Here is a 56735-nt window from a genome sequence, read left to right on the forward strand (position 1 = left end):
CCCGCCCAGGAGGCGCCGAAGCAGGAGGCGCCCGCGCCGAGCCCGCAGGCTCCCGCGGCCCCCGCCCAGCCCGCCGCCCCGGCCGCGAGCGAGGGCGGCCGCGACCAGACGGCGTACGTCACGCCGCTGGTGCGCAAGATGGCCGACCAGCACGGTGTGGACCTCGGCTCGGTGCAGGGCACCGGCGTCGGCGGTCGCATCCGCAAGCAGGACGTGCTCGACGCCGCTGCCGCGGCCCAGCAGGCCGCCGCCCCGGCTGCTGCGCCTGCTGCCCCGGCCGCCGCGGGTGCTCCCCCGGCTGCCACCGCTCCCACCTCGGCGTCCCCGTCGCCGCTGCGTGGCACCACCGAGCCGCTCTCGCGCCTGCGCAAGGTGATCGCCACGCGCATGGTGGAGTCGCTGCAGGAGGCCGCCCAGCTGACGCAGGTCATGGAGGTCGACGTCACCGCGATCGCCCGCCTGCGGGAGTCCGCCAAGGCCGACTTCCTGGCACGGGAGGGCGTGAAGCTGACCTACCTGCCGTTCTTCGCCAAGGCCGCCATCGACGCGCTGAAGGTCCACCCGAAGCTCAACGCGGCGATCGACCCCGAGAAGGGCGAGGTGACCTACTTCGACCGCGAGAACATCGCGTTCGCGGTGGACACCGAGAAGGGACTGCTGACGCCGGTCGTCAAGGAGGCCGGTGACCTGTCGATCGCCGGCCTGGCCAAGAAGATCGCCGACGTCGCCGGGCGCACGCGCACCAACAAGGTGACGCCCGACGAGCTCTCCGGCGGCACCTTCACCATCACCAACCTCGGCAGCTTCGGGGCGCTCTTCGACACCCCGATCATCAACAAGCCGCAGGTGGCGATCCTCGGCCCCGGCGCCGTGGTCAAGCGTCCCGTCGTGATCGACGACCCCAACCTGGGCGAGACCATCGCGGTGCGCCACATGGTCTACCTGTCGCTGACCTACGACCACCGCCTGGTCGACGGCGCCGACGCCGGCCGGTTCCTCCAGGAGGTCAAGAAGCGCCTCGAGGCTGGCCAGTTCGAGGTCTGAGCCTCCGCACGTCCGTCATACGACCCCGCACCCATGGGTGCGGGGTCGTATGACGTTCCGAGCGTCTGGATGAGGGCCTCGACGAAGGGAAGTACGAGGCCCGGCGAGGTGGCCGACGCCACTGAAAAGCGGAGGCGCGGTGTCGTACCCGACGTCTACCGTGGTGCGCACCGTGACTGCCACTGACCTCACCGCGCACACCTCCGCGGCACACCTCGATCCGTCACCCGCACCGCCTCCCGGACGGGTGCCGGTCGACTGGCACCGCGTCCGTCGCCCGATGTCGATCTTCTGCCTGGGGCTGGCGCTCGTCGGCGCCGTCGCGTCGTCCCTGGGCACCGTGGTGGCCGGTCGACTGGCCGACGCCCCGACCTCCGCGCTGGTGACCACCCTGGCGCTGTGCGTCGTCGGCGGTGCCGTCGTCGACACCGCGGCGCGCACCATCTGGGGCGTCGTCGTCGACCGCGCCGAGGGCCAGCTGCGCGCCGACCTCATCGACGCGGCCATGGCCCAGCCGCTGTCCGAGCTCTCGGAGCAGGCCGTCGGCGAGGTGCTCGACCGCATCGACGACGACACCTGGGAGGTCGGCCAGCTGATGCGGTGGGGCGTGTGGATGGCGATCCGCACGGTCCTCTCCACCGGTCCGCTCTGGCTCGTCGCGAGCCTGACGTGGTGGCCCGCGGCATTCCTGTTCCCGCTCTGCGGTGTCACCGTCTGGCTCTTCATCCGGCGGCTGCTCCCCCAGATCGCCCAGCGCAAGGTGCTGGAGGAGGCCGCGTGGACCGACCACGCCGCCTCGACCGAGGAGGGCATCGCCGCGCGCGACGACATCCGCACCTCCCTCGGCCAGCCGCACGTGCTGCGGCGCAACGCCGAGCTGGCCGCCGAGATCCACCGGCGCCTCCGCAGGGTGCTGGCCGTCGAGGTGAGCATCACCCGCCGCAGTGGCGCGCTGCTCCACGCCGTCCTCGCCGGCACCGGCCTGATCGGGATCGCGCTGGTCCTCCACGGCGACCTGTCGACGGCCCGCCTCGTCACGCTGTTCCTGGTCACCACGATGTTCGTCGGCCAGGTCGACATGCTCGCGCGCCACCTGCCCGACCTCCAGGAGGGCATGGGCGCCGTGCTGCGGCTGCGCAGCATGCTGGCCGTCCCGGCCGAGCCGGTCGGCGGCGCCTCGCTGCCCCACGGCCCGCTCGACGTGGAGTTCCGCCACCTCGCCTTCTCCTACGGCACCGGCACCTTCGCCCTGCGTGACGTCGAGCTCACGGTCCCCGCGGGCCACACCTGCGCCCTGGTCGGGCGCACCGGCTCGGGCAAGTCGACGCTCGCCTCGCTCCTGTCCCGCGCGGTCGAGCCGCCGCGCGGCACCGTCTTCCTCGGTGGCACCGACGTCTGCGACCTCGACCTCCAGCAGCTGCGGGCGGCCGTCGGCGTCGTGACCCAGCGCACCGAGGTGCTGGCCGGCAGCCTGGCCGACAACATCACGCTCTTCGGCGACGCCCCGCGCAGCCAGGTCGAGGCAGCCGTCCTGGAGCTCGGCCTGACCGACTGGGTGGCCGGCCTGCCCGAGGGCCTCGACACGCTGCTGGGCCCGGGCGGCACCAGCCTGTCGGCCGGCGAGGAGCAGCTCGTCGCGTTCGCCCGCCTGCTGGTGCGCGACGTGAGCGTGGTCGTGCTCGACGAGGCCACCGCCCGGATGGACCCGGTCACCGAGGCGCGCGTGGTGCGCGCCGCCGATCGCCTGATCCGCGGCCGCACCGGCATCCTGGTGGCCCACCGGCTGTCCACCACCGAGCGTGCCGAGCAGGTGGCCGTGCTCGAGTCCGGCCGCGTCGTGCAGCAGGGCGCCCGCGCCCACCTCGCCGCGACCGACGGCCCGTTCCGCCGCCTCCTCGAGGCGGCCGCCCACGAGGTCGCCGTCGAGGAGCACCACGCCGACGCCGCGATCGGCACGGTCCGCCGCAGCACCACCCCTCCTGCGCCGCCGCACGTCGACCCGCCGCTCGGCCTGATGCGGCAGGTGTGGCACTGCATCCGGCTCAAGCCCGAGTGGGGCCTCTTCGGTGCGGCGCTGTTCCTGGTCGCGTCGGTCACCGGCGCCTACGGTGCGGTCACCGGCTTCGTGTGGGGCCACGTGGTCACCGGGCTCCAGCGCGGCGAGACACCCGGCCTGATGGCGGTGGCGCTGGTCGCGTCCCTGATGGTCGGTCCGCTGCTGCTGTCGCAGGCCTTCTGGACCTACCCGCACTGGTGGGTCGAGGTGCTGATGCGCGTGCGCGCCGCAGTGCTCGCCGGCCAGACCGACCAGCGGCGCCTGGTCCGCACGCCTCCGGGCGAGGTGGTCGCCCGCGCGATGGATGCCGACCGGATCGCGCGCTACACCGACCGCTGGGTCGACTTCGTCAACGGCCTGCTCGTCGCGTCGCTCACCGCGCTCATCGCCGGCACCTGGCTGGCCGGTGCCGTGCTCCTCGCCGTGATGATCGCCTCGGCCCTCGCCTCCTCCCTCGGTCGTCGGGTCGCGGGTCGTTCGGCGGCCGCGTCGTCGGCCGCCCGTGCACGGTTCGGCCAGGCCCTGGTCTCCACGCTCGAGTCCATCCGCACGGTCAAGCTCGCCGCGGCGACGCCGCACCTCCACCGCCACCTCCACGAGGTCGACGGCGGGCGCGTCGACGCGGCGGTGCGCGAGCACCGCGTGCAGTCGCTGCTCGACGGCGTCCCGGTCGTGATGGTCCAGTGCGGCGTTGTTGCGGCCTGGGGCGGCCTCCTCGCCGGCCGTTGGGAGCTGGCCACGGCGCTCCTCGTCGCCAACGCCGTGAGCGGCTTCGACTGGTTCGGCCGGGTCGCCGGCGCGGTCGTCACCGAGGCGCCCGGCACCCGTGCCTGGATGCAGGCCACCAGCTCGCTGGCCGGTGGCGGCGACCTGATGGAGCTGCCCGGAGGCATGGACCTCGTCTCGGGCACCGCCGCGGCGCCCGCACGCCCCGAGCCCGAACCGCTGCGCACCCTCGCCCTGCGCGACCTCGCCGCCGTGCACGACGACGGCACCCTGGGCGTCCAGCACGTCGACCTCGACATCCGGGCCGGCGAGCTGGTGCTCCTGCTCGGCCAGGTCGGGTCCGGCAAGTCCAGCCTCCTCGGCGCCCTTGCCGGCCTGGTCAGCACCACCGGCGAGATCCGGTGGAACGACCGCCCGGTCGACGACCCGCAGGCCGAGCTGCGCCCGGCCCGCGTGGCCCACGTCGCGCAGGTCCCCCGCGTGCTCTCGGGCAGCTTCACCGGCAACGTCGGGCTCGACCACCCGACGCGCCCGGTCATGCCGTCGCTCGAGGCCGCACGGATGGGCCGCGACGTCGGCGAGGCCGGCGGGCCCGAGGCCTTGGTCGGGCACCGCGGCGTACGCCTCTCCGGTGGTCAGGTGCAGCGGCTCGCGCTGGCCCGGGCCCTCGCGACGGAGGCCGACGTGCTGCTCGCCGACGACGTCTCGTCCGCGCTCGACGCCGCCACCGAGATCGAGCTGTGGCAGGCGCTGCGCTCGCGCGGCGTCACGGTGATCGGCGCGACCAGCAAGGCCGCCGCGCTCGCGCAGGCCGACCGCGTGGTCGTGCTCGACTCGGGCCGGGTCGTCGACCAGGGTCCGTGGCACGAGCTGTCACTGCGGTGGGGCCACCTGGCCGGCTGACGCGTGGGCTCGTCCGGTTCCGTGCCGGACGGCTTGGCCCGCATGGTTGGGTGGTCGCATGCGCGTCGTGATCGCCGGAGCGTCGGGCTTCCTCGGCACCCACCTGACCGAGCACCTGCGGGTGCACGGCCACGAGGTCACCGCCCTCGTGCGCCGCGAGCCGGCGTCCGCCCAGGAGTCGCGGTGGGACCCGCCGACCGGCCGCATCGACACCGCGGTGGTCGGCCAGGCCGACGCCGTCGTCAACCTCGCGGGCGCGAGCATCGCGGGCAACCCGCACGCGCGCAGGTGGGCCGAGGAGGTGCGCGAGAGCCGCGTGGCGACCACCGCCCTGCTCGCCGACACCATCGCGTCCGCCGACCGGCCCCCGGCGTTCATCGCCGGCAACGGCATCGGGTGGTACGGCGACCACGGCAACGCCCCGGTCACCGAGGACTCCGAGAGCCTGGGCGACTCCTTCCTCACCCGGGTCACCCGCGAGTGGGCCGCCGCGACCGACACGGCCCGCGAGGCCGGGGCGCGGGTCTGCATCCTGCGCACCGCGCCGGTGATGGACCGCACGTCGCCGCCGCTCAAGCAGCTGCGGTTGCTGTTCAAGGCGGGGCTGGGTGCCCGCCTGGGGTCCGGCGACCAGTACTTCCCGATGATCTCGCTGCGCGACTGGATCGGCGCGGTGAGCTACCTCCTGGAGTCGCGAGACGTCAGCGGCGCCTTCAACCTGTGCTGCCCCACGACGCCGACCAACGCCGAGTTCACCCGGGCGTTGGCCAAGGCCGTCGGACGCAAGGCCTTCCTCGCCGCACCTGCCCCGGTGCTCAAGGTCGCGGCCGGCGACCTGGCCTCCGAGCTGCTCGGCTCGGTCAACGCCCGCCCCGCCGCGCTGGAGCGCGCGGGCTACGACTTCGAGGACGAGGACGTGCGCGAGGTGCTGGCGTCCGCGCTGGCCTGAGCCGGCGGCACGTTCCGCGCCTCGGCGACCAGCCACCCCTCCCCCGTCCTGACCAGCACGACCCGACGTGTCGAGGCCCGGTCGGCCGGCAGGGCGACCGGCGTCGGACCGCCCACCGCCGCCCCGCCGACCACCCGGTCGGTCACGTCGAGCACGAGCCGACGCGGTGACCGCGCCACCACGTCGAGCGCGAGCACCTGGGTGACGAGACCCTCCACCCGCAGGCCGCGAGCGACATAGTGGCGCAGCAGCACGAGGTCGCGCTCGCCGGTGCGGGAGCCGACGGCATAGAGGCTGCGGAGCGCCTCGACGTCCCCGGACGCCCAGGCGTCGGCCCGTCGCTCGTCCCAGCGCGCCAGGACCGCGCCCGGGCCGGACCGGGCCCATGGCGCCGCCACGGTTTCCTGCCGCGCTGGGGCCGGCGCTCCGTCCGGACGCACCACCGCGACCACCAGGCCGGTCGCCACGGTGGCCACCACGGACGCAGCGGCGACCGCGACCAGGACGGGGAGGAGTCGTCGGGGATCCACCCCGCCACCCTCCCCGATCCCGGGCGACTGCGTCAGCGCCCATCCACAGGCAGCGGCCGTCCGGCGTGGGCGTAGGGTCGAGGCATGCCGCTGGAGCACGAGCTGGAGTTCGAGGTCGCCGGTCTCGGCGACGCCGCCGTCGACTACCTCGCCGCCTGGGACGCCCAGCGGCACGTCCACGAGGAGGTCGTGGCCGGCACCCGGCCCGACACCGTGCTGCTGCTCGAGCACCCGCCCGTCTTCACCGCCGGCAAGCGCACCGACCCGCACGAGCGACCCCTGGACCCGGGCGGCGCCGACGTCATCGACGTCGACCGGGGCGGCAAGATCACCTTCCACGGCCCCGGCCAGCTCGTCGGCTACCCCATCGTGGCGCTGCCCGACCACGTCAAGGTCGTCGACTACGTCCGCCGGGTCGAGGAGGCACTCATCGCGGTCTGCGCCGACCTCGGCGTGACCACGGCACGCGTGCCGGGCCGCAGCGGCGTGTGGCTGCGCGCCGACGCGCGCGGGCCCGAGCGCAAGATCGCCGCGATCGGCATCCGGGTCAGCCGCGGCGTGACCATGCACGGCTTCGCCCTGAACTGCGACGTCGACCTCGGCTGGTACGACCGGTTCGTCCCGTGCGGCATCGCCGACGCCGGGGTGACCTCGCTGACCGAGGAGCTGGGCCGCGACGTCACCGTGGCCGACGTGCTGCCGAGCGTGCGACGCCACCTGGCGGCGTACCTCGCCTGGGAGCCCTACGACGCGACGCCCGACTACGAGGCGCGGCCCGAGCCGGGTCGCGCGCCCCGCATCGAGCTGGTGCGCCCCGGCGCCTGAGGCGACTGAGGCTCCCGGGCCGGCGTCAGTCCCGCCGGTCCTCGCCGAACCGCGCGTGGGAGTGGTGCTCCTCGGCGAGCCGCCGGAGCGTGGTGAGCACGGTCGCGAAGACGACCTGGCCCACGATCATCTCCTCGAGCAGCCCGACGCGGTCCTTGCGGTCGTCGAGGTGGGCGATCTCCTGCCGCGCGAGCTGGTCGGCCATGGCGACGTAGGGCGCGATCTCGGAGGGGTCGCGCGGATGGGTGTCGAAGCTGCCCACGAGCTCCAGCGTGGCGGCGAGGTTGTCGCGGTCGGGCGACTCGGCGCGGACCTTGTCCCAGCCTGCTTGCGCGATGATCGCGTCGGCCATCGCGCGCGTCTGCTCACGCCCAGGCCCGGGCGGCGGCGGGATCGGGACGAGCGCGTCGGCGGCCACCGCGAAGAGGTCGTGCACGGTCCCCCGCGTCTCCGCCGCGGCCACCAGGCGCTTGAGCCCCTCGACCGGGACGTCGCCCACCTCGCGCAGGATCCGCAGCAGCCCGAGCCGCCGGACGTGCCGGTCGTCGTACTCCGTCAGCCTCGGGGTGCGCTTGTCCCCCTCGGGCAGCAGCCCCTCGCGCAGGTAGTACTTGATGGTCGGCACCGGCACCCCGGTCTGCTCCGAGAGCTCGGAGATCCGCACTGGCTCACCCCTTGACCTGTCGTGTAGATAGTGCCACTGTCGTAGACGACAGTATAACTATCCAAGGAGCCTGCCATGGCCGATTCCGCCACCCGGCGTGTCCCCCGCGCCTACGCCTCCGCCCACGGACGTGCGCCCAAGGGCGTGCGCGACGGGCAGTACGTCGCCGACCCGCCGACCGGCGACGTCGTCGTCTTCATCATCGGGATGCGCATCAACCGGCTGCGCAGGGTCCGCAGCTGGTGGCCGGCGTTCGTCGGGATGCCGAAGATGCTGCGCGAGCTCGCGAAGGCCGATCGCGGCCTGCTCGGCGTGCACACCTTCTGGGCCGGGCGCGTGTTCCTCACCGTCCAGTACTGGCGCAGCGCCGAGGAGCTCGGCGCCTACGCACGCGACGCCTCGATGTCGCACGCCCCCGCCTGGGGAGCCTTCAACAAGCAGGCCGCCGCCACCGGAGACGTCGGCATCTTCCACGAGACCTACGTCGTGCCCAGCGACCGGATCGAGTCGCTCTACGGCAACATGCCCGCCTTCGGGCTGGCGCAGGCCGTCGGCTCCCTCGAGCGCGGACGGGGCAGCCTGACGAGTGCCCACCAGCGGATGGACAGCACCCAGCCGGACTACGTCGAGGCTCCCGCCTGAGGCGGACGGAAGCTGACCCGAGGCTGATTGGGGACGCTCGGCGCCGGGTCGTAGAGTGGCGGGGTGACGACCGCTCCCGCCCCTGAAGGACGCAAGCTTCTCCGACTCGAGGTGCGCAACGCCGAGACCCCGATCGAACGCAAGCCGGAGTGGATCAAGACCCGCGCGAAGATGGGTCCCGAGTACACCTCCCTGCAGAACCTCGTGAAGTCCGAGGGCCTCCACACGGTCTGCCAGGAGGCCGGCTGCCCCAACATCTTCGAGTGCTGGGAGGACCGCGAGGCCACCTTCCTCATCGGCGGCGACCAGTGCACGCGCCGCTGCGACTTCTGCCAGATCGACACCGGCAAGCCGCAGCCCCTCGACCGCGACGAGCCCCGCCGGGTGGCCGAGTCGGTGCAGAAGATGCAGCTCAAGTACGCCACCATCACCGGCGTCGCCCGCGACGACCTGCCCGACGGCGGCGCCTGGCTCTACGCCGAGACGGTCCGCGCGATCCACGAGCTCAACCCCGACACCGGTGTCGAGAACCTGATCCCCGACTTCAACGGCAAGCCCGACCTCCTCCAGGAGGTCTTCGAGAGCCGGCCCGAGGTCCTCGCCCACAACGTCGAGACGGTGCCGCGGATCTTCAAGCGGATCCGTCCGGCGTTCCGCTACGACCGCTCGCTCGACGTGATCACCCAGGCCCGCGACTTCGGCCTGGTCACCAAGTCGAACCTGATCCTCGGGATGGGCGAGACCCGCGAGGAGGTCAGCCAGGCGCTGCGCGACCTGCACGAGGCCGGGTGCGAGCTGATCACCATCACCCAGTACCTCCGCCCCTCGCCGCGGCACCACCCCGTCGAGCGCTGGGTCAAGCCGGAGGAGTTCGTCGAGCTCAAGGCCGAGGCGGACGAGATCGGCTTCGCCGGGGCGCTCTCGGGCCCGCTGGTCCGCTCGTCCTACCGCGCCGGCCGGTTGTACGGTCAGGCCATGGACGCGCGCGCCGCAGCCGCCGTCTGACGCACGATCCCCACCACCACACCTCGCCACAACTAGCTGGAACAGGCCCACTCATGTCGACCCCCGCCACCACGCCGACGTCGCGCCGCGCGCAGATCATGCAGACCTACCAGATGGCCAAGCGCACCGACCGGCACCTGGGCCTGATCATCCTGGGTGTCTTCGTGCTCGGCGCCGCCGTCGGCTTCGGGCTGATGTGGCTGCTCCCCGGCTCGGGCGTCCTGTCGCTGGTGATCTCGATCATCGGCGCGCTGCTCATCGGCATGCTGTGCGCGCTGCTGGTCTTCGGCCGCCGCGCCCAGCGGGCGGCGTACCAGCAGATGGAGGGCCAGCCCGCCGCGGCCGCCGGTGCGCTGCAGATGCTCCGTCGCGGCTGGAAGGTCGACCCGGTCGTCGGCTTCACCAAGCAGCAGGACGTCGTCCATCGCGTGGTCGGTCCGCCGGGCATCGTGCTGGTCGGGGAGGGCTCGAGCCCCAGCCGCGTGAAGCAGCTGCTCGCCACCGAGCGCAAGAAGCACGAGCGCGTCGCCTACGAGGTGCCGATCCACGAGATCGTCGCCGGGCGCGGCGAGGGCGAGGTCCCGCTGCCCAAGCTGGTGCGCCACGTGCAGAAGCTCGGCCGCTCCGTGAAGCCGGCCGAGATGACCGACATCCTCCAGCGCCTCAAGGCGCTCGACGCCCAGCGCGGCAAGCTGCCGCTCCCCAAGGGCCCGGTCCCGACCTCGATGAAGGGCATGCGCTCGCAGCAGCGAGGTCGCTGACCCCACTCCCCCCGAGGTCCCCGGACCTCCGCGTCCCGCCGTGAGGGTCCAGCGGGGCGCGTCGGCCCCGCTGGACGTGACCGGCCTCAGTGCCCGTGGCGCAGGGGCCGGAGGTGGTTCTTCACGATGTAGGCGCCGACCTTGCGGCCGAGCGCCTTGCCCATCTCGGTCGAGAAGCGGAAGTGGATGCCGGCCCGCACCCGCGAGTCGGCGTTCTCGTCCGCCGCCTGGGTGAAGGTCTCGAACGAGCGGATCGGATCCGTCGGCAGGGCCGTGGTCGAGTCCATCGAGAACGGCACGTGGTCGGTCCCGTAGGCCCGCTTCAGCACCTCGGCCGCCCCGGCACCCAGCACGCTGTGCGTCGACGGGTAGTCCTGCACCGGCGGGGTCTCCAGGTGGCTCAGCCAGGCGGGGTCGGCGACCGTGCGGCGGTTGCCGTCGGTGTCACCGGCGCGGATCGCGGTGTAGGGCCGCCAGAAGTCCCAGTGGAACTTGGAGTCCCACCCTGCGACGTAGCTGTCGTACAGCGCCATGCTCTCCAGTGCGAACATCCGCGCCGCCCGCCACAGCTCGAGCTCCTCGCTCGTCGCGGTCACGCGGGCGATCCGGGCCCACCCGATCTCCGACGACTCGTACCACCAGCTCGCGTAGCTGGTCTGGTCAGCGGTGCGGGTCGTGCTGCCGAGCACGCCGACCGACTTCACCTCGTCGTACGCGCGGGCGTAGGTGCGGCTCCGGAGCGACGGGGGCGGCGGCACCCGGAACTGCTCCGGGGACGTGAGCCCGAAGGGTGTCGCGTAGCGGAAGTCCTCGGCGAAGGTGAACGGGTACGGCGGGACGAACTGGTAGTCGCCCGGCTCCGTGCCCGGCACGAACGTCGAGCTGAACAGGTCGACGACGGTCCCGTCGTCCTGGCGGAGCGCGACGATGGCCGCCGCCGATGCGGCCCCGAGGGCCAGGGCCCGTGTCTTCGCAGGGCCGTCGGGGACGGTCGCCAGCCAGGTCGCGAGGTCCGCGTCGAACGTCGCCTGCTGGGCGGGGTAGACCGCCACGAGCACGTCGTGTGCCGCAGCAGCCGCGGCCGCCACGGGGTCGGAGCCGTATGACCGGCCGAAGTAGGCGTACTGCTCGTACCTGGGCCGGATGGCGTTGAGCGCGTCGTGCATGGCGATGTGCACCATCGCCTGGTGCCGCACGCCGAGGAAGGAGATGTAGTTGTCGTCCGTCATCGCGGCGTCGAAGACGATCTGGCTCCACGCGACGACCACGTCGCCCGGCGTGGACCCGGTCGGGTGCGCGTGCGGGTGCGAGCCCAGTGCGGTGGTGACGGTCGGGGCGAGGGCGTCGTGCGAGCCCTCGTCGTCGGTCGCCTCGGCGACGCCGCCGAGAGCGATGAGCGCGAGCAGCGAGAGGAGCGCGGCGACGGCTGTCGTTGCCGTCAGCCGTCCTGCTCGGAGTGCGGGCGCCACACGAATGCTTCTGTTCGAGGTTGTCGTCATCGGTCCTCCTCATCGAGTTCCGACAGCCAGAAGGTCCCCCGTGGCCAGCTCACGACGCTACGCCCGGGCTCGTCGGGCCGCGACCAACCGACGCGGTAAAAGGCTGATCCCCGCGTGGAGTGGACCAGACCGGACTAGACCCTGACGGTGCGCGTGCCGGCGGCGAGGTCGTGCAGGCCGCGTCCGTCGAAGGTGAGCAGCGGCGGCACGAGCAGCGCGACCAGCGCGCTGCGCAGGACGGCACGCAGCAGCGACACCGGCCGGGAGGGGTCGTCCTGCCGGACCACGCGGACCCGGGCGACCAGCTTGCCGAAGGAGCCACCGGCCAGCGCGGTGAAGAACGCCGACTCCAGGACGAAGAGCCCCAGGGTGCCGAGCCCGTTGGGGTTGCCGGCGAGGAGGCCCACGGCGACCAGGCCCTCCACCACGGCCAGGCAGGTCACCCAGTCGACGACGAGCGCCAGGATGCGACGTCCCCACGTCGCGGGCGTGAGGTCGGCGGGGGCGTACGTCGGGTCGGGCTGTGGCACGCGCCCAGCGTAGGTGGCTAGGACGAGCGGCTGCCCACGGGCTCGGCGTCCTCGGGCTCGACGACCGCGATCGGCGTGCCCCAGCTGGTGTAGTCGATCCGCGCGTCGTCGTTGCCGGTCCCGGAGTACTCCAGGCGCACCGGGAGCGAGGACTCGTCGATCCAGATGTCGACCAGCAGCGCGTCCTCGACCTCGAACTGCCGGTGCACCGAGTGCTCCGCCAGCGCGCCGCGCCACGCCTGCGAGTCGACGGTGACGAGGTAGTGGGTGGCGGCGACCCCGCCCATCTCCTCCTCGCCCTTGTTCTCCACCTTGTCGACGGCGTCGACGAGCGCCTCGTAGTCGCCGGGGACGTCGAGGGCGAGGAGGACGGACGCGGCGCCGGAGTCGAAGTCGTCGTCCTCCCCCAGCGCGCGTGGGTCGTCGTCGGGCAGCCAGGTCCACGTGTTGCCGGCCGCCTCCCCGCCGACGTACATCCGCCCCGAGACCCGGCGGAACTCGAGGAACTCCCCCGGCTCGTCGCCGGTGAGCGCGCGGAGCTCCGGCTCGTCGGCCCAGGCGAGGTCGACCTGCACTTCGGCGCGTCCGCGGTGGTCGCCGATGCCGAGGTGGACGTAGTCCTCGCCCCCGACGGCCTTCGCGACCGCGGGAATGAGCGTCTCGATGCCGTACGACGCGCTGGCCGGCAAGTCCTGGGGGTCGTCCTCGCCGCCACCCCCGCAGGCGGCGAGGACCACAGTCGCCGAGATTCCCATGCCCCACAGCGTCAGCGTCCGTGCCCGAGTCATGACTGACCGTAGATCCGCGCCGGGTTTCGCGCGAGTAACCCAAGGGGTGGATTTTGCACCCCTGGGGCGTGTCCGCCCCCGCCAGCCCGCGGACGACCTGTAACACGGCCGAAACAATCGGGATACGGTCAGGAAACTGCTCCGATCTAGCGTGGGCGACACGGTGCAACGAGGCTCCGCTCCCGAACGCTGCAAACTCGACGTGCGCGCTGGTCGCCGTCAAGGAGGAACCGAATGTTCAACAACTCCGATGAGCTCCTGAAGTTCATCAAGGACGAGGGCGTCGAGATGATCGACGTCCGTTTCTGCGACCTGCCCGGCGTGATGCAGCACTTCACGGTCCCGGCGTCCTCGTTCGACCAGAGCGTCTTCGACGACGGCCTCGGCTTCGACGGCTCCTCGATCCGCGGCTTCCAGGCGATCAACGAGTCCGACATGTCGCTCTTCCCGGACCCGACGACGGCCTACGTCGACCCGTTCCGCCGCTCCAAGACGTTGAACGTCAACTTCTTCATCCACGACCCGATCACCGGCGAGGCCTACAGCCGCGACCCGCGCAACATCGCGCGCAAGGCGCTGGCGTACCTCGACTCGACCGGCATCGCCGACACGGCGTACTTCGCCCCCGAGGCCGAGTTCTACATCTTCGACAACGTCCGCTACAGCACGGGCGTCAACGAGGGCTACTACCACATCGACTCCGTCGAGGGCTGGTGGAACTCCGGCAAGGACGACGGCCAGAACAAGGGCTACAAGACCCGCCTCAAGGGCGGCTACTTCCCCGTCGAGCCCTACGACCACTACAGCGACCTGCGCGCCGACATGGTCAAGAACCTCGAGGCCTGCGGCCTCCACGTCGAGCGTGCCCACCACGAGGTCGGCACCGCCGGCCAGGCGGAGATCAACTACCGCTTCGACACGCTGCTCAAGGCCGCCGACGACGTGATGAAGTTCAAGTACCTCATCAAGAACACCGCGTGGGAGCAGGGCAAGTCGGTCACCTTCATGCCCAAGCCGATCTTCGGCGACAACGGCTCCGGCATGCACGTGCACCAGTCGCTGTGGAAGGACGGCGAGCCGCTGTTCTTCGACGAGACCGGCTACGCCGGCCTGTCCGACACCGCCCGCTGGTACATCGGCGGCATCCTCGAGCACGCCCCGTCGCTGCTGGCCTTCACCAACCCGACGGTGAACTCCTACCACCGCCTGGTGCCCGGCTTCGAGGCCCCCATCTCGCTGGTCTACTCCTCGCGTAACCGCTCCGCCTCGGTCCGCATCCCGATCACGGGCGCGAACCCCAAGGCCAAGCGCGTCGAGACCCGCTTCCCCGACCCGTCGGCGAACCCCTACCTCGCCTTCGCGGCGCTGATGCTCGCCGGCCTCGACGGCGTCCAGAACAAGACGGAGCCCGCGGCCCCGATCGACAAGGACATCTACGAGCTGCCGCCGGACGAGATGGCCGAGATCAACCAGGTGCCCACCTCGCTCAACGCCGTGCTCGACGCGCTCGAGGCGGACCACGAGTACCTCACGGCCGGCGGTGTCTTCACCGACGACCTGATCGAGACGTGGATCCACTTCAAGCGCACCCAGGAGATCGCGCCCGTGCAGCTGCGCCCGCACCCGCACGAGTTCGAGCTCTACTACGACATCTGAGCACCCCCGCGGACGCCCCCGACCTGCCCGTCAGGTCGGGGGCGTCCCCATCTCTCCCCCCTCTGACCTGGAGCTCCACGTGCACCTGACGCCGTCCGAGACCGAGAAACTGCTGCTCGCGGTCGCGGGCATGGTCGCCCGCGACCGTCGGGAGCGGGGTGTGCGGCTCAACCACCCCGAGGCGGTCGCGCTGCTGTCCACCTGGGTCATCGAGCGCGCCCGCGACGGGGACGCGACCGTCAGCGACCTCATGCAGCAAGGCCGCGAGGTGCTGTCCGCGGACGACGTGATGGACGGCGTCGCCGACATGCTGCACGAGGTCCAGGTCGAGGCGACCTTCCCCGACGGCCGCAAGCTCGTCACCCTCCACGACCCCGTCGCAGGGCGTACGACGGACGGGCCGGGCGCCGTGCGGGTCGGCGAGGGCTCGGTCGTGCTCAACGAGGGCCGCGAGACGATCACGCTGGTCATCGAGAACACCGGCGACCGCCCCATCCAGGTCGGCTCCCACCTGCACCTGCCCGACGCCAACCCTGCGCTCGCCTTCGACCGCGAGGCCGCCCGCGGCTTCCGGCTCGACGTGCCGTCGGGCACCTCACGCCGCTTCGAGCCCGGGGTCACGCGCGAGGTCATCGCCGTCGCGCTGGGCGGTGCGCGGCGGGTGCCCGGCATCCAGCCCGGCAAGGACGAGTCGGAGGTGCAGCTCTGATGGTGGAGATCGACCGCGCGGCCTACGCCGCCCTCTACGGCGCCACGACCGGCGACCAGGTCCGGCTCGGGGACACCGACCTGTGGGTCGAGGTCGAGGACGACCTGACCGTCGGCGGCGACGAGGCCGTCTTCGGCGGCGGCAAGTCGGTGCGCGAGTCCATGGCGCAGGGGACGACCACCCGGGCCGAGGGCGCGCTCGACACCGTCGTGACCAACGCCCTCGTGCTCGACTGGTGGGGCATCGTCAAGGCGGACGTGGGCATCCGCGACGGCCGGATCGTCGCGCTCGGCCGTGCCGGCAACCCCGACATCGCCGACGGCGTGCATCCCGACCTCCGGATCGGCCCCTCCACCGACGTGATCGCGGGTGAGGGCCGGATCCTGACCGCGGGCGCGATCGACTCGCACGTGCACCTGCTCTCCCCGTCCCAGCTGCACGAGGCGCTGGCGACCGGGATCACCACGATCATCGGCGGTGGCACCGGACCGTCGGAGGGCTCGAAGGCCACGACGGTGACCCCGGGGTCGTGGCACCTCGCGCAGATGCACCGCGCGCTCGACGCCGTACCGCTCAACGTGGTGCTGCTCGCCAAGGGCAACACCGTCTCGCGGGAGGGCCTGGCGGAGCAGGCGCTCGGTGGCGCCGGCGGCTACAAGGTCCACGAGGACTGGGGATCGACCCCTGCCGCCCTCGACGCCGCCCTCACCGCTGCCGGTGAGTGGGGCCTGCAGGTCGCGCTGCACTCCGACTCGCTCAACGAGGCCGGCTACGTCGAGTCCACCCGCCGCGCGATCGCCGGACGCTCGATCAGCGCGTTCCACATCGAGGGCGCGGGCGGCGGCCACTCCCCCGACATCCTCACCCTGGCCGGCGACCCCAACGTGCTGCCGGGCTCCACCAACCCGACGCTCCCGCACACCGTCAACACCGTCGCCGAGCACCTCGACATGCTGATGGTGTGCCACCACCTCTCGCCCGACGTCCCGGAGGACCTGGCCTTCGCCGAGTCCCGGATCCGGGCCACCACGATCGCCGCCGAGGACGTGCTGCACGACCTCGGCGCCATCTCGATCACCTCCTCCGACGCGCAGGCCATGGGTCGCATCGGCGAGGTCGTGACCCGCACGTGGCAGGTCGCCCACGTCATGAAGGCGCGTCGGGGTCGGCTCGGGGAGTCCCTGCCGGCTGACAACGAGCGGGCCCGCCGCTACGTTGCCAAGTACACGATCAACCCGGCCGTCGCGCACGGCATCGACGACACGGTCGGCTCCGTGGAGGTGGGCAAGCTGGCCGACCTGACGCTGTGGGAGCCGAAGCTCTTCGGCGTCCGGCCGTCGGTCGTGATCAAGGGCGGCACCATCGCCTGGGCCGCGCTGGGCGACCCCAACGCCTCGATCCCGACGCCCCAGCCCGTGCTGATGCGGCCGTCGTTCGCCGACGCGACGGGTTCCGACCGGTCTGTCTCCTGGGTCGCCCCCGTGGCGCTGGAGGACGGCCTCGCCGGGCGACTCGGGTTGCGCCGCACGCTCCTGCCGATCCAGCCGACGCGGGAGGTGGGCAAGGCCGCGATGCGCAACAACGACGCGCTGCCGCGCATCGAGATCGACGCCGAGACCTTCGCCATCGCCGTCGACGGCGAGCAGGTCGAGCCGGCCCCGGCCGAACGGCTCCCGCTCGCCCAGCTCTACACGATGTTCTGAGGCGATCCTGGTGCCGTACGCCGAGACCGTCGCCCTGATGCTGGCCGACGCGCGCCTGCCCACGGGCGGCCACACGCAGTCCGCGGGGCTGGAGCCGGCCGTCCGGTCCGGGCTGGCCGCTGACGGTCGTGCCCTGGAGGAGGTCGTCGGCTACGCGCGCGACCGGCTGCGCACGGTCGTCCGCGTGGAGGCCGGCACCGCCGTGGTGGCCCGGCACCTCGCCCTCAGCGGGGTCGACCCGCTCGCCGTCGTCGACCACTGGGCCGCACGTACGCCGAGCGCCGCGATGCGGGCCGCGTCGGCGCGGATGGGTCGCGGCTACCTGCGCCTCGCCGAGCGCCTGTGGCCCGACGTGGTGCGCCACCTGCCCCGCGACACCGAGCTGGCCCGTCCGGTCGTCCTCGGCGTCATCGCTGCCGTCACCGGACTGGACCCGGCGCAGGTGGCGCGGCTGGCGGCGTACGACGACGCGCAGACCGTCGTAGCCGCCTCGCTCAAGCTGCTACCGGTCGACCCGGCGGCGGCCGCCGGCTGGCTGGTGGAGCTGCACCCACACATCGAGCTGGTCGTCGACGCCGTCGCCGGCCTGACCGAGCCCCACCAGATCCCTGCATGCGGCGCTCCCATGATCGACCTGTGGGCAGAGCAGCACGCCACCGCGAAGATGAGGTTGTTCCATGCCTGAGTCCCGATCCCTCCGCCTGGGCGTCGCCGGCCCGGTCGGCACCGGCAAGAGCTCGCTCATCGCGACGGTCTGTCGCGCCCTGTCCGACGAGCTCGAGCTCGGCGTGGTCACCAACGACATCTACACCGACGAGGACGCCCGCTTCCTGCGGTCCGAGGGCATCCTCGGCGCGGACCGGATCCGTGCCGTGGAGACCGGCGCCTGCCCGCACACCGCCATCCGCGACGACGTGACGCCCAACCTCATCGAGGTGGAGACGCTCGAGGCCGACTACGCAGCGGCCGGCACCCCGCTTGACGTGGTGCTCGTGGAGTCCGGCGGCGACAACCTCACCGCGACCTTCTCCCCCGCCCTGGTCGACGCACAGCTCTTCGTCCTCGACGTCGCGGGAGGCGGGGACGTCGCCCGCAAGGGCGGGCCCGGCATCGCTCGCGCCGACCTGCTGGTGGTCAACAAGACCGACCTCGCGCCCCACGTCGGCGTCGACGTCGAGCGCATGGTCGCCGACGCCGCCGCTGCGCGCGACGGGCGTCCCGTGCTGGCGCTCTCGCGCACCGACCCCGCCTCGGTCTCCCGGCTGGCCGGCTGGGTGCGGGAGACGCTCGCCTCCCACAGGTCGGGCGAGCACACCCCGGTCGACCCGGGCCCGATGGCGCCGCACAGCCACGCCGACGGCACGATCCACTCCCACCGCGGTTCCGATGGCCGACCTCACGCGCATTGAGGTCGGCCGGGACGGCTGCGGCTTCCGCGACGGCGCGCTGGCCGCTCGCCGGCTGCCGTCCGGGCCGGGCGAGGTGCGGGTCGCGCTGGTCGCGACGCACGCGCTGCTGCTCGCCGACGACCACGTCCGGGTCGAGGTCGTCGTCGACGGTCCGGTCGCCCTCGAGGTCGTGGAGACCGCCGGCACGGTGGCGTACGACATGCGCGGCCGGTCCGCACGCTGGGAGGTCGACGTACGGCTGACCGGCGGCGCCCGACTCACCTGGCGGGCGGAGCCGTTCGTCGTGAGTGGTGGCGCCGACGTCGTGCGGTCGACCGTCGTGGACGCGGCCGGCGGCTCCGAGGTCACCCTGCGCGAGTCGATCGTCTTCGGCCGGACCGGCGAGGTCGGCGGCACCCTCACCAGCACCACCCGTGCGTCGTGCTCCGGATCGCCTGCGCTCGTGGAGGAGCTCCACCTGACCAGCGACGTGCGCGGCGGACCCGCCACGATGGCCGGCCTCCGGTGCCTGGACAGCCTGACCACCCTCGGGCACCGGCTCCCCGACGGTCCCGACGTGCTCCAGCTCCACGCCACCGGCTCCGTACGCCGCTGGCTGGGCGACCGGCTCCACGAGTCGCCGCTCCAGGCCGCGGAGGTCGCCCGGACCTGACGGTGGAGCCCCGGCACCGTGCGGCTGCCGCCCGGCTGGGCCGGGACCAAGGTCCCGGCACCGGGTGTCGCTCGCCCGCTGCCTGTGCGTCCCGGGCGCAGCATGCTCGAAGGGTCCGCGCAGCCGGCGCGGCGCACGAGCGTGAAGGAGGGACCATGCACACCCGCACCTGGAACGTGACCGTCAACCTGTTCGAGCAGGACGGGTCCACCCGGGCCGAGGCGATCCTGCACACCGACTCCGGTCCGGGCTTGCGGCACGAGGCCTTCGCCCGGCGGCGTCCCGGTGACCGCGACGTGCCCGAGATCGGCGACGAGCTGGCCGCGTGCCGGGCGCTCGCCGGCCTCGCCCACGACCTGCTGGACGTGGCCCTCGCGGACGTGGAGACGAACGATCCCACCCCGGCCGCCGCCCGGGGCACCGTCGCCGGCGCAGGGTCGTAGCGCCGGGCGCTCGTCCGACTGGGACAGGAGGTCGCCGTGATCCCGGAGCACGTGGTGGCACGAGTGCGCTCGGCGCCGTGGTTCGGTGACCGGTGGTCGCCGTACGCGCTGCTCGACGACGACCTGCGGATCCGCGCCTCGAACGCGGCCTTCTCGCGCGCCACCGGTGTGCCCGCCGAGCGGCTGGTCGGCCAGGTCGCCGTCGACGTCTTCCCCGCCGACCCGAGCGATCCTGCTGCCAGCAGCCTGGCGGCCTTCTGTGCCGGCATCGAGGACGTGCTGCGGACCGGCCGGCCGTGCTGGCTCGGCCCCGTGCGCCACGACACCCCGCACCCCCACGACCGGGGCGCCTTCGTCCTGAAGGTGTGGCTGCCGGTGCAGCTGCCGGTCACCCACGACGGCCAGGTCGTGGCCGTGCTGCACCACGTGCAGGACCTCACGGCCGCCCTGGGCGGGACGACCGCGGCGCCACAGCACACGGCCGCGATGGACGCCGCCGTGCGCCACCTGCACCGCGAGTTTCCCCAGGCACCGGCGGAGAGGGTGCTCGGCCTGGTGACCGACTCCTACCGCACGGTCCTGCGCGCCCTCGGTGTCGCCGAGCTCGACCAGGCGGTGAGCCTGGCCAGGCTGCGCCTGGAGATCCACACCGGAGGGCCGGCCCGCCCGCTCGAGCGCGGGTGAGGTGGCGGGTCAGGCGCGACGGTGCCGCTGCCGCGGCGGCGCCCGGTCCGGGACCGCGGTCACGACCCACTCGTCGAAGTGTGCCGGGTCGCGACGCTCGAGCTCGTCCAGCAACGCCCGCCGCTGCTCGACGAGAGCCAGGCGACGCTCGAGGGGCGTGGCATCGCGCAGCACCTCGCAGGTCGTCCACTCCCAACGCCGGAGCAGCTCCCGCCGGCCCAGCGTCTCGGGCGGTCCGCTGGCGCGCCGGAGGCTCCAGCCGAGCAGCAGCCGACGGGCCTGGACGAGCAGGACCGGGCAGGTCACCAGGAACGGCAGGACGACCAGGCTGCCGACACCACCCTGCGTGGTCACCAGGCTGCCCCACGCCACGGCCGCCGCGCCCGTCCACCACGACGCCCACGCGGTCCAACGCCACCTGTCGGGACGGTCCTCGCACACGGTGAAGGCCAGGATGCCCCCGCAGGTGGCCAGCATGCACGCCACGGCCAGCACGCCGGGCCACTCCCCCGACGCGACCACGCCGGCGGCCGCCCACGCGGTGACCGCGCCTGCCGTCACTCCCCACGCGAAGCGGTAGATCCTCACGGTGAGCTCCCTCCGGACGGTCGCCCCGCTCGGTCGACGACGAGCGGGCACGGCTCCACGGTGGCTCGCCGTGAGGGTGGGAGCCCAGAGGCCACCGACCGGGCTCGGGGGGTCCGACGCACCCATCCCGGGTGGGACCTTGGGCTCTACCCGCGCCGGTCAGCGCCGGTCAGCGCCGGGCGCCCTGGTGCGCCGGGTGGCCAGCACCGCTGCCTGGGTCCGGCTCTCCACGCGGAGCTTCCTCAGCACGATGGAGACGTAGTTCTTCACGGTCTTCTCGGCCAGGTCCAGCTCCTCCGCGATCTGCCGGTGGTCAGGCCCTCGGCGACCAGGCCCAGGATCTGCTCCTCCTTCGGCGTGAGGTGCCTCAGCAGCGGGTCCTGGTGCGGCCCCTCGCGCAGGCGCTCCAGGACGCGTGCCGTGACGGCAGGGTCGAGCATCGACTGCCCGGCGGCGACCCGGCGTACGGTCGCCACGAGGTCGGTGCCGCGCACCTGCTTCAGCACGTAGCCGGCCGCACCCGCCATGATCGCGGAGAACAGCGCGTCGTCGTCGTCGTACGTCGTCAGGATCAGGCCCGCCACGTCCGGTTGGGCGGAGCGGACCTGCCGGCACACCTCGATGCCCGTGCCGTCGGGAAGCCGCCCGTCCAGGATGGCCACCCGAGGGCGGAGCACCCGGATGCGGTCGACGGCTTCAGCAGCGAGCCCGGACTCGCCGACGACCACGATGTCGCCCTCGCTCTCCAGGAGGTCGCGCACGCCCCGCCGGACGAGCTCGTGGTCGTCGAGGAGGAACACGGTGATCGGTCGCTCCTCGGAGGCGTCCTGCGGGTCCTGGTGCCCCATACCTCGACGGTACGCCGCCCGGCACCCGTTGCACCCCGGACTTCCCGCCCCATCCGACCGGGCCCAACGACCTCATTCCCGTCGAAGGCACCGTCACCCGGACGGGGAAGCCCGGGTGTCCCGTCGCGCACGCTCAGGTGTGCGACTGCCCGGCACGGCGTACGGCCGGACTCACCCCGACGTGGGACACCCGGGCTGGCCCCGCGGTGCGTGTGTCCATCGCAGTCGAGCCCGGCGGTGCGGTCAACCGACGAAGGTCCCACCTCGTTCGGGACCCGGACCCGGGACTCCGTCCTCCTCCGGGAGCCCGCACCCGGGTGCCCGGCCGTCGAGGGGCACGGTCCAGGTGACGGTCGTGCCGCTGCCCGCCGCGGACTCCAGGCGGAGCTCGCCCCCGTGGCGGCGCGCGCGCACCCGCATGTTGGCGAGGCCGCTCTCCAGCAGGTCCGGCCCCATCCCCACGCCGTCGTCCGCGACGGTCACCACGAGCCGGTCGGCGTCGGCGACCAGCTGGACGTCGACGGACGACGCCTGCGCGTGACGGCTCACGTTGGTGAGGGCCTCGCCCACGACTGCCAGCAGGTCAGGGGCGAGGTCCGGGCCGACGGCGCTGCGGAGCGGACCCTCGACCCGGAGCCTCGGTCGCAGCTTCATGGTGGCTCCCGCCCGCTCGACGATGCGCTCCACCTCGCTCTGGACGTCCGCCGACGTGTCGAGCACGCCCAGCGCGAAGATCGTGCGCCGGATGTCCTTGATGGTGTCGTCGAGCTCGCCGACCGCCCGCTCGATCCGCTCGCCGACCGCCGGCTCGGAGGAGAGGTTGGCGGTGGCCTGCAGCGACAGGCCCACCGCGAAGAGCTGCTGGATGGTCATGTCGTGCAGGTCGCGGCCGATGCGGTCGCGGTCCTCGTAGAGCGTCAGTCGCTGGCGGTCGTCCCGGCTCCGGGCGACCTGCAGCGCCAGCGTGGCCTGCTCGGCGAAGCTCGCCGGGAGCGCGGGGTCGACGCGGTGGAGTCCTGCGGCGTGCTCCGGCGTCCACGCGAGCGACAGGACTCCCTCCACGCCCCGGCCGGACCGCAGGGGCAGCACCATCACCGGCCCGAGCCTCGGCCATCCCGTGAGCGTGGACGGGTCGACGGCGCGAGGGTCCCTGGCGACGTCGTCGACCACCAACGGCCTGCCGGTCCGGACGACGATGCTCGCCAGCGAGCTCTCCAGGGGGACCCGGTGTGCCTCCTCCTCGTGGACCGGGGCACCGGAGGCCACCTCGAGGCGCAGGTCGGACGGGTCGGACCCGACGACGACCCACGCGACGTCCGCCGCCGAGACCGACCTCGCCCGGTCGGCGACCAGCTGGAGGGTCGACTCCGTCGAGGTGTCGTCGGCGAGCAGCGAGATGATCTCGGCGGTGGCGGTCAGCCACGCCTGGCGGTGCGCGGCTTCCTCGTAGAGCTGCGCGTTCTCGATCGCCACGCCTGCCGCGGCCGCCAGTGCCACCAGGACGGACTCGTCGTGGTCGGTGAACCCGCCGCCGCCGACCTTCTCCGTGAGGTACAGGTTGCCGAAGACGCGGTCGCGGATGCGGATCGGCACGCCGAGGAACGACGACATCGGCGGGTGGTGCTCGGGGAAGCCGTACGACGCCGGGTGCGCGGCGAGGTCCTGGAGCCGGATCGGGCGGGGGTCGTCGATCAGCAGCCCCAGCAGTCCGTGACCGGTCGGTGGGTGGCCGATCCGGACGACGGTGTCCTCGTCCACACCCTGGTGGACGAACATCCGGATCTGGCGGTCCGGTCCGGAGGTCAGCACCGCGAGTGCGGCGTACTCGGCGCCCGCGAGTCCCCGCGCCGCGGTGAGGATGCGTTCGAGCACTCCGTCCAGGGACAGGTCCGCGGCCATGCCCACCACGGCGCCGAGCAGGTGCCGCAGCCGCGCCTGCTCGTCGAGCACGCCGTCGACCCGGGTCAGGACCTCACGCAGGAGCTGGTCGAAGTCGACCCACCCGAGGTCGGACCCGGTCGGCGTTGCCTGGTCGTCACGATCCTGGTGCACTGCGTCTCCCCGGTTGCAGCCGAGATCCTTTCGAAGTTAGTGCTCCCCGGACCGATCCGGAAGACCCTGCCCGGCCCGGTGCCTCCGGCCGGCCCGCTGCCGTGTGTCTCCTCCTCGCGCGTCCGGTCGGCGAGGTGGTGACGCCACCGCGCGTGGACGAGCCAGACGGCCAGGCAGGCGCCCAGCCAGTCCATGGCGAGATCGCCCACCGTGTCCCCGTACGCGGTCGGTGCCTCGCTCGAGCGGGTGACGAACGAGACGAGCTCGAAGACCTCCCAGGCGAGGCCCGCCGTCATGCCGAAGGCGATCGCCCGGTCCCGGACCGGGGCGGCACTCGCCGTGCGCTCGACCGTGAGCAGCACGACGGCGGCGGAGACGCACATGGTCACGGCGAGGTGGACGGCGTCGTCGAACCACCACACCCGGTCGTAGAGGTCGAGCCTGTTGCCCAGGATGTCGGTGAAGCCGGACAGGGTCAGGAGGAGGTCCGACAGCCACGGGTAGGGCCGGGTGGAGGGCCACAGCAGCCGATGGACGGGCACGACCAGCGCCACGGAGGGGTAGAGCAGGGCCCGCGCGACAGGCGCCTTCCCCTCGAGGTTCCCCCACGCCGGGTCGATCAGCACCAGCGCGAGCATGACGAGCAGGACGGCCTTGGTCGCGACCACCGCCACGGCAAGTGGCGAGGCCGACGCGGCCCCGCTCCTCCTCATGACACCACGCTAGGACGTTGCTGGCGTCGCCGCCGGAGGCGAACGACCCGTCGACGGGGTCACTTCGTCACCGAACGAAGCAGTAGATCTCAGCTCAGGTGCCGGACCACCAGGATCGCCAGGTCGTCGACCAGCTCCTCGCCGTGGAAGGCGCGCACGGCGTCGAGCACCGCCCCGGCCAGGCCGTCGGCGGGCAGGTCGCGGTGGGCGCGCAGCAGCTCGGCGACCCGCTCGGAGCCGAACTGGTCCCTCCCCCGTCGCGCCTCCAGCAGCCCGTCGGTGAAGACGCACAGCACCTCGCCGGGAGCGAGGTCGACGTCGGCGTCGTGCAGCTCGGGGTCGTCGAACAGGGCCAGGGCGGTGCCCAGGTCGCCCACCTCGTCGACCTTCCCGTTGGCCCGCAGGACCAAGGGCCAGTGGTGGCCGGCGAGGGACAGGGTGAGGCGCACCGGCGTCCCGGGTGCGTCGCCGGCACGAGGCGGCCGGAGGTGACCGTGCACGAGGGTGCAGTGCCGCTCGGACTCGGTCTGCGCCTGGAGCACGGCGTTGACCTCACGCAGCGTGGCCGCGGGCGAGTTCCGCGAGTCGGCGAGGGCGCGCAGGGTGTAGCGGGCGGCCGCACTGACGGCCGCGGCCTCGGCACCCTTGCCGCTGACGTCCCCGAGCACGAACGCCCACGTGTCGTCGTCCAGGGGGAAGACGTCGAGGAAGTCGCCGCCGATCTCGCCGCCGTCGCCCGCCGGGACGTACCTGCTGGCGACCTCGCAGCCGCGCACGGCAGGCAGCCTTGTCGGCACCATGCTGGCCTGGAGGGTGGCGGCGACACGGGAGCGGTCGTCGAGGACCTCCTGCAGGCGCTGCTGGTCGCGGACGCGCTGGGTGATCTCGCGGAGCACCACGAGCTCGCCGGCGGTGCGGCCGGAGACGTCCTTGAGCGGCTGCTGGCTGACGTCGAACGTGCGCCGGTCGCCGGCCGCAGGGTCGCCGAGCACCAGCCCGCTGGGGCCGACCTCCGCGATCCCCGAGAGCTCGACCAGGTCACGCAGCCGCCGGCCGACGAGCTCGCCCCGGCTGCGGTCCGCGAGCGCGACGGCGGCCGGGTTGACGTCGACGATCCGCCCGAAGGCGTCGAGGACGAACAGCGCGTCGGCCATGCTCTCGACCACGGCGCTGCGGGCCAGCGGGGCGAGGTCGACCAGGCGCTCCTCGAACAGGCCCCACACCAGCAGCCCACCGGTCAGGATGAAGGCGAACGGGGTCAGGTCGATCCGGGCGAACCAGCCGACCTCGAGGTTGTGCAGGACGTTCGCCGCCCACGGCAGCAGGGCCGAGGCCAGCAGCACCAGCGCCATCCGGCGGTAGGTCCGCGCCAGCCGCACCATGCTCGCGAGGAACAGCACGGTCGCGCCCACGAGCAGCAGGTTGTTGTAGCCGAAGATCACCCAGAACGCCGGTCCGGTCGCGACGATCGGCAGCTCCTCGGCGTGGGCCGTCGCCGGGTAGTAGCGCACCAGGTCGTGCGTGGCCGGCACCGCCAGCAGGGCGAGGGCGGCGACGGGCGGGATCGTCAGCAACGCCACCAGGCGCCCGGTGACCAGCTGGCCTCGCCCGGTGTACTGCAGCACGAAGACCAGCCAGGCGGGCGCGAGCGTGACCACGCCGGCGTACTTCAGGTCGCCCCACGTGCTCTTGACCGCGATCTCGTCGACGGACAGCTCCACGGCGTACGCCGTGCCCCACCACGCCACGGCGACGAGCATCACCGCCAGGCTCCAGCCCATGCGGGTGCCCCGGTGCCAGGCGACGTACGCCGCCAGCGCCGCCAGGACGAGTCCGGCGCCGGCCATGAGGGTGGCGAGCAGGGTCAGCACCCGGTTCCCTCCGAGGTCGTGCTCCTCCCACGCGAGTCGCGTGGCCCGAAGCTCTACGCTAACCGGCCCGCCCCACCGCGTCCGGCGTTCCGCCCACAATCAGGCGGCCTGAGTCCGCAGTCCCGGTCCGGCCCGGGACCGTCGGGACACCGGGACCACGACGCCGGGCACCCGAGACTGCGCACCCGGACCGTGCCGGAGGTTCCCACCGCGCCCGAGACCCCGGCCCCGCGCCCCCGGACGTGTCCCGAGACGACTGTCGATCCAGGAGGCGGGACGCTCCCGCCGAACGGGATCGGTGGTCGAGATGCGAACCTCACTCCTGACGGGTTCAGTGGTCCTGGGCGTGGCGGCAGCGCTGGCCGTCCCGGTGGTCGGGGCAGCCGTCGGCGGCGCCCCGGCAAGCTCGCCGGCGAGCTCCCCGGCCGTGGCCGGCGACACCGTCCGCCTCACGGCCGCTGCGGCCCCCGCCGCCTCGGCGGCCCCGGTCTCCGACGTCATCTTCAACGACCCGACGGGCGACGTGGCCGCACAGAACCGCATCGCCGACCACATCCGGCGGGCGATCGACGCCACGCCCCGGGGCGGCACGATCCGGATGGCGGCCTACAGCTTCGACCGCCGCGACATCGCCGACGCCCTCCTGCGGGCGTGCACGGGTCGACAGGTCACCGTGCAGGTCGTGCTCAACGACAACTTCGTCTCCCCCTCGACCCGCCGCCTCCAACGCCTGGTCGGCCACGACACCTGCGGCAGCACGAGCGAGCCGAGTTTCGTCACGATCTGCCACGCGAGCTGCCGGCTCGGCGACCGCGGCAACCAGCACATGAAGTTCTACCTGTTCTCCGCGACCGCGGACGAGCCGCACGTCGTGATGCTGGGCTCGGCCAACCTGACCGGCTTCGCCGCCGGCGTGCACTGGAACGACCTGGTCACCTTCACCGGGAGCCAGGAGCTCTACGACGACTACAGCGAGGTCTTCGCCCAGCTCGCCGCCGACCGACTGGTCGAGGCCCCGGCCGTCGACCTGACCCACGGCGACGTGCGGACGACCGTCGCCGCCGGGCGGCCGACGACCCCCGACGACGACGCCGTCGCGCGGCGACTGGCCGGCATCGGCTGCGACGCCCTGCCCGGCACCGGGGTCGGGGGCCGCACGGTGGTCCGGGTCAGCATGTACGGCTGGCAGGGTGCGCGCGGCCTGGACCTGGCCGAGCGTGTGGTGGACCTGCACCGGCAGGGGTGCCGCATCCAGGCCCTGGTGAGCGCAGCCGGGCCGGACGTCGTCGCGACGCTCCTGGAGGCCGATGTCCGGGTCCGGAGCGCCTCGCTCGACGTGGACGGCAACCCGGCGACCGGGTTCGAGGACTCCGGCTGGGAGCACTTCGTCCACGAGAAGTGGATGTCGGTCGACGGGACCTGGGACGGCTCCGCCACCCGGGCCGTGTGGACCGGCTCCGAGAACTGGTCCGACGTGTCGCTGCTCAACGACGAGCTGGTCGTGATGGTCCCGCGGGGCGAGGTCCACGACGCCTACGCCGCGCACTTCGCCGACGTCTGGGCCGACCACTCGAAGGCGTTCGAGACCGCCGAGGGTCAGGCCCGGTGAGGACGGTTCGTGGGTCCGCCCCGACGAGGATCGACGACGATCAGTCGTCCTCCCAGTAGGGACCCTTGCGGTAGTGGTCGGGCTCGACCGTGGTCACCTTGCGGCGCACGGTGCGCCACACCTTGCGGGTGGTGCCGTCGGGACCCTTCACCCAGCGGGCGACGCGGAAGTTGGCGTACGTCGTGGTGTAGGCGTTGCGGGAGTTGCGCGGCGAGTTCCACTGGTAGTTGAAGTTCTTGAGGTACTTCTTCGCGACCCGCTCGCCCCGGACGGTGAACCAGACCTCGTCGTTGGCGGTGCTGAGGCTCGACCAGTTCACCGAGCCGGTGAGCACCATGCTCGTGTCGGGGACGCCGTTGTAGGTGCCCTGGATGACGAGGTACTTCTGGTGCGTGTAGTAGTCGAGGATCAGGTCGTCGATGCCGTCGTTGTTGAGGTCGAAGTTGTCGTCGGTGTTGTAGTCCAGCCCGGTCGAGCGCAGCGGGATCCGGCCGCGCCTGGTGGGGGCGCCGAGGATCCCCTTGGTGTGGAAGCCGATCAGGCCGTAGCTGACCCGGAAGTCGCAGCCCTCGGCGTACTTCCTGCGGATCGCGGCCGCCAGGTAGTCACCGCGGGCGCCGCGCATGGTGTGCATCGACAGCGCCAGCTTGGTCCGCGTCTGACCGCCGTTGCCGTTCGGCGTCAGGCACTGGACCTTGTTGAGCAGGTCGATCACCAGGTCGTTCTTGGGCCCGGAGTTCTTCGGGAAGACCCAAGCCGTGCTCTTGTCGACCGAGTCGTCGCACACGATCCCGACGGTCGGCGTCCCGCAGAAGTTCATCGTCGGCTGCCGCGTGGAGTAGTCCTTCTTCATGTCGTTGAAGAGCGCCACGAACTGGCGGAAGAGGGGGTGGTTGCCGTCGCTGAAGTAGAGGTCGTTCCACTGGTGGCGGTCGGCGTTGAGCGTCATGTTGGCCGAGCCGACGGCGATGACGTCCTCGGTCTTGCCGGCCTGGGAGAAGAGGTAGAACTTCGTGTGCAGGTTGTTGAACTCGTTCTGCGCACCGCGGCAGCTGGCCCGGCACTTGTAGATGAAGCTGTCCTTGCGCCGGTTCTTGCCGATCTCGGCGCGGATCACCTTCATCGCGCGGTTCTCCCAGTGGTCGTTCAGGAGCATCTGCACCTTCACGCCGCGACGGTGGGCGGCGACCAGCGCCTTCGCCACCGGCATCCGGTCGAGGGAGTAGATCGCGATGCGGATCGTGGAGCCCTTGGGCGTGTGGCGGATCGTGTCGACCACGCGCCTCTCGATGTTGAACCAGCCCTTCTTCAGGTGCGGGTCGTTGAAGAAGGGTCCGCTGGGCGCCGTCCACTTCTTGGGCTTGGGCTTGCCCGGCTTGGCGGACACGGTGTTCGCGGCGCCCTCCTGCGCACCCGGCGATCCGTCCGTCCTCGCGGCCCCGGGAGCCGCGGCCCCCATCGACGCGACCAGCACGAGACAGAGGCTCCCCACGAGCCTCGAGAACTTCGACACGACCAGACCCCCACATCAGCGAATTTCGCAGAGTCAGCATAAGCAGCAATCCCATGCGTCACTACAGACGCGCCTGGGTCCACTTCGGTTGTGATCCAATGGGCGACCTGTCCGGTTCCGCTTGACTCGTTCGAACACGTGTTCGATCATGGGCACATGTCCTCCGCCCGCTCGATCACCGCGCTCGATCCTGCGCGGTCGGTGGTGGAGCAGCTGCGCGAGCGGGTCGCCGCCATGGAGCACAAGCCCGCCGGTGAGCCCGTGCCCACGCTGCCCGGGCTGGCCGACCTGGTGCCCCTGCACGCCGGAGGGACGTACGCCGTGGACTCGGCCGCGCTGGGCCTCGCGCTGGCCGCCGGGGCCTCGCGGGCCGGTGAGTGGGTCGGCTTCGCGGGGTGGGCCGACTTCGGCGCCGAGGCCGCGGCCGAGCTGGGCATCGAGCTGTCCCGCACGGTGCTCGTGCCCGACCCGGGCGAGCACTGGCTGGAGGTGACCGCCGCCCTCGTCGACGTGCTCCGGGTGGTCGTGCTGCGCCCGCCTGCCTCGGTCAGCGAGCGCACGGCGGGCATCCTCGACTCGCGGTTGCGCACGCGCTCGGCCGTGCTGGTCGTGCACGGCGACTGGCCGCGGGTCGAGGCCCGGCTGAGCATCGAGGAGTCCGCCTGGGCGGGCCCGGCGTCGGGCACCGGACAGCTCACCGAGCGCCGCGCCCGCATCGCCGTACGCCGTGGTGCCCGGCCGCCGCAGCGTGCCGACCTGGCTTGGCCCGGGGTCCACCGGGTGGACACCCGCACCGACCGGGAGGTGCGCGAGATCCGGCGGGCCGCCGACGACCGGGCGGGATGAGCCGGTCATGCGCGTGATGGTGGTGTGGTGCCCCGATTGGTCGGTGGTCGCCGCGCTCGACGAGGCCGAGCGGTCGCGCCGCTCCCCCGCCGCCGTCCTGTCCGCCAACGTCGTCGAGGTGTGCAACGGCCCGGCCCGGGCCGAGGGCGTGCACCGGGGCCAGCGGCGCCGCGACGCGCAGTCCCGGTGCCCCGAGCTGCTCCTGCTCCCGGCCAACCCCGACCGCGACGCCCGCGCCTTCGAGCCGGTGCTGTCGATCATCGAGGACCTGCGCCCGGGGGTGGCCGCGCTGCGCCCCGGCCTGCTCGCCGTCCGCGCCCCGGGCAGCTGGTACGGCACCGAGGCCGACGCCGCGGCGACCGCGTGCCAGGCGCTCGTCGAGGGCGACGTTTGGGACGTCCGGATCGGCATCGCCGACGACCTCTTCACCGCCGAGCAGGCCGCCCGGACCGCGGAGGTGCAGTCGTGGGTGGTCGTCCCCGAGGGCGGGTCGGCGGCCTTCCTGCGCGGCCTGCCCGTGCACGTGCTCCAGGACGACGGGCCGCGTGGGCGTGAGCTGGTCAGCCTGCTGCAGCGACTCGGCCTCCGCACGCTCGGCGACCTCGCCGACCTCCCGGCCGACGCCGTCGAGCACCGGCTCGGCGCCCACGGTGCGGCCGTCCGTCGGCGTGCCCGCGGCGAGGACCGGGCGCTCTTCGCCGCCCGGACGCCGCCGCCCGACCTCGAGGCCGAGGTCCCGTTCGAGCCGCCGCTGGACTCGGTGGAGGCGATCACCTTCAGCGTGCGCACCACTGCCGAGGGGTTCGTCTCCCAGCTGGCCCACCACCAGCTGGTGGCCACGGGCGTTCGCATCGAGGCCGAGTCCGAGGGCGTCGTCTGCTCCGCGCGCACCTGGCTGCACCCGCGCCACTTCACCGCGCGCGACCTCGTCGACCGGGTGCACTGGCAGCTCCAGTCCGCCGGGTCCACGAGCGGGGTGGGCAGCTCGCTGCGGGCGCGCAAGCAGTCGGGTGAGGTGCGCGCGCCGATCGAGCGGATCAGGTTCCGGCCCGAGGTGGTCGAGCCGGCGGCGGCCCACGGCGCGGCCCTGTGGGGCACCGCGTCCGACGACCTCGTCGAACGCGGGGTCGCCCGCGTGCAGGGCATGGTCGGCTTCGACGCCGTACGCCGCCCGGTGCTGCAGGGCGGTCGCAGCCCGGCCGCCCGGCAGTCCCTCGTGCCGTGGGGGGAGCGCGCGGTCGACCTGCGCCCGCTCGACCGGCCGTGGCCGGGCAAGGTGCCGGGGCCGGCGCCCGTGCGGGTCTTCGCGACCCCGCCGGCCGCCGAGGTCGTGGACGACGCCGGCCGGGAGGTGCGCGTTACCGACCGCGGGGTCGTCACGGGTGAGCCGCGCCGCTTCCGGGTCGGCGGTGGCGTGCTCCCCTGGCAGCCCGTGACGGCCTGGGCAGGCCCCTGGCCCACCGACGAGGCCTGGTGGTCCGGCGGGTCCGGGCCGTCCGCCCGCTTCCAGGTCGTCGGTGCCGACGGCCGCGCCTGGCTGCTGCTCCGCGCGCCGGAGGGCTGGTCGCTGGAGGCCGGCTATGACTGAGGGTCTCGATACGCCTCGCTCGTTCCTCGCTCGGCTACTCGACCACCTGGGAAGGGAAGGTGGTCGAGTAGCACGCGAGCGCCAGCGAGCGGCGTATCGAGACCCCCTCACTGCCGCGGGTCCCGAAACGCCTCGCTCGTTCCTCGCTCGGCTACTCGACCACCTATGGGGCGGAGGTGCCATCTAAATGGGTTGGAACAACCCCGCCATGCACTGGAAGGAGCTCGAGCGCCGGCTCAGCGGCCTCCCCGGTGCCGACGACGCGCCGGTGTCGCGGCGCAAGCACGCCTCGACCGAGGCCCGGACGATCGAGCGTCCGGCGACCGTCACCCCCTACGCCGAGCTGCACTGCCACAGCCACTTCAGCTTCCTCGACGGTGCGAGCTCGCCGGCAGAGCTGGTCGAGGAGGCCGTGCGCCTGGGCCTGCACGCGCTTGCGGTCACCGACCACGACGGCTTCTACGGTGCCCCGATGCTGGCCGAGGCCGCGGCGGCGTACGACCTGCCCACCGTCTTCGGCGCCGAGCTGTCCCTCGGGCTCAGCGGCCCGCAGAACGGTGTGCCGGACCCCGAGGGCAGCCACCTGCTGGTGCTGGCCCGCGGGGTCGAGGGCTACCACCGGCTCGCCGCGGCGATGACCGACGCGCACCTGCGCGGCGACGAGAAGGGGCGACCGGTCTACGACCTCGACGAGCTCGGCGAGCAGGGTCGCGGGCACTGGGCGGTGCTGACTGGCTGTCGCAAGGGCACGGTCCGCCAGGCGCTGGCCCAGGGCGGCGAGCCCGCCGCCGCCGAGGCCCTCGACCGGCTGACCTCCCTCTTCGGGCTCGAGGACGTCCTCGTCGAGCTGTCGCCGCGCCCGGGTGCCGACACCACCAACGCCACGCTCGCCCGGCTGGCCGACGTCCACGGCCTCGACCTCGTCGCCGCCGGCAACGTCCACCACGCCACCCCGCAGCGCCACCGCCTGGCCTCCGCGATGGCGGCGGTGCGCGCGCGGCGCAGCCTGACCGAGCTCGACGGCTGGCTCGACCTGTCGGGCTCGGCCCACCTGCGCAGCGGTGCGGAGACGGCGGCCGCGCTCGCGGCGTACCCGGGAGCCGTGCAGCGCAGCGTCACGCTCGCCGACGAGTTGGCCTTCGACCTCAGGAAGGCGTCCCCGGCGCTCCCGAAGCGGCAGATCCCCGAGGGGCACACGGCTGACTCGTGGCTGCGGGTGCTGGCCGAGCGCGGCTTCGCCGAGCGGTACGCCGGCGTGCCCCACGAGGCCGAGGCCCGCGAGCGCCTCGAGCACGAGCTGCGGGTCATCTCCGAGAAGGACTTCGCCGGCTACTTCGTCATCGTCCACGACATCGTCGCCTTCGCCCGCGAGCGCAGGATCCTGTGCCAGGGCCGGGGCTCCGCGGCGAGCTCGGCCGTCTGCTACGCCCTCGGCATCACCGCCGTCGACGCCGTCTTCTACAAGCTGCCCTTCGAGCGCTTCATCTCCGCGCACCGCGACGAGGAGCCCGACATCGACGTCGACTTCGACTCCGACCGCCGCGAGGAGGTGATCCAGTGGGTCTACGACACCTACGGCCGCCGCAACGCCGCCCAGGTGGCCAACGTGATCGGCTACCGCCCGCGGATGGCGGTGCGCGACGCGGCCAAGGCGCTCGGCTTCTCCCCCGGGCAGCAGGACGCCTGGTCCAAGCAGATCGACGGCTGGAAGGCGGTCGTGGCCGGCGACCAGGGCGACCCCGACGCGCACGACGTGCCGCCGCAGGTGGTGGCGCTCGCCGAGGAGATGCTGGGCGCACCCCGCCACCTCGGCATCCACTCCGGCGGCATGGTGCTGACCGAGCGGCCGATCGGCGAGGTGTGCCCGATCGAGCGGGCGCGGATGGACAGACGGACCGTGCTGCAGTGGGACAAGGACGCCTGCGAGTCGATGGGGCTGGTGAAGTTCGACCTGCTCGGCCTCGGCATGCTCGGCGCCCTCGACCACATGATGCGGCTCGTCGCCGAGCACCTCGGCGAGGAGTGGGACCTCGCGTCGATGCCCAAGGAGGAGCCGGCGGTCTACGACATGCTCTGCCGCGCCGACTCGATCGGCGTCTTCCAGGTCGAGAGCCGGGCGCAGATCGGCACGCTGCCGCGGCTGCGGCCGCGGGAGTTCTACGACCTCGCCATCGAGATCGCGCTGATCCGGCCCGGCCCGATCCAGGGCGGCGCCGTGCACCCCTACGTCCGCCGCGCCACCGGGCAGGAGCCGGTGGCCTACGACCACCCCGAGCTCATCCCCGTGCTCGAGCGCACCAAGGGGGTCCCGCTCTTCCAGGAGCAGCTGATGGCGATGGCCGTCACGCTCGGCGACTGCAGCCGCGACGACGCCGACCTGCTGCGCCGGGCGATGGGCTCCAAGCGCGGCGTCGAGCGCATCGAGTCGGTCAAGCAGAAGCTCTACGCCGGCATGGCGAAGCGCGGCATCACCGGCGACCTCGCCGACTCGATCTACGTCAAGATCCTGTCCTTCGCCAACTTCGGCTTCGCCGAGTCGCACGCGCTGTCCTTCGCGCTGCTGGTCTACGCCTCGTCCTGGTTCAAGCTGCACTACCCCGCGGCGTTCCTGGCCGGGCTGCTGCGCAACCAGCCGATGGGGTTCTACTCGCCGCAGTCGCTGGTCGGCGACGCGCGCCGCCACGGCGTCGACGTACGCCGTCCCGACGTGACGCTCTCCTCGGCCCAGGCCGACCTCGAGGCTGCGGGCCCGGACCCGGTCGCCGCCACCGGGCTCGAGGAGTGCTGCCGACCGCGGTTCGAGCGGGTCGAGTGGGTGCCGGGCACCCCGGACCCGGTGCCCACCCACCGCCGTGACGGCGCGCTCGCCGTACGCCTCGGCCTCGACTCGGTGCGCGGCATCGGGCTCGACGTGGCACGCCGGATCGTGGCGGCCCGTGACGAGGCGCCGTTCACCGGCGTCACCGACCTGTCGCGTCGCGCCGACCTGACCTCCACCCAGCTCGAGGCGCTGGCCACGGCGGGCGCCTTCGACGCCTGGGGCATGGGGCGCCGGGAGGCGCTGTGGGCGGCCGGGTTCGCGGAGGGCGCCGGGCACCTCGCTGGCACGACGCCTGCTCCCGCCGCGCCGACGCTCCCCGGGATGAGCGAGCCGGAGATCACCCTGGCCGACCTGTGGGCCACCGGCATCTCGCCCGAGCGGCATCCCGTGGAGCACCTGCGCGACGACCTGCGCCGGGCGGGCGTGCGGTCCGTCGCCGACCTCGCCACCACCGAGCCGGGTCGCCGCGTCCACGTGGGAGGGCTGGTCACCCACCGTCAGCGGCCGGGCACCGCGATGGGCGTCACCTTCCTCAATCTCGAGGACGAGACCGGCATGCTCAACGTCGTCTGCTCGATCGGCGTGATGAAGGCCCACCGGCAGGCGGCCCGCAACCGCGTCGCAGTGGTGATCCGCGGCCGGCTCGAGCGCAACGAGGGCGTCACCAACCTCATCGCCGACCGGGTGGAGCCGATCGACGTCGTCGTGCCCGGCGCCGGGGCCGTGCTCCAGGCGCGGGCGTCGTCGCGCGACTTCCGGTGAGCCGGCGCCCCGTGCCGGTGGCCTGCGCGCAGGGGTGGAGTGGGTGCGGCGGCGGGGCCATATGCTCGACGGGTCGTCCGACGACGAGAGGGGCACGGTGAGCGTCAACTCCAGCACTCCTGCCGGTGCCGGCGCGAGCGCACGCACCGCGTCGGACTTCTGCTACTCGGTCGTCATCCCCGTCTACAACAGCCAGGACGTGGTCGGGGCCACCGTGGACCGCGTGCTCGAGGTGTTCGAGGGAGCCGGTCTCCGGCACCAGGTGGTCCTCGTCAACGACGGCAGCCGCGACGGCAGCTGGGACGTGATCGCCGAGCGGGCCCGCCGTTCGCCCCACGTGGTCGCGCTCGACCTGCTCCGCAACTACGGGCAGCACCACGCCAACCTCGCAGGCATGCGTGAGGCGACGGGCGACTACGTGATCACGCTCGACGACGACCTGCAGAACCCGCCCGACCAGGCGCTCCTGCTGATCGACAAGGCCATGGAGGGCCACGACGTGGTCTTCGGCCGCTTCGAGCGCAAGCAGGCCAGGGGCTACCGGCGCCTGGGCAGCCGCGTGATCAGCGCGATCAACCGGCGGGTCTTCCACCAGCCGCCCGGTCTCGCCGTCTCCAACTACCGGATCCTGCGACGCGACGTGGTCGAGCGGATCTGCGCGTCGCGCACGGCACACCCCTACATCACCGGCCAGGCCCTGATGTTCTCCAGCGACCCGGCCGACGTGCTGGTCAGGCACGACGCCCGCGCCGTCGGCGAGAGCCACTACAGCCTGCGCCGCATCGTGTCGCTGGTGCTGACCATCCTGTTCAGCTACTCGGTGTTCCCGCTCCGGGCGGCGGCCGGGCTCGGCTTCGCCGTGGCCGCCGGCAGCTTCCTGCTCGGCCTGTTCTACCTCGTGCGGTCCGTCTTCGTGGACACCCAGGTCCCCGGCTGGACGACCATCGCCGTGCTCCTCGCCCTCATGAACGGCTTCGTGATCATGCTGCTCTCCATGCTCGGGGAGTACGTCGTGCGCACCCTCGACGCGGTCAGCGCGCCGACCAGCTACCACGTCGCCCGCAGGGTCACCTCGTGACGCGGTGCACGCACCGCCACCTGCTGGTCGTGGGCGCGCAGCGGTGCGGGACGACGTACCTCGCGACGGCGCTGGACGGCCACCCCGACGTCGCGATGGCACGTCCGTCCCGGCCGGAGCCCAAGGTCTTCAACGACGCGGCCCTCGCCGCCCGGGGCCTCGAGCACTACCACCGCACCTGGTTCTCCCACGCCGGCGACAGCGTGCTCCTCACCGACAAGAGCACCAGCTACCTCGAGGACCCGGTGGCACCGCGACGGGCCGCCGACATGCTGGGTGAGGTCGACGTCGTGGTGCTGCTGCGCGACCCGGTGCGCCGGGCGGTGTCGCACTGGCGCTTCAGCACCGACCACGGTCTGGAGACCCGCCCCCTCGAGCAGGCCCTGCTCGCCGACCTCGAGGAGCGGGAGCGCCCGTGGGACCCCGCGACGTCGTCGGTGTCGCCCTTCACCTACGTCAGGCGGGGACGCTACGCCGACCAGCTGGGGCCGTGGACCTCGACGTTCCCCGACACCGTCCGGGTGCTGTTCCTCGAGGAGCTGCTCGCCGACCCCGGCGCGCTCCCCCGCCTGGTGGCCGACCTAGGCCTCGACCCGGGTCGTACGCCGTCACCGGCCACGCGCCCGGTCAACGCAAGCGGTGGCGACCCACCCGTATTGAGCGCGTCTCTCCGGGGAACCCTCCAGGAGGGCTTCCGCGAGAGCAACGAACGACTGGCGGACATGCTCGGCAGGTCGCTGCCGTGGTGAACGACGACGGGAAGGAGCCCACTGTGGGCGAGGCACCGGAGATCGCCTTCAACCGCCCGGCCGTGGAGGGCCGTGAGCTCGACTACGTCCAGCAGGCGGTGAACGGCGGGCACCTCTCCTCGGGCGGTGAGTTCGCGAAGCAGGCCGCCGCGGTCCTGAGCGCCCACACGGGCTCGGCGGAGGCGCTGATGACGACCTCGTGCACCGCCGCCCTCGAGCTGTCGGCGATGCTGATGGACCTCCAGGAGGGCGACACCGTCATCGTGCCGTCGTTCACCTTCACCAGCACCGGACTGGCGTTCGCGCGACAGGGCGCCGGCCTGGTGTTCTGCGACATCGAGCCGACCACGCTCGGCATCGACCCCGAGCACCTCGCGAGCCTGCTCGACGAGCACGTGCGCGCCGTCGTGGTGGTCCACTACGCAGGCGTCGCGTGCGCCGTCGAGGAGATCCGGGCCGTCCTCGCCGACTGGCCCGACGTGGTGCTCGTCGAGGACAACGCCCACGGGCTCTTCGGCAGCTGGCGGGACGAGCCGCTGGGCAGCCTGGGCCGCTTCGCGACGCTGAGCTTCCACGAGACGAAGAACTTCGTGTGCGGCGAGGGCGGCGCGCTGCTGCTCAACGACCCCGACGACGTCGACCGTGCCCGGGTCCTCTACGACAAGGGCACCAACCGGCACGCCTTCATGCTCGGCCAGGTCGACAAGTACACGTGGAAGGACACCGGCTCGTCCTTCGGGCTCTCCGAGATGCTGGCGGCCTACCTCCTCGGGCAGCTGGAGGTGCGCACCGCCATCCAGGCCAAGCGCGCCCGCGTCCACGAGCACTACGCGGCGGCGCTGGCGCCGCACGCCGAGGAGCTGGACTTCGAGCCGATGCGGGTCCCGGCCGACCGGAGCCCGGCCCACCACATGTACTACGTCCTGCTCCCCCACCGCGACCGGCGCAACGACCTGCTCGAGCTCATGCTCAAGTCCGGGGTCCAGGCCACCTTCCACTACCAGCCGCTGCACACCTCGGACGCGGGTCGCGCGTTCTCGGTGCGGGACACGGAGTGCCCGGTCTCGCAGGACATCAGCGACCGCCTGCTGCGGCTGCCGTTCCACAACAACCTCTCCGAGTCCGAGCTCGACCGGGTCGTGAGCGTCTTCCTCGAGGCGGCGACCGCGACGCTGCCCGACCGGTGAGCCGCCTGCCTGACGGCCAGCCCGGCTCGTCCTCGCTGCGCCGGGAGGGCTACTGGTGGCACCGGGCCCGGACCGACCTGCTGGGCGCCGTGATGGGGCCGCACCTGGCGACGCCGCGCCGCACCCTCGACGTGGGCAGCGCCGACGCCCCCAGCGTGGGCTGGCTGCGCGGGGCGCACCAGCACGTCAGCCTCGACCTCTTCCCGGCCGGGCTGGTCCCGGGCCAGGGCGTCGTCGGATCTGCGACGGACCTCCCCTTCGCCGACGGGACCTTCGACGTGGTCTCGGCCTTCGACGTCGTGGAGCACTGCGCGGACGACGCCCGAGCGGTCGCCGAGCTGGTCCGCGTCCTCGCCCCGGGCGGTCGGATGCTCCTCTCGGTCCCCGCCTACTCGTGGGCGTGGTCCGACCACGACGTGCAGGCCGGGCACCACCGCCGCTACACGCGGCCCCAGCTGGTGGGGCTCGTCGAGTCGGCCGGGATGCGCGTGCTGCGGGCGACGTACGCCTTCACAGGGGTGTTCCCGCTGTTCGTCGCCGAGCGGGCGGGCCGTCGCGTACGCCGCGCTCCCGCCGGCGACTCCCGCCTGCCCGAGGTGCCACCCGCGGTCGAGCGGGTGCTGACCGCGACGTGCCGCGCGGAGGCCCGGGTACTGCGCCGCGCGGACCTCCCGTTCGGTTCGTCGGTGTTCCTCGCCGCGGTCAGGCCCGGACGCCCCGACCCGACCTGAGGACGACCCAGGCCGCGACGCCCAGGGCGACCGCGGCGGCCAGCTCGGCGACCACGAAGGCCGACGCGGCGCGGTCGGCGGGACCACGGTCCCCCAGCGCCACCACCGTCACGGCACCGGCCAGGAGTGCCGTCGCCCAAGCCGTCGCCACCCAGGCAGGGCGGTCGTGGACGAGCACGCCGACCATGAGCGCGACGTTGGTGAGGGCCAGGGTGCACCCGGCGGCCACCAGCGCGGCGGTGCCGGCGCCGAGGTCGACGGACCCGCCGAACACGACCCGGAGGACCGCGGGGCCGGCGAACGCCCCGAGAGCCGCACCCGTCGGGACGCCCACGGCGGTGAGCAGGGCCAGCCTCCGAGCCAGCACGCGCACCGCCCCGCCGTCACCCGCGGACACGAGCGCGCTGAGGTGCGCCGTGAGCTGCGGCAGCACCCCCAGGGCCACCTGGTAGGGGGCCCGGAAGACCGCGAGCGCGGCGAACACCGAGGTCACCTCGGCGCGCGCCCCGCCGAGCAGCGCGACGAGCACCGCACCTCCGGTCAGCACGACCTGGGCGGCGAGCTGGCCCGACGCGGCGCCACCGAGGAAGGCCAGCGGGCGGGCGCGGCCCGGGCCGGCGTCGGCGTACCGCCAGGCAGGTGGCCACACCGCGACGAGCGAGCCGGCGACGAGGCAGAGCCCGTGCGCCACCGGGTCGTGCACACCGGCCGCCAGGAGCACGCCGACGAGCACGCAGCGCAGGGCGTTCTCGGCGACCAGGGTGAGTGCCACGGCTCCCATGCGCCCGCGACCCGCCAGTCCCCCGCGGAGCACGCCGACGGCCGCTGCGCCGACGACCACCAGCGTGGTCAGCACCGGGAACCAGACGTCGTCGGTGCGGAACAGCCGCCCACGCACCGCCCACGACACCCCGCCGAGCGCGAGCGCGCCGGCCACGACGAGGGTCGCGACGCGACCAGCGGACCTGCGCACGTCGCCCTCGCGGCCGGAGACCACGGAGTGGGTGATCCAGTGCTGCAGCGGGAACGTGACGGCAGCACCCGCCAGCGCCCACACGGTCCAGAGCACGGTCACGGGTGCCGCCTCCGCCGCACCGAGCCCGCGCGTGACGAGGGCGAACAGCACGTAGGCGAGCAGCCCGCTCGCCACCGAGCCGACGGCGAGCAGGACCGGGCCGCGTGCCGCGCGCGTCATCCGGGCGGCGCCTCGGGCTCGGCCAGGGGGCTCGTCGGGTCGAAGCCCGCGGCGTCGCGCAACCGCTCGATCGTCCCGACACCCAGCGACGCGCGTGCGTACCAGTCCCACAGCGGTGCGCTGCCGACGTAGACGTAGTCCGGCCGGATCGAGGACCGCCACCGCTGCGACACCGTCTCGCCTACGGCCACGAGGTCGGGGCCGTCGTCGAGGAGGTCCCGCTCGAAGCCGGCACGGCCGCCCGGCCACGTGTCCTCGAGGTGGTCCTGCAGCCCGCTGCGGAACATCTGGTGGCGCGTGGGGTTGGTGCGGCCGGTCAGCACCAGGGGCTGCGGCGCCTCGAGGGAGGTGATCGTCGCGCCCTCGGGCAGCTGCGCGAGCACCGCCTCCGTCGCCTCCCGCTGCTGGTCCAGGGTGTCGTCGCGCGTCGTCAGGGAGTACGTCAGCGCCAGCGCGACCCCGGTCACGGCGAGCGCGGCACCGACCGTCGCCCGGAGGCGCGGCGCGACGGCGTGCGCAGCGACCGCGAACGCGGCCCCGAGCCCGACCGCCGCGAACGGCAGGACGGGGAACAGGTCGGGCCAGGCGTCGTACTCCTTGCGGATCCAGGCCAGGCTCGCCAGCAGGCCGACGAGGAGAGCGGGCAGCACGACGAGCCCCGGCTCCGCCCGCCTGGCCCGGCGGGACACCGCGGCCAGCGCGACGAGCGCGAGGGCGACGCAGCCGGCCAGCAGCAGCCACACGGTGACGCCGTACGCCTCCTGGAGGTCCAGCCACACCCGGTCGAGGTCGTCGGTGACGGGGTCGGGGACGGTGTAGGTGCGGTTGATCCAGTAGAAGCCGTCGAAGGCCGCCCGCAACGACCCGACCGCGGCGAACCAGGTGACGAGCACGGCCACGGGAAGGGCGCCTCCGATCACCACGCGGAGGAGGGCGCGCAGCCGGCCGTGGTGCGCCAGCAGGAGCGCGGCGACCACGACCGCCGGGAGGGTGGCGAACAGCGCGGTCTGGAGGCACAGCGTGGCGAGGCTGGTGAACACGCCCGCGGCGAGCCACCGGCGGTGCACCACGGCCCACAGCGCGAGGAGGATGAACAGCGTCATCGGGGTCTTCTCGCGCGGCCCGTTGGAGGCGTACTGGACGAAGCCGTGGAACGACAGCAGCGCGCCCGCGGTGACCAGGCCGACTGCCCGCGACCGGAACAGGTCCCGGCCGAGCAGGTAGGACACGCACACGGCCGCCGTTGCGAGCAGCATGAAGCAGACCCGCATGGTGACGACCTCGTCCAGCCCACCGACGCGCGCGATCAGCACGCCCACGCCCGGCAGGACGTGGGCCAGCGGCCCGGCCCGGTTGAGCACGCCGAGGTAGGGAGGCACACCGTCGGCGACCTGCTGCCCGGCGTAGGCGTAGATGCCCAGGTCGCGGGTCAGCGCCCCGTGGAACCCGTGGAGGGCGTACACGACCAGCGACACGACGGCCACGACCGGGACCAGCGGATCGACCGGCAGGGCCCGGATGCCCCGCGTCCTCGGCTCGGTCGACCGGTCCGGGGGTGAGGGCACGCCGCCACCCTACGGTCGACCCGCCCGGTCAGGACCAGACGACCTCGAGCTCGTCACGCTGGCCGAAGCGCTGGAGGTGGTCGGCCACGACCTGTGCCCAGCGGTCGAGGTCGCCGTCCTCGGGGACGCTGGCCTCGATCTCGAGGGCACCGGCCACCGGACGCAGGACGACGGTGTTGCCCCCGCCCATGACCAGCGTCCGCACGTCGCCGTCCTCGGTGACCGTCGCCTTCGCCGACCAGTGACCGGCCAGCTGCTTGGCGTAGCGCTCGGGACGGTCGGTGGCCATGGTGCCGTGCTTGCTCATGGCACCAGCCAAGCACCCGCGGCCGTGCGACCAAAGCGGCGGTGCGGATGCCTCGGATCACCGAAGCGGATGCCCGCCCGCGGCGCATCGCTCCTACTCTGACGAGCATGCCCAGCGTGCCTCGTCGTGTCGTCACCGGCCACAATCCTGACGGCGTCTCCGTCGTCGTCGCGGACGGTCCCGTGCCCATCAGCCGCGAGCTCCCCGACGACGGCGTCGCCTTTCACGAGATCTGGAGCACGACTGGTGCCCCGGCGCCGCTGACCGCGGTCGAGGACGTCGACCCGACCGACCGCGAGCTCGCCGTGCCGCCACCGCCGCGCGGCACCAAGATCCGGATCAACGAGTTCGCTCCCGGCTTCCTCGACGAGCGCGGCCTCCAGTCGCCGGTGCACCGCACCGCATCGGTCGACTACGGCATCGTCCTCGAGGGGCAGATCACCCTCGTGCTCGACGACTCCGAGGTCACCCTCCACGCGGGCGACATCGTCGTGCAGCGCGGCACCGACCACGCTTGGGCCAACCGCGGCGACACTGTCGCGCGGGTCTGCTTCGTCCTGGTCGACGGCGAGTTCACCCCCGAGCTGGCTGCGATGCTGCCCGACGGCGCGCTCGACCGGCTCTCGAGGAAGGGCCCGCGCGACTAGCCATCGCCGGCCATCGCGTGGGTGCCCGGCCCCAGGGTCGCGGGCCATCCCTCGCCGAGCTCCAGGACCGCCTCGCACCCGTCTGGCACCTCGACTTGGAGGGTCGCAACGACGTCCGACCTTGCCGTCCAGGCCACCCGGACGCGCCCGTGCGGCGTGTCCAGGCTGGTCTCGGCCGAGGTGAGCCCGCCGCCAGGACGCGGCCGCACGCCGAACCGGCGGTAGCCCGGCTCCAGCGGTGTCAGCCCACCGACCGTGCGGTGCAGCCAGTCGGCAACCGAGCCGAGGGCGTAGTGGTTGAAGCTCGTCATCGACCCCGGGTTGACCGAGCCGTCGGGCAGCATCGAGTCCCAGCGCTCCCAGACCGTGGTCGCCCCCATCGTGACCGGGTAGAGCCACGACGGGCAATCGGTCTGCATCAGCAGCGCGTAGGCGTCGTCGAGGTGCCCGGTGCCGACCAGCGCGTCGAGCACGAAGGCCGTGCCTGCGAAGCCGGTGCCGATGTGGTGGCCCTCCTCGCGCACCAGCTCGGCCAGGCGGTCACCGGCACGCTGCCGGCGCGGGTCGCCGTCGAGCAGGCCGAGCTCGAGCGCCAGGGCGTACGCCGTCGGGCAGTCGCTGTGCACGATGCCCTCCGCGTCGACGTAGTGCTCGAGGAACGCGGTCCGTACGCCGTTCGCGAGGGTGTCGAGCGCGCACTGCTGCTCCGGGAGCCCGAGCAGCAGCGCGGTCCGCGCGGCCAGCACCACCGAGCGGTGGAAGACCGCCGTGGCCACGACCCCGGTGTCGGCGCGCGAGCGGCCCGGCTGGTCCGGCGGCGCCGTCGGGTCGAGCCAGTCGCCGAACTGGAACCCGCCCTCCCACAGGCCGCGCTCGGAGAGCAACCGGTCGCGCACTCGCTCGACGTGGGCGAGCATTGACGGCCACTGCGCGCGCAGCACCTCGGCGTCGCCGTACGCCGTCCAGAGCGTCCACGGCACCCAGACCGCGGCGTCGGCCCAGATCGCCGAGGCGTCCATCGGCGGCAGCCCCTCCGGTGGGGGCTCGAGCTTCAGGCAGTCGGGCGCGGCCAGCGGGACCCGGCCATCGGCGTGCGACTGCTCGAGGGCGAGGTCGATGAGCCACTGGCTCAGGAAGGGCTGGACGTCGAAGAGGAAGGCGGCGCTCGGGACGAAGACGGCGAGGTCGCCGGTCCACCCGAGCCGCTCGTCGCGCTGCGGGCAGTCCGTCGGTACGCCGACGGTGTTGCCGCGCCAGGTCCACACGGCGTTCTCGTGCAGACGGTCCAGGCGGTCGTCGCTGCACGTGAAGTGTCCGGTCCGCTGTTGCTCGGTGTGCACGACGACGGCCTCGACGTCGTCCGCGGTGAGGTCGCCCGGCCAGCCGGTGATGCCGGCGTAGCGGAACCCGTGGGTGGTGAAGGTCGGCTCGAAGGTGTCCGTGCCGCCGCTGAGGACGAGGCGGTCGGTGGCCTGCGCGGTGCACAACGGTCGCACGCAGAGCTCGCCGTCCTCCAGCACCTCGGCGTGCCGCACGGTGATCGTCCGGCCGCGCTCACCACGGACGGTGAAGCGCAGCCAGCCCACGAGGTTCTGGCCGAAGTCGAGCAGCCTCTCGCCGCTCGGTGCGGTCCACACCCGCACGGGTCGCACCGCCTCGTGGCGGCGGATCGCCGGGTGGTCGCACCCGTCCAGGAGCGAGGTGTCGAAGTCGAGCTCGCGCACCGGGTGCCAGGCCTCGGGCTCGTGGCGACGGGCGTCGATCGTCTGGCCGTCGTAGAGGTCGTCGGCGGTGATGCCGGACGCGCCGACCTCCCACAGCGCGTCGGTGGCGACGACCTCGGTGCGCCCGTCGGCGTACTCCAGCTCGAGCTGCGCGAAGGCACCGGGGTCGGAGCCGTAGAGGTCGCGGTTGCCATGGAAGCCGAGCCGGCCGCGGTACCACCCGCTGCCGACCAGCAGCCTCACCTCGGTCGTGTCCGCCACGAGGGCGGTGACGTCGTGGCTCCGGAACCGCAGCCGCCACTCATAGCTCGTCCAGCCGGGCGCGAGCACCTCGTCACTGACCGGTCGGCCGTTGACGCTCGCCTCGACCACTCCGAGCGCGGTCACGTGCAGTGTCGCGCGTTGTACCTCGCCGTCGAGCTCGATCGTGCGCCGGTAGACCGGAGCGGCGTCGAGCCCACGGCCCGGCGCGATCATCCGCGCCTGCCAGTCGGGCACGCCTCAGCCCAGCTCGGCGAACGTGTCCTCGACCCAGTCGGCGACGAAGGCGTTGATGTGCGGCATGTGGTCGAGCCCGACGTGCTCGGCGGCGCCCTCGTCGACGGTGAAGACGCGCAGCTCGCGCCCGGGGCTGTTGACCGCCTGGTCGTAGGACCGGTGGGCGTAGTCGACGGAGATCTGGCGGTCGTTCTCGCCGTGTGCGATGAGGAAGGGCACGGTGATCTGCTCGACCACGCCGTCGAGGTGCACGCCCTCGGCGTACTCGATGAACTTGTCCACGTCGTCGAAGCCCCACACCCAGAGCACGTGCTCCCAGTAGTGCGGCACCGGGTTCTCGCCCTCGCGCTGGAGCCGCTTCTTCTGCACCTCGCCCCAGTTGTGGTTGGCACCCCAGACCGCGACCAGCTTGAAGCGCTTCTCGTACGCCGCCGCGCGCGGGCAGTAGTAGCCACCGAGCGACCAGCCGGCTAGGCCGATCCGGTCGGCGTCGACGTCGCTGCGGGTCTCGAGGTAGTCGACGCAGGCCGTGCCCCAGTCCTCGGTCTCGATCCGGGCCTTGAGGTCCTGGAAGCGCAACGCCTCCCCCGATCCGGGGCAGTCGACCATCAGCACCGAGATGCCGCGCTCGCGCATCTCCTGCGGCCACCCGGACGTGTACATGTGCTCCTTGGTGGAGTCCAGGCCGTTCCACATGACCACGCACGGCACCGGCTCGCCGTCCCTGCTCGCGTTCGAGAAGTACGCCGGCAGGGTCGTGCCCTCGAAGGGCACCTCGACCCGCGTCGTCGCGGGATCGGCGATCTCGAAGACCTTGGCGAAGGCGTCGAGCGCCTGCTGGTAGAACGCGCGCCGACCGGGGTCGGTGTTGCTCAGCATCCGCTCGGCCTGGCACACGTAGAGGCCGGACCGGTACCACTGCTGGCCGGCGGTCCGCAGGTGTCCCGCAGCCTCCGAGGCCCTGGCCTGGTCGGCGACCTGGTCGGCGACCGCCTTCCACGACTCCATGAAGATCCGGCTGCCCGAGTCCACGTCGGGCGCCTCGCGCGCGGGGCGGCAGGCCCTGTCCACCTCGTCGATGGCGCCTCCGTTGTTGAGCGTCGCGCAGACGCCGAGGTTCCAGACGTACTTGGGGCCGGTGAAGTACTCGAACATGCCCCGACTGTGCCTGTCGTCACGCGCCCGCGGAATCAAGGAGTGGTGATGCGAGGTATCACGCAGCCCGGCTTCCGGGAGCGCTCCAGCTGCGGTGTGCTGTGGCGGTGACCACACGAGCATTCCCTGACGGTTTCCTCTGGGGCGTTGCCGGCTCCGGCCACCAGACGGAGGGCGAGAACGTCGACAGCGACACCTGGTACCTCGAGCACGTGACTCCGTCGGTGTTCCGCGAGCCGTCGGGCAAGGCCTGCGACTCCTGGAACCGCTGGCGCGAGGACGTCGAGCTGGCCGCGGCGATGAACCTGACGGCGTACCGCTTCTCCGTGGAGTGGGCGCGCGTCGAGCCCGTGGAGGGGTCGTTCTCCGCGGGCGCCCTCGCCCACTACGAGGCGATCGTCGACGCGTGCCTCGAGCACGGCATGACGCCGGTCGTGACGTTCAACCACTTCACCTCGCCCCACTGGTTCGCGACGAAGGGCGGCTGGCTCTCCCCCGAGGCTCCGGCGGCGTTCGCCCGCTACTGCGACGCCGTCATGGCGCGCTTCGGTGACCGCATCGGCTGGGCGGTGACCTTCAACGAGCCCAACCTGACGCGCGTGCTGAGCTGGTACGGACTCCCCGACTTCGTGCACGACCTCGAGCGGGCGACGCTGGAGGCGGCCTCGACGGTTGCCGGCGTCGAGCGCTACCGCGTCGGCAACGTCTGCCTGCCCGAGGACTTCGACGCGCTCGAGGCGGGCATGACCGCCGGGCACGTCGCCGCCCGCGAGGTGATCAAGCGGCACCGGCCCGACCTGCCCGTCGGCCTGTCGCTGGCGATCATGGACGACGTGGTGGTCGGCGACGACCCGTCGGTGCGCGACCGCAAGCGGCGCGAGTGCTACCAGCACTTCCTCGAGGTCGCGCGCGACGACGACTTCATCGGCGTGCAGAACTACGAACGGGTGCCGTACGACGCCCACGGCAAGGTCGAGGCGCCCGCCGATGCGGACCGCAACCAGATGGGCACCGCCATCGAGCCGGCCTCCCTGGCCGGCGCGGTCCGGTGGGCGCACGAGGTCTCGGGGGTGCCGGTGCTGGTCACCGAGCACGGCATGGCGACGCAGGACGACCGGCAGCGCGCCGGCTTCATCGAGCCGTCGCTCGCGCACCTGCTCGACGCCATCGAGGACGGCGTACCAGTCGCGGGCTACTGCCACTGGACGCTGCTCGACAACTTCGAGTGGATCTTCGGCTACGAGTACCAGCTCGGCCTGCACGAGGTGGACCGGGAGACCTTCGAGCGGACGCCGAAGCCCAGCGTCGCGGTGCTGGCCGGCGTGGCGCAGGCCAACGGGCTCAGCGCGGGGTCGTGACGGCGAACGTCGGCGGGCGGAGCCGGGCCAGCGCGCGCAAGTCGGCTGGCGTCATCATCGGCGTCCGGGAGAAGTCGCCTGCGTAGTAGCCGTTGTGGCGGCGGGGCGTCCCGGAGGAGGTGCCGCTCTCCTCTTCGATCGTGAACATCTCGGGCTCCTGAGTGACTGGGGTGTGGAAGGTGCTCTCACCCACTCCACGTACGGGGACGGCCGAGTTCGACAGACCCGCACCAGTGAATTCGGCCTCCGCGCGCGGCCGACCGTATGACGTCACGGGGCGGCGCTGGTCACCTCACGCTGCCGTGCAGCACGCCGAGTCGCTCGACCTCGAGGCGTACGACGTCGCCGGGCTCGAGCGGCGGCGGGTGCTGCGCGCCGTGGCGGCCCCAGAGCTCGGCGAGGCAACCACCGCCACCTGTCGTGCCCGAGGCGAGGAGGTCGCCGGCCAGCACGACGGAGTCCCTGGAGGCGTGGGCGACCATCTCGGCGAAGGAGAAGTGCATGCTCGTCAGGTTGTCGTGCCCGACCAGGACGTCGTTGACGAAGGCCTTGCAGTCCAGCGCGAGTGACGGCAGCTCGTCGGCCGTCACGATCCACGGCCCGAACGACGTCGCGAAGTCCTTGCTCTTGGCCGGGCCGAGGCCGACCTGCATCTCGCGCGACTGGAGGTCACGGGCGGACCAGTCGTTGAGGATCGTGTAGCCGAAGATCGCGTCCTCGGCCTCCTCGACGGACGCCGAGCGCAGGTCGACCCCGACGACGCAGGCGACCTCCATCTCGAAGTCCAGCGCGCGGCTGGTCACCGGGCGCGGGATCGGCTGCCCCGGCCCGTAGAGCGCGTGGGGGTTGGTGAAGTAGAACTGCGGCGCGTCGTACCACGCCTCCGGGACCCCCGCCGCGTGGTCGATCGAGCGGCGCACGCCCTCGACGTGGGACTCGAAGGTGACGAAGTCCCTCACCGATGGCGGCTTGTAGGGCAGCAGCAGGTCGGCCTCGGTGAACGGGAAAGGCTCGGACCGGCGGGCGGTCTCCCCCACCTCGAGCGCCCGCTCCAGGCCCAGCCTGACGAGGTCTCCGACCGGCACCGGGAGCAGGTGGGCCAGGGTGCCGTCGAGCACGGCCGGCCCCTGCCGCAGCGTCGCGAGCCTCATGAGAAGCGCCTCATGCCGGCGGCCGGGTCGCGTCGGCGATGCCCTTGTGTGACACGTGCGCGGTCAGCCCGCCGTCGATGACGAGCTCGGCACCGTTGTAGTAGGCCGAGTCGTCCGACATCAGGAAGACGACGGTCGGCGCGATGTCGGCGGGCACGCCGACCCTGCCGAGCGGGACCTCCGCCAGCGCGGCGTCGGTGAAGGCCGGTGAGGCGGATGCCATCAGCGGGGTGTCGACCAGACCGGGCATCACCGCGTTGACCCGGATGCCGCGCGTGGAGCCGAGCTCCAGCGCCGCGGCCCGGGTCAGCCCGCGCAGCGCCCACTTCGACGAGGTGTACGCCGCGGCCGCGTGGCCGGACATCGCAGCGACCGAGCAGATGTTCACGATCGAGGAGCCGGGGGGCATCAGCGGCACGAATGCCTGGATGCCCAGCATCGGCCCGGTCACGTTGATCGCGAAGGTCTGGTCCCACGTCTGGAGCGTCACGTCGGGCAACCGCTCGCGGGCCGCCACCCCGGCGTTGTTCACCAGCCCGTGCACCTCGCCGTGCTCGTCCCGCAACGACGCGGCGAGGTCGGCCCACTCGGAAGCCGACGTGACGTCGAGGTGTCGTCCGTCGCCGTGCTGATCTGAAAAGGGCAGCACGTCGGTCGCGACCACCGTCGCGCCGGCCGCCGCGAGCGCGGCGACCTCTGCCTCGCCCTGGCCGCGCGCAGCACCCGTGACGACGACGACCTTCCCGGACAGATCGGACATCAGCGGGAGCCCATCAGACCGGCGGTGCGACGAAGACGCCCTTGTCGGGGTCGTTGAAGGAGTCGCGGGCGATGATCTCCGACATCGGGTCGGCGGTGCCCCACACGTCCTGGGTCATCGGGTCGGCGATGTCGTAGACCGAGGGGTGCCACTCGTCGACCTCGATCTTCTCGAGCTCGGTCGTGTACTCCATCGTGTTGCCGCTGGGGTCGAGGAAGTAGGTGAACGTGTTGTTGCCGGCGTTGTGGCGCCCCGGCCCCCAGATCTTCTTGGTGCCCGCGCGCATCACCCGGCCGGTGCCGCGCATGTACTCGTCCAGGCCACGCATCTCGAACGACACGTGGTGCACCGACGTGTGCGGGCCGCGGGCGATCGCCAGGCTGTGGTGCCAGTCGTTGCACCGCATGAAGTGCATCATCTCGCCCATGTGCTCGCCCCAGAGCGTGTCCGACAGCTTGAAGCCGAGGACGTTGGCGTAGAAGTCACGCGTGGCGTTGGGGTCGTTGGAGTTCATCACCGCGTGCGAGATCCGCACCGGGATCGCCTCCCCTTCCTCGATGGCGCGGTGCTGCCGGGTCTCCACCTCGGTCGAGACCTCGATCGTGCGACCGTCGATGTCGAAGAAGCGGAAGCCGTAGCCGCCGCCCGCGGTCTGGAGGGTGTCGGGCTCCCCCACCAGCTGCACGCCGGTCTGGCCGAGGTGCTCCGCCAGCGCGTCCACCGACTCGCGCGACTCCGAGCCGAAGGCGATCAGGTCGAGGCGCTTCTCGTCGGACTGCCGCAGCCGGACGACGTACTGCTCCGGAGAGCCCTCGGCCGCGAAGTAGGAGAGGCCGCTGTCGGTGCCCTGCTCGGTGAGGCCCCACGTGTCGCGGTAGAACGCGCGCTGGGTCTCGTAGTCGGTGACGGCGAGGTCGACGTGGCGCAGGTGGGTGATGCCGTGCTCGTTGAGGTGTGACATTGCTCTTCTTTCGTTGTCCGGGTGATGGTCTCGAGGCTCGCTTCGCTCGCACCTCGACCACCGACAGGTGCTATCCGAGGACTGATCCGCCGCCGTCGACGACGAGGTTGGTGCCGGAGACCCACGACGACTCGTCGGAGGCCAGGAAGATCGCGGCGTTCACGACGTCGGCCGGCTGGCCGTGACGGCCGAGCGGGATCCGGTCGAGGACGACCTTCTGCATCCGCTCCGGCGGGTCGGCCAGGAGCGGCGCGGTGTTGGGGGTCTCGGTCATGCCGGGGCTGATGCAGTTGGCCCGGATGCCGTGCGGCCCTCCCTCGACCACGAGCTGGAGGGTCAGCGCGATGACGCCGCCCTTCGCGGTGGAGTGCGCGTTCTGCGGCATGAACTCGACGCCGCGCATCGCCGCGATCGACCCGACGTTGATGATCGAGCCGCCGCCGTGCGCCTTGAGGTGCGGCCAGGCCGCGCGCACGGTGTAGTAGACGAGGCTGAGCTCATTGCGCATCGTGAAGTCCCACTCCTCGATGCTGAGCTCGTCGATCGCGCCGAACCGCTGGGCCGAGGCGTTGTTGTAGAGCACGTCGATGCCGTCGTACGTCGCGACGGCGGCGTCCACCCACGCGCGGGCCGCGTCGGCGTCGCCGAGGTCGATCCCGCCCATGCAGGTGATCTCGCCGCCCTGTTCGCGGACCGCCTTCTCGGTGAGCGCGGCGCCCTCCTCCGACAGGTCGCACCCGACGACGCGGGCCCCTTCGGAGCAGAACATCGACGCGGCCGTGACGCCCATCCCGCCGCCGACGCCGGTGATCAGCGCGACCTTGCCGGCCAGCCGCCCGGTCACGTGTGTGCCGCCGTCGTGCGGTCGAGCAGCTCGATCAGGTTGCCCTCAGGGTCGGCGACGTACGCCATCCGCACGCCCGGCTCGGGCGAGGGTCGCGGCGACATCCGCTCGGTCGCCCCGGCCGCCAGCAGGGCGTGGTACGCCTCGTCCACGACGGGTACGTCGAACGCGACGTGCCCGAAGCCCCGGGTCAGTGCGGCCTCGACGGGTTCCGCCGCCTGGAGACCGGCGACCGAGCCGGGGCGGTGCAGCAGCTCGATGCGAAAACCCGACGGCGAGCGCAGCATCGCGCCACGGAAGTCGACGTGGTCGAGGGTGAACTGGAACTCGATCTCGAGCCCGAGCGCGTCGCAGTACCACCGCGTCATCGCGGGCAGGTCGGCGACGGTGAGGCCGACATGGTCGAAGGACGTCATCCCACGAACACCGTCCTCACGTTGGTGAACTCCCGCGTCCCCTCGGCCGAGAGCTCACGTCCGTAGCCCGAGCGGCCGATGCCGCCGAAGGGCAGCCGGGGGTCGGAGGCGACCATCGCGTTGACGAAGAGCGCACCCGAGCGGATCCGGCGCCCGACGGACAGCCCACGGTCGGACTGCGACCACACGGACGCCCCGAGGCCGTACGACGTGTCGTTGGCGAGCTCGACGGCGTGGTCGTCGTCGCGGGCACGGACGATCGCGGCCACCGGACCGAAGGTCTCCTCGACGAACGCGGTGGTGCCTGGCTGGACGTGGTCGAGCACGGTCGGCTCGAAGTAGAAGCCCGGCGCGTCGATCGGCGAGCCGCCGCAGACCAGGACCGCCCCTTCGGCGACCGAGTCGGACACCTGCCGTGCCAGGGCCGCGCGCAGGTCGTCGCGTGCCATCGGCCCGAGCGTCGTCCCGGCGTCGGTCGGCGCACCCACGACGAGTGCCCCCACCTCCCGGACGAACAGCTCGACGAACGCGTCGGCGACGGACTCGGCGACGATGAAGCGCTTGGCGGCGATGCAGCTCTGACCTCCGTTGCCGTAGCGCGACCTCGCCGCCACCCTCGCCGCGGCCGCGAGGTCGGCGTCGTCCAGCACGACGAACGGGTCGGAGCCGCCCAGCTCGAGGACCGACTTCTTGAGGAACCGTCCGGCCGCGGCGCCGATCGCCTCGCCTGCGCGCTCGGAGCCGGTCAGCGTCACCGCGGCGACACGAGGGTCGCCGACGATGCGGGGCGTCATCTCACCGAGCTGGTCGTCGGCGAGGACGAGCGTCGTGAAGAGACCCGCAGGAGCACCGGCGTCGGCGAACAACGACTCGATGGCCAGCGCGCACCCGGTGACGTTCGGCGAGTGCTTGAGCACGCCTGCATCACCGGCGGCCAGGGCGGCGCACGCGAAGCGCAGCACCTGCCAGAAGGGGTAGTTCCACGGCATCACCGCGAACACCACGCCGAGCGGCTCGTAGGACAGCCACGACCGGCTGGCCGCGGAGGCGACCTCGTGGTCCGCCAGCCACGCCGGCGCCGAGTCGGCCACCACGTCGCAGTTCCACGCGCACTTGTCGACCTCGGCGTAGGCCTCGGCGACCGGCTTGCCCATCTCGGCGGTGATCAGCGCGGCGTAGTCGTCGCGACGCTCGGTGAGCAGCTTGCCGACCGAGCGGAGCAGGTCGCACCGCTCGGCGACCGGCCGTGTCGACCAGTCGAGGTACGCCGCATGGGCGGAGGCGAGGGCGGCGTCGACCGCGGCCTCGTCGTGGGCGTCGTACGTCGCGAGGTCGAGGCCGGTGGCCGGGTCCACCGTGGTGATCGTCGGCGCCATCACGCCACCCCGACCGTACGACGACGCGCAGCCGGCACCGGCGGCACGTCCTCGTCGTCCTCGACGACGGTGTTGCGGATCGTGCCGATGTTCTCGATGGTCATCTCGATGACGTCGCCGACCCTGAGCGGCGGTGGTGCCAGCCTTCCCGTGCGGCCCCACGACTCGGCCAGCGAGCCTGAGGCGCAGGTGCCGGAGGCGAGCACCTCGCCGGCCTTGACCCAGGACGCCCGCGACGCGTGGGAGACCAGCTGCTCGAACGACCAGCCCATGTGGGCGGACCGGTCGGCGCCCACCTCCACTCCGTTGACCGAGACCGACATGCCCAGGTCGAGGAAGCCGTCCTCGTCGCGGAAGCCGTCGAGCTCGTCGGCCGTGACGACCCACGGGCCGATGGTGGTGGCGAAGTCCTTGCCCTTCGACGGGCCGAGCTTGAGCTTCATCTCCCTTCCCTGCACGTCGCGGGCCGACCAGTCGTTCATCACGCAGTAGCCGCCGATCGCCGAGCGCGCCTCCTCGGGAGAGGCGTTGCGGACGTCGCGGCAGACCACCGCGGCGATCTCGAGCTCGAAGTCGAGCCGCTCGGTGTCGGGCGGCATCGCGACGTCGTCGAAGGCACCGGTCACCGCGTGGGGCGCCATGAAGAGGAACACCGGCGCGGCGTACCAGTCCTCCGGCACGCCCGGGTTGCCGTGGCCGCGCTCCATGCCGTCCACGTGCGCCTCGAAGGTGAGGAAGTCACGCATGGCCGGCGGGTAGACCGGCGGCAGCAGTACGACCTCGTCGGGCTGGTGGCCGTCGGACTGGGCGGCCTGGTCGGCCGCCTGCTCGCGCGCCTCCGGCTCCGCGGCGAGAAGCTCCACGAGGTCGGTGCCGTCGTCGAAGGGGTGCACCCACCAGGTGCGTCCCTCCCCCACGACGAGGCCGACCCGGCGCACGTCGGGTGCGTCCGTCGTCAGCCGGAAGGCGGCGAGCTTCACGATCAGCCGCCGATCGTCTCGTAGAAGGCGCGCTCGCGGTTGGCCAGCACGGGGATGGCCTGCTCGAGGGCGTACTGCTTGAAGTGGTCGGAGGCTCCGTGCGCGGCGTAGGCGGCCTCGTCGTCGTAGATCTCGAAGAGGCGGAACACGGAGGTGTCGGTCGGGTCCTGGTAGGCCTGGTAGAAGCGGTTCCCGGGCTCCTCCCGCGACGGCGGGGTGAGCTTCTCGATGGCGTCGAGGACGACGTCCTCCGAGCCGGGCTGGGCGGTCCACGTGGCACTGACTACGTATGGCATGTCGCCAAGTCTGTGACGGTCGGCACGGGCCGGGGAAAGCGATGGAGCCGATACCTGCCATCGGCGCGAACCGGGTTCCGCGTGACCGCGGTCACAGGTTCTCTTGTGGCCAGCGACAGGCAGCGATGTGCTGCCGCGGACACCAGGAGATGACCATGCACCACCGCCACACCATCCGTCGGGCGGCCGTCGCGGCCGTCGCCGTCGGCAGCCTCCTCTCGCTCGCCGCGTGCGGCAGCGACCCGCAGCCTGCCGACGGCGCGACCGACAGCGCAGGCGGCGACTCGGGCAGCGCCAGCAAGACGATCGTCTTCTCACCGCTGGGACTCCAGATCCCCGCGATGAAGCAGCTCTCCGAGGGCGTGCAGCACTATGGCGAGGAGAAGGGCTACGACGTCACCGTCCAGGACCCGAAGCTCGACCCGCAGAAGCAGGTCACCGACCTCCAGGCCTCCATCGAGAGCGGCTCGGTCGCCGGCGCCTGGACCATCGCGGTCGCTCCGCCCGCGATGTCGGCCCTCGTCCAGACCGCCCTCGACAAGGGCGTCCCGATGATCCTCAACGGCACGCCCGAGGACTACGGCCTCGACGGTCTCGAGCCGGGTGTCTCCTTCTCCACCATCGACTACCAGGCCCAGGGCGAGGCCGCGGGCACCGAGCTCGGCAACTGCATCAACGAGCGGTACGACGGCAAGGCCGAGGTCCTCTTCGCCGAGTCCGCACCCGGCACCGCCGGCAAGGAGGAGCTCGAGTCCGCGGTCAAGAAGGCGCTCGCCGCGACCGCGCCGGACGCCGAGATCGCCACCACGATCACGGTCAGCGACCGCACCGCCGCCCAGACCGACGTCAGCAACGCGCTCCAGGGCAACCCGGACGTCACGGCGGTCTTCGGACAGAACGACGAGGGTGCGCTGGGCACGATCGGCGCGTTCAAGGCAGCTGGCAAGGACATCCCGTGCATCACCGAGGCAGGCGGCAACGAGGAGACCCTCGCCGCGGTCGAGTCCGGCGACATCTACGCCGTCGTGGCGCTCCAGTTCGAGGCCGACATGGCGCAGTCGTTCGACGCGCTCACCGCGATGATCGACGACCCCGAGGCGGAGGGCGTCCAGCTCACCGTCCCGCAGGAAGTCGTCAAGGCCGAGGGCTGAGGAGTGACGATGACGACGAGCAACCCGGAGACCATCGCCGGGACCGAGAGCGGGGCCGCCGACAGCGGCGGCCCCGCCCCCGGGGCGGTCCCGACCGGGCACGACGTGCCCCGGTCGGTCTCGGTCCTGGTGTTCCTGCGCGACCGCGGCATCTTCATGCTGTGGGGGCTGCTGATCGTGGCTTTCACGTTCTGGTGCTCGCCGTACTTCCTCACCATCGACAACGCGCTCCTCATCGCCAACGCAGGCGCGCTGACCGCGCTGTTCGCGGCGGGTGTGGGCATCGGCATCATGACCGGTGTCCTCGACCTGTCCCTGCCGGGGACGGCGGCGCTCTCCGGCTGCGTGTGCGGCTGGATGCTGACGAACGGGTACGCCACCTGGCTGGCGTTGCTCGCCGGTCTCGGCGTCGGCCTGGTCGTCGGCATCGTCAACGGGCTGATCACGCTGCGCGGCTTCAATCCGATCATCGTCACCATCGGCACCCTGTCGGTGCTCACCGGCCTCGCGGCCGTGGTCGCCGGCGGCTACACCTTCCCGGGCCTGACCCAGCTCGAGTTCATGGGCACCCACCGCTACCTGCGCACCGAGTCGTTCCCGGGCATCCCCGCGCCGGTGTTCATCGTGGCGGCGGTCTTCGTCATCGGCACCGTCTTCCTGACCCGCACCCGCGACGGCCTGCGCCTGATGGCGGTCGGCGCCAACGGTGAGGCCGTACGACGGGCCGGCATCGCCAGCAACCGCTACATCGTGCTCGGCTTCGTCATCTCCGGCGTCCTTGCCTCTGTCGGCGGCCTGGTCAACACCGCCAACGTCACCGAGGCCAACCCCAACGCCAGCCCGGCGATCATCTTCACCGCGCTCACGGCCGTGGCCCTCGCCGGTGTCTCGCTCACCGGCGGACGAGGCAGCCTGCCGCGCGTGCTGGTCGGCGCGCTGATCCTGGCGACCATCAGCAACGGCCTCACCATCCGCGGCATCCAGCCCTACTGGGCCACGGTCCTGACCGGCGTGCTGCTGCTGACCTCGCTGCTCGTCGAGCGGCTCCTGCAGACCAGCGTCGAGAACAAGCTGATGTCGGTGAACCTGTCCGTCCACGAGAAGAAGGTCTGAGCGCCATGACCACTCCCGCCCTCGAGCTCAGCGGCATCGAGATGCACTACGGCTTCGTCCGTGCGCTCACCGACATCAACATCCACGTCGACCCCGGTGAGGTC

Annotated in this window: 54 protein-coding genes (1 of these 54 running past the window's edge); 28 read left to right on the forward strand and 26 right to left on the reverse strand. The window is 72.6% G+C overall.

Features of this window, described 5'->3' with window-relative positions; genetic code table 11:
- The 3 genes from sucB to ACE3QY_RS07215 all read left to right on the forward strand — a co-directional run.
- Nucleotides 1-1044, forward strand: a 1044-nt coding sequence (gene sucB / locus ACE3QY_RS07205) for a 2-oxoglutarate dehydrogenase, E2 component, dihydrolipoamide succinyltransferase (protein WP_374455326.1), incomplete at its 5' end; no start/stop codon positions are given.
- A 172-nt stretch (nucleotides 1045-1216) separates the two neighbouring features.
- A complete protein-coding gene (locus tag ACE3QY_RS07210; protein WP_374455327.1) occupies nucleotides 1217-4729 on the forward strand; it encodes an ATP-binding cassette domain-containing protein in 3513 nt (1170 codons plus the stop codon).
- A gap of 58 nt (nucleotides 4730-4787) precedes the next feature.
- A complete protein-coding gene (locus tag ACE3QY_RS07215; RefSeq protein WP_374455328.1) occupies nucleotides 4788-5678 on the forward strand; it encodes a TIGR01777 family oxidoreductase in 891 nt (296 codons plus the stop codon).
- Here ACE3QY_RS07215 and ACE3QY_RS07220 read toward each other — a convergent pair.
- Complete coding sequence (locus ACE3QY_RS07220; RefSeq protein WP_374455329.1) at nucleotides 5624-6208, reverse strand: hypothetical protein; 585 nt, start codon at nucleotides 6206-6208, stop codon at nucleotides 5624-5626. The two genes, ACE3QY_RS07215 and ACE3QY_RS07220, sit on opposite strands and share 55 nt — an antisense overlap.
- Nucleotides 6209-6292: 84 nt before the next feature.
- On the opposite strand from ACE3QY_RS07220, the gene lipB reads away from it, so the two are divergent.
- Entirely contained in the window at nucleotides 6293-7033 is a 741-nt protein-coding gene (lipB, locus tag ACE3QY_RS07225; protein WP_374455330.1) for a lipoyl(octanoyl) transferase LipB, read from the forward strand.
- 25 nt (nucleotides 7034-7058) lie between these two features.
- On the opposite strand, the gene ACE3QY_RS07230 is transcribed toward lipB, so the two are convergent.
- The gene (locus ACE3QY_RS07230) at nucleotides 7059-7697 is read right to left on the reverse strand and encodes a MerR family transcriptional regulator (RefSeq protein WP_374455331.1); all 639 of its coding nucleotides are present in this window, start codon (nucleotides 7695-7697) and stop codon (nucleotides 7059-7061) included.
- 75 nt (nucleotides 7698-7772) lie between these two features.
- Between ACE3QY_RS07230 and ACE3QY_RS07235 the strand changes: the two genes are divergently transcribed.
- From ACE3QY_RS07235 to ACE3QY_RS07245, 3 genes are all read left to right on the forward strand, one after another.
- Nucleotides 7773-8339, forward strand: coding sequence for a DUF4188 domain-containing protein (locus ACE3QY_RS07235; protein ID WP_374455332.1), 567 nt, complete (start codon nucleotides 7773-7775; stop codon nucleotides 8337-8339).
- 63 nt (nucleotides 8340-8402) lie between these two features.
- Nucleotides 8403-9344 carry a lipoyl synthase gene (gene lipA / locus ACE3QY_RS07240; protein ID WP_311291781.1) on the forward strand — a complete coding sequence of 314 codons (942 nt, stop codon included), beginning with the start codon at nucleotides 8403-8405 and terminating at the stop codon, nucleotides 9342-9344.
- Nucleotides 9345-9397: 53 nt separating this feature from the next.
- Nucleotides 9398-10105, forward strand: a complete 708-nt coding sequence (locus tag ACE3QY_RS07245) for a DUF4191 domain-containing protein (RefSeq protein ID WP_374455333.1) — start codon at nucleotides 9398-9400, stop codon at nucleotides 10103-10105.
- A gap of 86 nt (nucleotides 10106-10191) precedes the next feature.
- Here the strand turns inward: ACE3QY_RS07245 and ACE3QY_RS07250 are convergent, their stop codons facing one another.
- From ACE3QY_RS07250 to ACE3QY_RS07260, 3 genes are all read right to left on the reverse strand, one after another.
- Nucleotides 10192-11574 (reverse strand): vanadium-dependent haloperoxidase, encoded by a 1383-nt coding sequence (locus ACE3QY_RS07250; RefSeq protein WP_374455334.1) that lies wholly within the window; start codon nucleotides 11572-11574, stop codon nucleotides 10192-10194.
- A gap of 164 nt (nucleotides 11575-11738) precedes the next feature.
- Nucleotides 11739-12134, reverse strand: a complete 396-nt coding sequence (locus ACE3QY_RS07255) for an RDD family protein (protein WP_374455335.1) — start codon at nucleotides 12132-12134, stop codon at nucleotides 11739-11741.
- A gap of 17 nt (nucleotides 12135-12151) precedes the next feature.
- A complete protein-coding gene (locus tag ACE3QY_RS07260; RefSeq protein WP_374455336.1) occupies nucleotides 12152-12922 on the reverse strand; it encodes a hypothetical protein in 771 nt (256 codons plus the stop codon).
- A 234-nt stretch (nucleotides 12923-13156) separates the two neighbouring features.
- On the opposite strand from ACE3QY_RS07260, the gene glnA reads away from it, so the two are divergent.
- From glnA to ACE3QY_RS07300, 8 genes are all read left to right on the forward strand, one after another.
- On the forward strand, nucleotides 13157-14578 hold the full coding sequence (gene glnA / locus ACE3QY_RS07265) for a type I glutamate--ammonia ligase (RefSeq protein ID WP_374455337.1): 1422 nt from the start codon (nucleotides 13157-13159) through the stop codon (nucleotides 14576-14578).
- A gap of 79 nt (nucleotides 14579-14657) precedes the next feature.
- Nucleotides 14658-15287, forward strand: coding sequence for an urease subunit gamma (locus ACE3QY_RS07270; RefSeq protein ID WP_374455338.1), 630 nt, complete (start codon nucleotides 14658-14660; stop codon nucleotides 15285-15287).
- Nucleotides 15287-16990 (forward strand): urease subunit alpha, encoded by a 1704-nt coding sequence (locus ACE3QY_RS07275; RefSeq protein ID WP_374455339.1) that lies wholly within the window; start codon nucleotides 15287-15289, stop codon nucleotides 16988-16990. Before ACE3QY_RS07270 ends, ACE3QY_RS07275 begins: the two co-directional genes overlap by 1 nt.
- A gap of 10 nt (nucleotides 16991-17000) precedes the next feature.
- Nucleotides 17001-17675 carry an urease accessory protein UreF gene (locus ACE3QY_RS07280; protein WP_374455340.1) on the forward strand — a complete coding sequence of 225 codons (675 nt, stop codon included), beginning with the start codon at nucleotides 17001-17003 and terminating at the stop codon, nucleotides 17673-17675.
- Nucleotides 17668-18399, forward strand: a complete 732-nt coding sequence (gene ureG, locus ACE3QY_RS07285) for an urease accessory protein UreG (protein WP_374455341.1) — start codon at nucleotides 17668-17670, stop codon at nucleotides 18397-18399. Before ACE3QY_RS07280 ends, ureG begins: the two co-directional genes overlap by 8 nt.
- Nucleotides 18377-19051, forward strand: coding sequence for an urease accessory protein UreD (locus ACE3QY_RS07290; RefSeq protein WP_374455342.1), 675 nt, complete (start codon nucleotides 18377-18379; stop codon nucleotides 19049-19051). Before ureG ends, ACE3QY_RS07290 begins: the two co-directional genes overlap by 23 nt.
- A gap of 155 nt (nucleotides 19052-19206) precedes the next feature.
- Nucleotides 19207-19494, forward strand: coding sequence for a DUF1876 domain-containing protein (locus tag ACE3QY_RS07295; protein WP_374455343.1), 288 nt, complete (start codon nucleotides 19207-19209; stop codon nucleotides 19492-19494).
- Between the two features lie 36 nt (nucleotides 19495-19530).
- On the forward strand, nucleotides 19531-20178 hold the full coding sequence (locus tag ACE3QY_RS07300) for a PAS domain-containing protein (protein ID WP_374455344.1): 648 nt from the start codon (nucleotides 19531-19533) through the stop codon (nucleotides 20176-20178).
- Nucleotides 20179-20187: 9 nt separating this feature from the next.
- Here the strand turns inward: ACE3QY_RS07300 and ACE3QY_RS07305 are convergent, their stop codons facing one another.
- From ACE3QY_RS07305 to ACE3QY_RS07330, 6 genes are all read right to left on the reverse strand, one after another.
- The gene (locus ACE3QY_RS07305; protein WP_374455345.1) at nucleotides 20188-20766 is read right to left on the reverse strand and encodes a hypothetical protein; all 579 of its coding nucleotides are present in this window, start codon (nucleotides 20764-20766) and stop codon (nucleotides 20188-20190) included.
- Between the two features lie 159 nt (nucleotides 20767-20925).
- Entirely contained in the window at nucleotides 20926-21036 is a 111-nt protein-coding gene (locus ACE3QY_RS07310; protein ID WP_374455346.1) for a hypothetical protein, read from the reverse strand.
- Entirely contained in the window at nucleotides 21033-21614 is a 582-nt protein-coding gene (locus tag ACE3QY_RS07315; protein ID WP_374455347.1) for a response regulator transcription factor, read from the reverse strand. The genes ACE3QY_RS07310 and ACE3QY_RS07315 overlap by 4 nt, the downstream gene beginning before the upstream one ends.
- 243 nt (nucleotides 21615-21857) lie before the next feature.
- Nucleotides 21858-23666 carry a GAF domain-containing protein gene (locus ACE3QY_RS07320; protein WP_374455348.1) on the reverse strand — a complete coding sequence of 603 codons (1809 nt, stop codon included), beginning with the start codon at nucleotides 23664-23666 and terminating at the stop codon, nucleotides 21858-21860.
- Entirely contained in the window at nucleotides 23579-24379 is an 801-nt protein-coding gene (locus ACE3QY_RS07325) for a hypothetical protein (protein ID WP_374455349.1), read from the reverse strand. Before ACE3QY_RS07325 ends, ACE3QY_RS07320 begins: the two co-directional genes overlap by 88 nt.
- Before the next feature lie 89 nt (nucleotides 24380-24468).
- The gene (locus ACE3QY_RS07330) at nucleotides 24469-26250 is read right to left on the reverse strand and encodes a histidine kinase N-terminal 7TM domain-containing protein (RefSeq protein ID WP_374455350.1); all 1782 of its coding nucleotides are present in this window, start codon (nucleotides 26248-26250) and stop codon (nucleotides 24469-24471) included.
- A gap of 307 nt (nucleotides 26251-26557) precedes the next feature.
- Between ACE3QY_RS07330 and ACE3QY_RS07335 the strand changes: the two genes are divergently transcribed.
- On the forward strand, nucleotides 26558-27859 hold the full coding sequence (locus ACE3QY_RS07335) for a phosphatidylserine/phosphatidylglycerophosphate/cardiolipin synthase family protein (RefSeq protein WP_374455351.1): 1302 nt from the start codon (nucleotides 26558-26560) through the stop codon (nucleotides 27857-27859).
- A 40-nt stretch (nucleotides 27860-27899) separates the two neighbouring features.
- Here ACE3QY_RS07335 and ACE3QY_RS07340 read toward each other — a convergent pair whose 3' ends face one another.
- The gene (locus ACE3QY_RS07340) at nucleotides 27900-29333 is read right to left on the reverse strand and encodes a phospholipase D-like domain-containing protein (RefSeq protein WP_374455352.1); all 1434 of its coding nucleotides are present in this window, start codon (nucleotides 29331-29333) and stop codon (nucleotides 27900-27902) included.
- A 195-nt stretch (nucleotides 29334-29528) separates the two neighbouring features.
- On the opposite strand from ACE3QY_RS07340, the gene ACE3QY_RS07345 reads away from it, so the two are divergent.
- The 7 genes from ACE3QY_RS07345 (at nucleotide 29529) to ACE3QY_RS07375 (ending at nucleotide 39134) form a co-directional block, all read left to right on the forward strand.
- A complete protein-coding gene (locus ACE3QY_RS07345) occupies nucleotides 29529-30218 on the forward strand; it encodes a hypothetical protein (RefSeq protein ID WP_374455353.1) in 690 nt (229 codons plus the stop codon).
- Between the two features lie 7 nt (nucleotides 30219-30225).
- Nucleotides 30226-31806, forward strand: a complete 1581-nt coding sequence (locus ACE3QY_RS07350) for a DNA polymerase Y family protein (protein WP_374455354.1) — start codon at nucleotides 30226-30228, stop codon at nucleotides 31804-31806.
- Nucleotides 31807-31993: 187 nt separating this feature from the next.
- Entirely contained in the window at nucleotides 31994-35389 is a 3396-nt protein-coding gene (locus ACE3QY_RS07355; RefSeq protein ID WP_374455355.1) for an error-prone DNA polymerase, read from the forward strand.
- A 97-nt stretch (nucleotides 35390-35486) separates the two neighbouring features.
- Nucleotides 35487-36467 (forward strand): glycosyltransferase, encoded by a 981-nt coding sequence (locus tag ACE3QY_RS07360; RefSeq protein WP_374455356.1) that lies wholly within the window; start codon nucleotides 35487-35489, stop codon nucleotides 36465-36467.
- Nucleotides 36464-37216 (forward strand): sulfotransferase domain-containing protein, encoded by a 753-nt coding sequence (locus ACE3QY_RS07365; RefSeq protein ID WP_374455357.1) that lies wholly within the window; start codon nucleotides 36464-36466, stop codon nucleotides 37214-37216. The genes ACE3QY_RS07360 and ACE3QY_RS07365 overlap by 4 nt, the downstream gene beginning before the upstream one ends.
- A gap of 23 nt (nucleotides 37217-37239) precedes the next feature.
- Nucleotides 37240-38403 carry a dTDP-4-amino-4,6-dideoxygalactose transaminase gene (gene rffA, locus ACE3QY_RS07370; protein WP_374455358.1) on the forward strand — a complete coding sequence of 388 codons (1164 nt, stop codon included), beginning with the start codon at nucleotides 37240-37242 and terminating at the stop codon, nucleotides 38401-38403.
- On the forward strand, nucleotides 38400-39134 hold the full coding sequence (locus tag ACE3QY_RS07375) for a class I SAM-dependent methyltransferase (protein WP_374455359.1): 735 nt from the start codon (nucleotides 38400-38402) through the stop codon (nucleotides 39132-39134). The genes rffA and ACE3QY_RS07375 overlap by 4 nt, the downstream gene beginning before the upstream one ends.
- Here ACE3QY_RS07375 and ACE3QY_RS07380 read toward each other — a convergent pair.
- Genes ACE3QY_RS07380 through ACE3QY_RS07390 form a run of 3 tightly spaced genes read right to left on the reverse strand, consistent with a single transcriptional unit; the run spans nucleotide 39106 to nucleotide 42201 of the window.
- Nucleotides 39106-40329, reverse strand: coding sequence for a hypothetical protein (locus tag ACE3QY_RS07380; protein ID WP_374455360.1), 1224 nt, complete (start codon nucleotides 40327-40329; stop codon nucleotides 39106-39108). The two genes, ACE3QY_RS07375 and ACE3QY_RS07380, sit on opposite strands and share 29 nt — an antisense overlap.
- On the reverse strand, nucleotides 40326-41894 hold the full coding sequence (locus ACE3QY_RS07385; RefSeq protein WP_374455361.1) for a hypothetical protein: 1569 nt from the start codon (nucleotides 41892-41894) through the stop codon (nucleotides 40326-40328). The genes ACE3QY_RS07380 and ACE3QY_RS07385 overlap by 4 nt, the downstream gene beginning before the upstream one ends.
- A 28-nt stretch (nucleotides 41895-41922) precedes the next feature.
- Entirely contained in the window at nucleotides 41923-42201 is a 279-nt protein-coding gene (locus ACE3QY_RS07390; RefSeq protein ID WP_374455362.1) for a DUF2218 domain-containing protein, read from the reverse strand.
- 107 nt (nucleotides 42202-42308) lie between these two features.
- On the opposite strand from ACE3QY_RS07390, the gene ACE3QY_RS07395 reads away from it, so the two are divergent.
- A complete protein-coding gene (locus tag ACE3QY_RS07395; RefSeq protein ID WP_374455363.1) occupies nucleotides 42309-42848 on the forward strand; it encodes a cupin domain-containing protein in 540 nt (179 codons plus the stop codon).
- On the opposite strand, the gene ACE3QY_RS07400 is transcribed toward ACE3QY_RS07395, so the two are convergent.
- Together ACE3QY_RS07400 and ACE3QY_RS07405 are read right to left on the reverse strand one after the other, a co-directional pair.
- Nucleotides 42845-45070 (reverse strand): family 78 glycoside hydrolase catalytic domain, encoded by a 2226-nt coding sequence (locus tag ACE3QY_RS07400; RefSeq protein ID WP_374455364.1) that lies wholly within the window; start codon nucleotides 45068-45070, stop codon nucleotides 42845-42847. The genes ACE3QY_RS07395 and ACE3QY_RS07400 overlap by 4 nt on opposite strands.
- Nucleotides 45071-45073: 3 nt before the next feature.
- Nucleotides 45074-46225, reverse strand: coding sequence for an alpha/beta hydrolase family protein (locus ACE3QY_RS07405; RefSeq protein WP_374455365.1), 1152 nt, complete (start codon nucleotides 46223-46225; stop codon nucleotides 45074-45076).
- 107 nt (nucleotides 46226-46332) lie between these two features.
- Here ACE3QY_RS07405 and ACE3QY_RS07410 point away from each other — a divergent pair, with 107 nt between their 5' ends.
- Entirely contained in the window at nucleotides 46333-47583 is a 1251-nt protein-coding gene (locus tag ACE3QY_RS07410) for a glycoside hydrolase family 1 protein (RefSeq protein ID WP_374455366.1), read from the forward strand.
- Here the strand turns inward: ACE3QY_RS07410 and ACE3QY_RS07415 are convergent.
- From ACE3QY_RS07415 to ACE3QY_RS07455, 9 genes are all read right to left on the reverse strand, one after another.
- Nucleotides 47567-47731, reverse strand: coding sequence for a hypothetical protein (locus ACE3QY_RS07415; RefSeq protein ID WP_374455367.1), 165 nt, complete (start codon nucleotides 47729-47731; stop codon nucleotides 47567-47569). The genes ACE3QY_RS07410 and ACE3QY_RS07415 overlap by 17 nt on opposite strands.
- 139 nt (nucleotides 47732-47870) lie before the next feature.
- Nucleotides 47871-48734, reverse strand: coding sequence for a fumarylacetoacetate hydrolase family protein (locus tag ACE3QY_RS07420; protein WP_374455368.1), 864 nt, complete (start codon nucleotides 48732-48734; stop codon nucleotides 47871-47873).
- Between the two features lie 10 nt (nucleotides 48735-48744).
- Nucleotides 48745-49494, reverse strand: a complete 750-nt coding sequence (locus tag ACE3QY_RS07425; RefSeq protein ID WP_374455369.1) for an SDR family NAD(P)-dependent oxidoreductase — start codon at nucleotides 49492-49494, stop codon at nucleotides 48745-48747.
- Nucleotides 49495-49507: 13 nt separating this feature from the next.
- The gene (locus ACE3QY_RS07430) at nucleotides 49508-50455 is read right to left on the reverse strand and encodes a VOC family protein (protein WP_374455370.1); all 948 of its coding nucleotides are present in this window, start codon (nucleotides 50453-50455) and stop codon (nucleotides 49508-49510) included.
- Between the two features lie 70 nt (nucleotides 50456-50525).
- On the reverse strand, nucleotides 50526-51299 hold the full coding sequence (locus ACE3QY_RS07435; protein WP_374455371.1) for an SDR family NAD(P)-dependent oxidoreductase: 774 nt from the start codon (nucleotides 51297-51299) through the stop codon (nucleotides 50526-50528).
- Entirely contained in the window at nucleotides 51296-51715 is a 420-nt protein-coding gene (locus tag ACE3QY_RS07440) for a VOC family protein (RefSeq protein ID WP_374455372.1), read from the reverse strand. Before ACE3QY_RS07440 ends, ACE3QY_RS07435 begins: the two co-directional genes overlap by 4 nt.
- Entirely contained in the window at nucleotides 51712-53091 is a 1380-nt protein-coding gene (locus ACE3QY_RS07445) for an aldehyde dehydrogenase family protein (protein WP_374455373.1), read from the reverse strand. Before ACE3QY_RS07445 ends, ACE3QY_RS07440 begins: the two co-directional genes overlap by 4 nt.
- Nucleotides 53091-54071, reverse strand: coding sequence for a fumarylacetoacetate hydrolase family protein (locus ACE3QY_RS07450; RefSeq protein ID WP_374455374.1), 981 nt, complete (start codon nucleotides 54069-54071; stop codon nucleotides 53091-53093). The genes ACE3QY_RS07445 and ACE3QY_RS07450 overlap by 1 nt, the downstream gene beginning before the upstream one ends.
- Before the next feature lie 2 nt (nucleotides 54072-54073).
- Nucleotides 54074-54367 (reverse strand): putative quinol monooxygenase, encoded by a 294-nt coding sequence (locus ACE3QY_RS07455; RefSeq protein WP_374455375.1) that lies wholly within the window; start codon nucleotides 54365-54367, stop codon nucleotides 54074-54076.
- A gap of 155 nt (nucleotides 54368-54522) precedes the next feature.
- Here ACE3QY_RS07455 and ACE3QY_RS07460 point away from each other — a divergent pair, with 155 nt between their 5' ends.
- The 3 genes in view from ACE3QY_RS07460 to ACE3QY_RS07470 are tightly spaced (at most 9 nt apart) and all read left to right on the forward strand, a layout consistent with a single transcriptional unit that may run on beyond the window.
- On the forward strand, nucleotides 54523-55518 hold the full coding sequence (locus ACE3QY_RS07460; RefSeq protein ID WP_374455376.1) for a sugar ABC transporter substrate-binding protein: 996 nt from the start codon (nucleotides 54523-54525) through the stop codon (nucleotides 55516-55518).
- Between the two features lie 9 nt (nucleotides 55519-55527).
- Nucleotides 55528-56631 (forward strand): ABC transporter permease, encoded by a 1104-nt coding sequence (locus ACE3QY_RS07465; protein ID WP_374455377.1) that lies wholly within the window; start codon nucleotides 55528-55530, stop codon nucleotides 56629-56631.
- A 5-nt stretch (nucleotides 56632-56636) separates the two neighbouring features.
- On the forward strand, nucleotides 56637-56735 hold the 5' end (the start) of the coding sequence (locus tag ACE3QY_RS07470; RefSeq protein WP_374455378.1) for an ATP-binding cassette domain-containing protein. 687 nt of this gene lie beyond the right edge of the window; 99 of the gene's 786 nt are visible here — the first part of the coding sequence; the start codon lies at nucleotides 56637-56639; its stop codon lies off the right edge, out of view.

Source organism: Nocardioides sp., from assembly GCF_041913365.1.
In the GTDB taxonomy this organism is placed as follows: Bacteria; Actinomycetota; Actinomycetes; order Propionibacteriales; family Nocardioidaceae; genus Nocardioides.

Bases quoted from the DNA above. Each gene is read 5' to 3' on its own strand.
- lipB (WP_374455330.1), top strand. From the start codon at position 6,293: ATGCCGCTGGAGCACGAGCTGGAGTTCGAGGTCGCCGGTCTCGGCGAC.
- ACE3QY_RS07355 (WP_374455355.1), top strand. From the start codon at position 31,994: ATGGGTTGGAACAACCCCGCCATGCACTGGAAGGAGCTCGAGCGCCGG.
- ACE3QY_RS07455 (WP_374455375.1), bottom strand. From the start codon at position 54,367: ATGCCATACGTAGTCAGTGCCACGTGGACCGCCCAGCCCGGCTCGGAG.
- ACE3QY_RS07290 (WP_374455342.1), top strand. From the start codon at position 18,377: ATGGCCGACCTCACGCGCATTGAGGTCGGCCGGGACGGCTGCGGCTTC.
- ACE3QY_RS07460 (WP_374455376.1), top strand. From the start codon at position 54,523: ATGCACCACCGCCACACCATCCGTCGGGCGGCCGTCGCGGCCGTCGCC.
- ACE3QY_RS07345 (WP_374455353.1), top strand. From the start codon at position 29,529: ATGTCCTCCGCCCGCTCGATCACCGCGCTCGATCCTGCGCGGTCGGTG.
- ACE3QY_RS07260 (WP_374455336.1), bottom strand. From the start codon at position 12,922: ATGACTCGGGCACGGACGCTGACGCTGTGGGGCATGGGAATCTCGGCG.
- ACE3QY_RS07295 (WP_374455343.1), top strand. From the start codon at position 19,207: ATGCACACCCGCACCTGGAACGTGACCGTCAACCTGTTCGAGCAGGAC.
- ACE3QY_RS07390 (WP_374455362.1), bottom strand. From the start codon at position 42,201: ATGAGCAAGCACGGCACCATGGCCACCGACCGTCCCGAGCGCTACGCC.
- ACE3QY_RS07275 (WP_374455339.1), top strand. From the start codon at position 15,287: ATGGTGGAGATCGACCGCGCGGCCTACGCCGCCCTCTACGGCGCCACG.
- ACE3QY_RS07440 (WP_374455372.1), bottom strand. From the start codon at position 51,715: ATGACGTCCTTCGACCATGTCGGCCTCACCGTCGCCGACCTGCCCGCG.
- ureG (WP_374455341.1), top strand. From the start codon at position 17,668: ATGCCTGAGTCCCGATCCCTCCGCCTGGGCGTCGCCGGCCCGGTCGGC.
- ACE3QY_RS07215 (WP_374455328.1), top strand. From the start codon at position 4,788: ATGCGCGTCGTGATCGCCGGAGCGTCGGGCTTCCTCGGCACCCACCTG.
- ACE3QY_RS07235 (WP_374455332.1), top strand. From the start codon at position 7,773: ATGGCCGATTCCGCCACCCGGCGTGTCCCCCGCGCCTACGCCTCCGCC.
- ACE3QY_RS07415 (WP_374455367.1), bottom strand. From the start codon at position 47,731: ATGTTCACGATCGAAGAGGAGAGCGGCACCTCCTCCGGGACGCCCCGC.
- ACE3QY_RS07325 (WP_374455349.1), bottom strand. From the start codon at position 24,379: ATGAGGAGGAGCGGGGCCGCGTCGGCCTCGCCACTTGCCGTGGCGGTG.
- ACE3QY_RS07430 (WP_374455370.1), bottom strand. From the start codon at position 50,455: ATGTCACACCTCAACGAGCACGGCATCACCCACCTGCGCCACGTCGAC.
- ACE3QY_RS07350 (WP_374455354.1), top strand. From the start codon at position 30,226: ATGCGCGTGATGGTGGTGTGGTGCCCCGATTGGTCGGTGGTCGCCGCG.
- ACE3QY_RS07335 (WP_374455351.1), top strand. From the start codon at position 26,558: ATGCGAACCTCACTCCTGACGGGTTCAGTGGTCCTGGGCGTGGCGGCA.
- ACE3QY_RS07420 (WP_374455368.1), bottom strand. From the start codon at position 48,734: ATGAGGCTCGCGACGCTGCGGCAGGGGCCGGCCGTGCTCGACGGCACC.
- ACE3QY_RS07425 (WP_374455369.1), bottom strand. From the start codon at position 49,494: ATGTCCGATCTGTCCGGGAAGGTCGTCGTCGTCACGGGTGCTGCGCGC.
- ACE3QY_RS07405 (WP_374455365.1), bottom strand. From the start codon at position 46,225: ATGTTCGAGTACTTCACCGGCCCCAAGTACGTCTGGAACCTCGGCGTC.
- glnA (WP_374455337.1), top strand. From the start codon at position 13,157: ATGTTCAACAACTCCGATGAGCTCCTGAAGTTCATCAAGGACGAGGGC.
- ACE3QY_RS07315 (WP_374455347.1), bottom strand. From the start codon at position 21,614: ATGGGGCACCAGGACCCGCAGGACGCCTCCGAGGAGCGACCGATCACC.
- ACE3QY_RS07445 (WP_374455373.1), bottom strand. From the start codon at position 53,091: ATGGCGCCGACGATCACCACGGTGGACCCGGCCACCGGCCTCGACCTC.
- ACE3QY_RS07245 (WP_374455333.1), top strand. From the start codon at position 9,398: ATGTCGACCCCCGCCACCACGCCGACGTCGCGCCGCGCGCAGATCATG.
- ACE3QY_RS07380 (WP_374455360.1), bottom strand. From the start codon at position 40,329: ATGACGCGCGCGGCACGCGGCCCGGTCCTGCTCGCCGTCGGCTCGGTG.
- ACE3QY_RS07395 (WP_374455363.1), top strand. From the start codon at position 42,309: ATGCCCAGCGTGCCTCGTCGTGTCGTCACCGGCCACAATCCTGACGGC.
- ACE3QY_RS07465 (WP_374455377.1), top strand. From the start codon at position 55,528: ATGACGACGAGCAACCCGGAGACCATCGCCGGGACCGAGAGCGGGGCC.